The sequence below is a fragment of the Halomonas beimenensis genome (assembly GCF_002549795.1).
In the GTDB taxonomy this organism is placed as follows: Bacteria; Pseudomonadota; Gammaproteobacteria; order Pseudomonadales; family Halomonadaceae; genus Halomonas; species Halomonas beimenensis.
In genome coordinates this window covers 2,580,701-2,636,347 of record NZ_CP021435.1, presented here as the reverse complement: position 1 = coordinate 2,636,347, position 55,647 = coordinate 2,580,701, and the positions used below count along the sequence as shown (strand labels likewise).

General features: G+C 69.7%; 51 protein-coding genes (2 of these 51 only partly in view). 22 read left to right on the top strand and 29 right to left on the bottom strand.

The annotated features are described in order from the left end of the window. Positions 1-431: the 3' end of a succinate--CoA ligase subunit alpha gene (gene sucD, locus BEI_RS12335; RefSeq protein ID WP_097789797.1), read on the top strand. It extends 442 nt beyond the left edge of the window; only the last 431 of its 873 coding nucleotides appear in the window; its start codon lies off the left edge, out of view; the stop codon is at positions 429-431. 64 nt (positions 432-495) lie between these two features. Here sucD and siaD read toward each other — a convergent pair whose 3' ends face one another. From siaD to BEI_RS12300, 7 genes are all read right to left on the bottom strand, one after another. Beyond that, positions 496-1,284 (bottom strand): biofilm regulation diguanylate cyclase SiaD, encoded by a 789-nt coding sequence (gene siaD, locus BEI_RS12330; RefSeq protein ID WP_097789796.1) that lies wholly within the window; start codon positions 1,282-1,284, stop codon positions 496-498. Beyond that, the gene (gene siaC, locus BEI_RS12325) at positions 1,281-1,670 is read right to left on the bottom strand and encodes a biofilm regulation phosphoprotein SiaC (RefSeq protein ID WP_097789795.1); all 390 of its coding nucleotides are present in this window, start codon (positions 1,668-1,670) and stop codon (positions 1,281-1,283) included. Before siaC ends, siaD begins: the two co-directional genes overlap by 4 nt. Positions 1,671-1,682: 12 nt before the next feature. Then, positions 1,683-2,216 carry a biofilm regulation protein kinase SiaB gene (siaB, locus tag BEI_RS12320; RefSeq protein ID WP_097789794.1) on the bottom strand — a complete coding sequence of 178 codons (534 nt, stop codon included), beginning with the start codon at positions 2,214-2,216 and terminating at the stop codon, positions 1,683-1,685. Further along, positions 2,204-4,267 carry a biofilm regulation protein phosphatase SiaA gene (gene siaA, locus BEI_RS12315; protein WP_097789793.1) on the bottom strand — a complete coding sequence of 688 codons (2,064 nt, stop codon included), beginning with the start codon at positions 4,265-4,267 and terminating at the stop codon, positions 2,204-2,206. Before siaA ends, siaB begins: the two co-directional genes overlap by 13 nt. A gap of 92 nt (positions 4,268-4,359) precedes the next feature. Beyond that, positions 4,360-5,361 carry a glucosaminyl phosphatidylglycerol flippase gene (locus BEI_RS12310; RefSeq protein WP_227644470.1) on the bottom strand — a complete coding sequence of 334 codons (1,002 nt, stop codon included), beginning with the start codon at positions 5,359-5,361 and terminating at the stop codon, positions 4,360-4,362. A 16-nt stretch (positions 5,362-5,377) separates the two neighbouring features. After that, positions 5,378-6,496, bottom strand: a complete 1,119-nt coding sequence (locus tag BEI_RS12305; RefSeq protein WP_097789791.1) for an N-acetylglucosaminyl phosphatidylglycerol synthase — start codon at positions 6,494-6,496, stop codon at positions 5,378-5,380. A 131-nt stretch (positions 6,497-6,627) separates the two neighbouring features. Beyond that, entirely contained in the window at positions 6,628-8,568 is a 1,941-nt protein-coding gene (locus BEI_RS12300) for an exoribonuclease II (protein ID WP_097789790.1), read from the bottom strand. A gap of 406 nt (positions 8,569-8,974) precedes the next feature. Here BEI_RS12300 and BEI_RS12295 point away from each other — a divergent pair, with 406 nt between their 5' ends. From BEI_RS12295 to BEI_RS12260, 8 genes are all read left to right on the top strand, one after another. Then, entirely contained in the window at positions 8,975-9,772 is a 798-nt protein-coding gene (locus tag BEI_RS12295) for a Cof-type HAD-IIB family hydrolase (protein ID WP_097789789.1), read from the top strand. A gap of 112 nt (positions 9,773-9,884) precedes the next feature. Continuing rightward, positions 9,885-10,607, top strand: a complete 723-nt coding sequence (locus BEI_RS12290) for a response regulator (protein ID WP_097789788.1) — start codon at positions 9,885-9,887, stop codon at positions 10,605-10,607. After that, positions 10,604-12,091, top strand: a complete 1,488-nt coding sequence (locus BEI_RS12285) for a sensor histidine kinase (RefSeq protein WP_379802231.1) — start codon at positions 10,604-10,606, stop codon at positions 12,089-12,091. The genes BEI_RS12290 and BEI_RS12285 overlap by 4 nt, the downstream gene beginning before the upstream one ends. Before the next feature lie 77 nt (positions 12,092-12,168). After that, the gene (locus BEI_RS12280) at positions 12,169-13,359 is read left to right on the top strand and encodes an AGE family epimerase/isomerase (RefSeq protein WP_097789787.1); all 1,191 of its coding nucleotides are present in this window, start codon (positions 12,169-12,171) and stop codon (positions 13,357-13,359) included. Between the two features lie 116 nt (positions 13,360-13,475). Then, complete coding sequence (locus BEI_RS12275; RefSeq protein WP_097789786.1) at positions 13,476-14,750, top strand: ABC transporter substrate-binding protein; 1,275 nt, start codon at positions 13,476-13,478, stop codon at positions 14,748-14,750. A gap of 59 nt (positions 14,751-14,809) precedes the next feature. Then, positions 14,810-15,745, top strand: a complete 936-nt coding sequence (locus BEI_RS12270; protein WP_097789785.1) for a carbohydrate ABC transporter permease — start codon at positions 14,810-14,812, stop codon at positions 15,743-15,745. After that, positions 15,738-16,616, top strand: coding sequence for a carbohydrate ABC transporter permease (locus BEI_RS12265; protein ID WP_097789784.1), 879 nt, complete (start codon positions 15,738-15,740; stop codon positions 16,614-16,616). Before BEI_RS12270 ends, BEI_RS12265 begins: the two co-directional genes overlap by 8 nt. Positions 16,617-16,828: 212 nt before the next feature. Then, positions 16,829-17,950, top strand: coding sequence for an ABC transporter ATP-binding protein (locus BEI_RS12260; protein ID WP_097789783.1), 1,122 nt, complete (start codon positions 16,829-16,831; stop codon positions 17,948-17,950). A 33-nt stretch (positions 17,951-17,983) separates the two neighbouring features. Here the strand turns inward: BEI_RS12260 and BEI_RS12255 are convergent, their stop codons facing one another. From BEI_RS12255 to BEI_RS12230, 6 genes are all read right to left on the bottom strand, one after another. Further along, positions 17,984-18,424, bottom strand: coding sequence for a universal stress protein (locus BEI_RS12255; RefSeq protein WP_097789782.1), 441 nt, complete (start codon positions 18,422-18,424; stop codon positions 17,984-17,986). 82 nt (positions 18,425-18,506) lie between these two features. After that, entirely contained in the window at positions 18,507-18,947 is a 441-nt protein-coding gene (locus BEI_RS12250; protein ID WP_097789781.1) for a universal stress protein, read from the bottom strand. Positions 18,948-19,020: 73 nt separating this feature from the next. Next, the gene (locus tag BEI_RS12245) at positions 19,021-20,070 is read right to left on the bottom strand and encodes a TIGR01620 family protein (RefSeq protein WP_097789780.1); all 1,050 of its coding nucleotides are present in this window, start codon (positions 20,068-20,070) and stop codon (positions 19,021-19,023) included. Next, entirely contained in the window at positions 20,067-21,455 is a 1,389-nt protein-coding gene (locus BEI_RS12240; RefSeq protein ID WP_097789779.1) for a YcjX family GTP-binding protein, read from the bottom strand. Before BEI_RS12240 ends, BEI_RS12245 begins: the two co-directional genes overlap by 4 nt. A 22-nt stretch (positions 21,456-21,477) precedes the next feature. Then, the gene (locus BEI_RS12235) at positions 21,478-22,656 is read right to left on the bottom strand and encodes an MFS transporter (RefSeq protein WP_097789778.1); all 1,179 of its coding nucleotides are present in this window, start codon (positions 22,654-22,656) and stop codon (positions 21,478-21,480) included. A gap of 76 nt (positions 22,657-22,732) precedes the next feature. Further along, on the bottom strand, positions 22,733-22,951 hold the full coding sequence (locus BEI_RS12230) for a hypothetical protein (RefSeq protein WP_097789777.1): 219 nt from the start codon (positions 22,949-22,951) through the stop codon (positions 22,733-22,735). Between the two features lie 334 nt (positions 22,952-23,285). On the opposite strand from BEI_RS12230, the gene BEI_RS12225 reads away from it, so the two are divergent. Both BEI_RS12225 and BEI_RS12220 read left to right on the top strand, forming a co-directional pair. Then, entirely contained in the window at positions 23,286-23,834 is a 549-nt protein-coding gene (locus BEI_RS12225) for a DUF924 family protein (RefSeq protein WP_097789776.1), read from the top strand. Between the two features lie 58 nt (positions 23,835-23,892). Continuing rightward, on the top strand, positions 23,893-24,135 hold the full coding sequence (locus tag BEI_RS12220; protein WP_097789775.1) for a GlsB/YeaQ/YmgE family stress response membrane protein: 243 nt from the start codon (positions 23,893-23,895) through the stop codon (positions 24,133-24,135). Positions 24,136-24,225: 90 nt separating this feature from the next. Here the strand turns inward: BEI_RS12220 and gabT are convergent, their stop codons facing one another. Both gabT and BEI_RS12210 read right to left on the bottom strand, forming a co-directional pair. Further along, positions 24,226-25,524: a 4-aminobutyrate--2-oxoglutarate transaminase gene (gene gabT / locus BEI_RS12215; RefSeq protein WP_097789774.1), complete on the bottom strand. Its 1,299-nt coding sequence runs from the start codon at positions 25,522-25,524 to the stop codon at positions 24,226-24,228. 33 nt (positions 25,525-25,557) lie between these two features. Next, on the bottom strand, positions 25,558-27,003 hold the full coding sequence (locus BEI_RS12210) for an NAD-dependent succinate-semialdehyde dehydrogenase (RefSeq protein WP_097789773.1): 1,446 nt from the start codon (positions 27,001-27,003) through the stop codon (positions 25,558-25,560). A gap of 201 nt (positions 27,004-27,204) precedes the next feature. Between BEI_RS12210 and BEI_RS12205 the strand changes: the two genes are divergently transcribed. Both BEI_RS12205 and BEI_RS12200 read left to right on the top strand, forming a co-directional pair. Continuing rightward, entirely contained in the window at positions 27,205-29,667 is a 2,463-nt protein-coding gene (locus BEI_RS12205) for a DUF1266 domain-containing protein (protein ID WP_097789772.1), read from the top strand. Between the two features lie 56 nt (positions 29,668-29,723). After that, positions 29,724-30,332, top strand: coding sequence for a C40 family peptidase (locus BEI_RS12200; protein ID WP_097789771.1), 609 nt, complete (start codon positions 29,724-29,726; stop codon positions 30,330-30,332). On the opposite strand, the gene msrA is transcribed toward BEI_RS12200, so the two are convergent. Continuing rightward, entirely contained in the window at positions 30,329-30,946 is a 618-nt protein-coding gene (gene msrA / locus BEI_RS12195) for a peptide-methionine (S)-S-oxide reductase MsrA (RefSeq protein WP_097789770.1), read from the bottom strand. The two genes, BEI_RS12200 and msrA, sit on opposite strands and share 4 nt — an antisense overlap. 149 nt (positions 30,947-31,095) lie before the next feature. On the opposite strand from msrA, the gene BEI_RS12190 reads away from it, so the two are divergent. Both BEI_RS12190 and BEI_RS12185 read left to right on the top strand, forming a co-directional pair. Beyond that, entirely contained in the window at positions 31,096-33,294 is a 2,199-nt protein-coding gene (locus BEI_RS12190; protein WP_097789769.1) for an FAD-dependent oxidoreductase, read from the top strand. Between the two features lie 13 nt (positions 33,295-33,307). Then, positions 33,308-33,937, top strand: a complete 630-nt coding sequence (locus BEI_RS12185; RefSeq protein WP_097789768.1) for a CDP-alcohol phosphatidyltransferase family protein — start codon at positions 33,308-33,310, stop codon at positions 33,935-33,937. A 74-nt stretch (positions 33,938-34,011) separates the two neighbouring features. Here BEI_RS12185 and BEI_RS12180 read toward each other — a convergent pair whose 3' ends face one another. Beyond that, positions 34,012-34,494: an FKBP-type peptidyl-prolyl cis-trans isomerase gene (locus tag BEI_RS12180; RefSeq protein WP_097789767.1), complete on the bottom strand. Its 483-nt coding sequence runs from the start codon at positions 34,492-34,494 to the stop codon at positions 34,012-34,014. A 205-nt stretch (positions 34,495-34,699) separates the two neighbouring features. Between BEI_RS12180 and BEI_RS12175 the strand changes: the two genes are divergently transcribed. Beyond that, positions 34,700-34,975: a hypothetical protein gene (locus tag BEI_RS12175; protein WP_097789766.1), complete on the top strand. Its 276-nt coding sequence runs from the start codon at positions 34,700-34,702 to the stop codon at positions 34,973-34,975. 76 nt (positions 34,976-35,051) lie between these two features. Here the strand turns inward: BEI_RS12175 and BEI_RS12170 are convergent, their stop codons facing one another. The 7 genes from BEI_RS12170 to mnmA form a co-directional block, all read right to left on the bottom strand. After that, complete coding sequence (locus BEI_RS12170; protein WP_097789765.1) at positions 35,052-35,519, bottom strand: outer membrane lipoprotein; 468 nt, start codon at positions 35,517-35,519, stop codon at positions 35,052-35,054. 330 nt (positions 35,520-35,849) lie between these two features. Next, complete coding sequence (locus BEI_RS12165) at positions 35,850-37,448, bottom strand: isocitrate lyase (RefSeq protein ID WP_097789764.1); 1,599 nt, start codon at positions 37,446-37,448, stop codon at positions 35,850-35,852. Between the two features lie 380 nt (positions 37,449-37,828). Further along, the gene (locus BEI_RS12160; RefSeq protein WP_097789763.1) at positions 37,829-38,260 is read right to left on the bottom strand and encodes a GNAT family N-acetyltransferase; all 432 of its coding nucleotides are present in this window, start codon (positions 38,258-38,260) and stop codon (positions 37,829-37,831) included. A 3-nt stretch (positions 38,261-38,263) separates the two neighbouring features. Beyond that, positions 38,264-39,442, bottom strand: coding sequence for a ribosomal protein uL16 3-hydroxylase (locus BEI_RS12155; protein WP_097791073.1), 1,179 nt, complete (start codon positions 39,440-39,442; stop codon positions 38,264-38,266). A 233-nt stretch (positions 39,443-39,675) separates the two neighbouring features. Then, positions 39,676-41,055, bottom strand: a complete 1,380-nt coding sequence (gene purB / locus BEI_RS12150; protein WP_097789762.1) for an adenylosuccinate lyase — start codon at positions 41,053-41,055, stop codon at positions 39,676-39,678. A 34-nt stretch (positions 41,056-41,089) separates the two neighbouring features. Further along, on the bottom strand, positions 41,090-41,728 hold the full coding sequence (gene hflD / locus BEI_RS12145; protein WP_097789761.1) for a high frequency lysogenization protein HflD: 639 nt from the start codon (positions 41,726-41,728) through the stop codon (positions 41,090-41,092). Next, positions 41,725-42,837 carry a tRNA 2-thiouridine(34) synthase MnmA gene (gene mnmA / locus BEI_RS12140; protein WP_097789760.1) on the bottom strand — a complete coding sequence of 371 codons (1,113 nt, stop codon included), beginning with the start codon at positions 42,835-42,837 and terminating at the stop codon, positions 41,725-41,727. Before mnmA ends, hflD begins: the two co-directional genes overlap by 4 nt. Before the next feature lie 205 nt (positions 42,838-43,042). Here mnmA and BEI_RS12135 point away from each other — a divergent pair. Beyond that, positions 43,043-44,214 (top strand): IS3 family transposase gene (locus BEI_RS12135; protein WP_097789061.1). Its coding sequence is split into 2 segments (ribosomal slippage): positions 43,043-43,319 and positions 43,319-44,214, totalling 1,173 coding nucleotides; the frame shifts between segments, so codons are not numbered across the junction. Positions 44,215-44,299: 85 nt separating this feature from the next. On the opposite strand, the gene BEI_RS12130 is transcribed toward BEI_RS12135, so the two are convergent. Both BEI_RS12130 and BEI_RS12125 read right to left on the bottom strand, forming a co-directional pair. Then, positions 44,300-44,749, bottom strand: a complete 450-nt coding sequence (locus tag BEI_RS12130) for an NUDIX domain-containing protein (RefSeq protein WP_097789759.1) — start codon at positions 44,747-44,749, stop codon at positions 44,300-44,302. Beyond that, the gene (locus tag BEI_RS12125; RefSeq protein WP_097789758.1) at positions 44,746-45,351 is read right to left on the bottom strand and encodes a pseudouridine synthase; all 606 of its coding nucleotides are present in this window, start codon (positions 45,349-45,351) and stop codon (positions 44,746-44,748) included. Before BEI_RS12125 ends, BEI_RS12130 begins: the two co-directional genes overlap by 4 nt. A gap of 118 nt (positions 45,352-45,469) precedes the next feature. Here BEI_RS12125 and icd point away from each other — a divergent pair, with 118 nt between their 5' ends. The 3 genes from icd to clpA all read left to right on the top strand — a co-directional run bounded on the left by icd (position 45,470) and on the right by clpA (position 49,692). Further along, positions 45,470-46,726 carry an NADP-dependent isocitrate dehydrogenase gene (gene icd, locus BEI_RS12120; RefSeq protein ID WP_097789757.1) on the top strand — a complete coding sequence of 419 codons (1,257 nt, stop codon included), beginning with the start codon at positions 45,470-45,472 and terminating at the stop codon, positions 46,724-46,726. 192 nt (positions 46,727-46,918) lie between these two features. Beyond that, positions 46,919-47,281 (top strand): ATP-dependent Clp protease adapter ClpS, encoded by a 363-nt coding sequence (gene clpS / locus BEI_RS12115; protein WP_193765106.1) that lies wholly within the window; start codon positions 46,919-46,921, stop codon positions 47,279-47,281. 134 nt (positions 47,282-47,415) lie between these two features. Beyond that, the gene (gene clpA, locus BEI_RS12110) at positions 47,416-49,692 is read left to right on the top strand and encodes an ATP-dependent Clp protease ATP-binding subunit ClpA (RefSeq protein ID WP_097789756.1); all 2,277 of its coding nucleotides are present in this window, start codon (positions 47,416-47,418) and stop codon (positions 49,690-49,692) included. Positions 49,693-49,800: 108 nt separating this feature from the next. Here clpA and infA read toward each other — a convergent pair whose 3' ends face one another. The 3 genes from infA to aat all read right to left on the bottom strand — a co-directional run bounded on the left by infA (position 49,801) and on the right by aat (position 51,646). Beyond that, positions 49,801-50,019 (bottom strand): translation initiation factor IF-1, encoded by a 219-nt coding sequence (gene infA, locus BEI_RS12105; protein ID WP_013332816.1) that lies wholly within the window; start codon positions 50,017-50,019, stop codon positions 49,801-49,803. Between the two features lie 123 nt (positions 50,020-50,142). Then, positions 50,143-50,880, bottom strand: coding sequence for an arginyltransferase (locus tag BEI_RS12100; RefSeq protein ID WP_097789755.1), 738 nt, complete (start codon positions 50,878-50,880; stop codon positions 50,143-50,145). Next, positions 50,870-51,646, bottom strand: coding sequence for a leucyl/phenylalanyl-tRNA--protein transferase (gene aat / locus BEI_RS12095; RefSeq protein ID WP_097789754.1), 777 nt, complete (start codon positions 51,644-51,646; stop codon positions 50,870-50,872). The genes BEI_RS12100 and aat overlap by 11 nt, the downstream gene beginning before the upstream one ends. Positions 51,647-51,774: 128 nt before the next feature. On the opposite strand from aat, the gene BEI_RS12090 reads away from it, so the two are divergent. Both BEI_RS12090 and lolA read left to right on the top strand, forming a co-directional pair. Then, the gene (locus BEI_RS12090) at positions 51,775-54,972 is read left to right on the top strand and encodes a DNA translocase FtsK (RefSeq protein WP_097789753.1); all 3,198 of its coding nucleotides are present in this window, start codon (positions 51,775-51,777) and stop codon (positions 54,970-54,972) included. Between the two features lie 108 nt (positions 54,973-55,080). Further along, a protein-coding gene (gene lolA / locus BEI_RS12085) for an outer membrane lipoprotein periplasmic chaperone LolA (RefSeq protein ID WP_097789752.1) crosses the window boundary here: on the top strand, positions 55,081-55,647 show its 5' portion. The gene runs 66 nt beyond the window's last position; the window shows 567 of its 633 coding nt (coding positions 1-567); the start codon lies at positions 55,081-55,083; the stop codon falls past the right edge of the window.

Genomic DNA, 55,647 nt, shown 5'->3' with positions numbered 1-55,647 from the left:
TCGGCATCGTGTCCCGTTCCGGCACCCTGACCTACGAGGCGGTCAAGCAGACCACCGATCACGGCTTCGGCCAGTCCACCTGCGTGGGCATCGGCGGCGATCCCATCCCGGGTTCCACCTTCATCGACATCCTCGAGCAGTTCGAGAAGGATCCGGCCACCGAGGCCATCGTGATGATCGGTGAGATCGGCGGGACCGCCGAGGAAGAGGCGGCCGCCTACATCAAGGAGCACGTCTCCAAGCCGGTGGTGTCCTATATCGCGGGCGTCACGGCGCCTCCCGGCAAGCGCATGGGCCACGCCGGCGCCATCATCGCCGGCGGCAAGGGCACCGCGGACGAGAAGTTCGGCGCCCTCGAGGCCGCCGGCGTCAAGACCGTTCGTTCGCTGGCCGAGATCGGCGATGCCCTGAAGGAAGCCGCCGGCTGGTAAGCCGTCGCGACCCTCGGGCCACGAAGAAGGGCACCCTCGGGTGCCCTTTTTTCGTGGCCGGCGTTCATTCGGCCTGGTACAGCCGGTCACGCCCGTCGCGCTTGGCCGACAGCAGGGCCCGGTCGGCGCGTCGGATGGTGTCCCGGTAGTCCTCGCGGGGCCGGTGCTCGGTGATGAAGCCGCTGGCGGTGACGCGGGGACCGTCCGGCGCCAGGCCGAGGTCGAGGTCGCGCAGCCGGTCGCAGAGTCGCGTCACCATGGACTCGGCCTGGACCAGGTCCGTGTTCGGGAGCACCACCAGGAATTCCTCGCCTCCCCAGCGGCCGCAGAAATCGTCGACCCGCAGCGCCGACTCCAGGGCCTGGGCCAGGACGATCAGGGCTCGGTCCCCGGCGGCATGGCCGTAGCGGTCGTTGATCCGCTTGAAATGATCGATGTCGACCATGGCGAGGCTGAACGGCCGGCCGCGGCGCTCTGACTCGGCGATCGTGCGCTTCAACTGGCGGTTGATGCGGCGCCGATTGGCCAGGCCGGTCAGCGGATCCCGGCTCGAGGCGTCCTCCAGGGCCTGATTGCGCTCATGGAGCAGGTCCTGGTAACGGTCGGCGATGCGCGAGAGCTTGCGTTGGCGTCGCAACTGGCGATCGAGCTGGTGGCGGGTCTGGTGAAGGTCCTGCTGGGCGCTCTGCTGGAAACCGTCGGCGATGTTCACCAGCCGTTCCAGGCGGTCCCGCTGCTCCAGGTGGCGATGGTAGAGGCGCGAGAGGGCCGAATGGAGCGGATGGTCCCGATGGGCCTCCATCGCCAGCAGGGTCTCCACCTCGTCGAGCAGCGCCCTGTCCCGGGTGCTCACGCCGGCACCTCCCGGGGGCGGATGGCGAAGGGGAAGGTGCAGTCTTCCTTGAACTCCTCGGCCAGCTCGGCGATGCGGTCGTTGCGGGGATCGTAGTGCCAGACCACATCGACCTCGCGTCCGGCCTGATGGGCGTCCTCCAGCAGGTCGAAGATGTCCATCATCGCCTTGACCGAACTGGTGTTGAGGTAGACCAGCTCCAGGGCCAGCGCCAGGGGGCGGGACTCGCGCTCCAGGAAGGCCTCGACCCAGTCGATGACCTGGCTGAACAGGTCGAAGGAGTTCTCCGGATAGGAGTCGCCCTGCATGCTCAGGCGACCGGCCTGCCAGTCGCTCTGGATCTCGGGGGTGGAGACGCTGCCGGGAAGGTTCAGATCTTGGCTCATGGCGGAAACCGTTCAGATGGTGGCTGTCAGGCTAAAGAAGCTTCGGCCGGAGGGCAACGGCTGGAGCTTGGCCTCCAGCGGGCGCGACGACTTGCGCGCCATGTCGATCAGGCCCAGGCCGGCGCCGCTCGGCGCCGCCTCGTCCCGGGGACGGCGCAGCTGCTGCTTGTAGGCGCGCTTGAGCTCGCCGGCATCCAGCCCGGCCAGGCCTTCCACGGCTTCGACCAGGCGCCTGCCGTCGGCCTCCTCCACCAGGTTGCCGGCCGAAACCACGTAGTGCCCTTCCGCGTCGCGGGCCACGGCGAGGGTGGCGGTGGCGTCCTGATCGCCGTAGCCCTGCTGGCGAGCATAGTGGCGGATGTTCTGGGTCATCTCGATATAGACGGCGAAGACGTCCATCGCCGCCGAGGGGGCGGCGGACTGGCTGTTCAGGTAGTTGCGCAGCGCATGCCCGATCTCCTCGATCAGGCTGCGCGAGATCGGGCCGTTGAAGCACAGCATGATGCGCTGTTGCAGGTAGTTGTCACGCAGGCTCAAGAGGTCCATGACGTCTCCTGGTCGGTGGATGGCGCCGGGGCCGGCTGCCCGGCCTCGAGTGTCGCCTCGCTGCGGAAGCAGAGCAGGGTGATGTCGTCGCGCTGGGGGTAGTCGCCGCGGTAGGCGTCGAGCTCGGCCTCGAAGGCGGCGATCTGGGCGGGCAGCGAGGCCCTGGCGTGGCGTCTCAGCATGGCCTCGAAGCGTCGGTTGCCGAAGCCGAAGCCTTGTTCGCCGCCGGCCTGGTCGAGGAACCCGTCCGAGCACAGCGCGTAGGTCCAGCCCCGCCGCAGGGGCATGTCCTGGTTCTCGTAGGTCATGCGGCGCTTCTGGCCCAGGGCGCGCTTGCCGCCGGGATGCACCTCCAGGGCATCGCCGTCGGTGGCGTACAGCGACATCTTGGCGCCGGCGAAGGTCAAGCGGTCGGCGCCGTGGGCGACCCAGACCAGGCCCATGTCCATGTTGGTGGCGATGGAGGCGGGCAGGGTGTCCTTGTTGAGGGTGGCGCGATTCTGCCGGTCGGTCTCGTTGAGGATCAGGGCCGGGTCGTCGGGGCCGACCTTGAGGATGGCATGGTCGATGATCGCCCGGGCCAGCATGGTCATCAGCGAGCCCGGCACCCCGTGGCCGGCGCAGTCGACGACGCCCATCAGGTAGCCGGCCTCGGTGGCGCGAAAGACGTAGAAGTCGCCCCCCACCTGGTCCCGGGGGCGCCAGAGCACGGCATGGTGATCCTCCAGGTGCGCCTCGAGCTGCCGACTGGGCAGGATGGCCCGCTGGATGATGCTGGCGTACTCCAGGGAGGCGTCGATCTGGCGTCGGGCGGCGGCCATCTCGGCATTGGTGGCCTCCAGGTCCCGGGTGCGTCGGCGCACCTTGTCCTCGAGCTCCTGGGTGTGGCGTTCCACCTGGCGAGCCATGTGGGCGAAGGCCCGGGACAGTTCGCCGATCTCGTCGCCGCGCTCGGTGGGCAGGTGGCCGCCGTAGTCGCCGTCGGCGATCGCCCGAGCCGAGTGCTGCAGGCGGCGCAGGGGGCCGAGGATCAGGCGATCGATGCCGTAGGCGGCGCCGGCCATCAGGATGGCCAGGATCAGCGTCAGGGCGCCCACCAGCGGCCAGAACCAGCGCCCTTCCAGGATGGGGGCGGTCTTCAGATCCAGCGACGAGACCAGCAGCCACTGGAGCTCGGGGATGTAGCCCACCGTGAGCAGGCGGGGCTCACCCTCGATGCTGGCCTCGAGGGTATGCACCTCGCCGGGACGGCGACGCGACTCGAGCATGGCCTCCTCCAGCCGCTCACGCTGGGTGGGATCGTCGACCATCGCCTGCAGCTTCGGGGTGTCGCCATCGAGCTGTTCCCGAGCGCCCGAGCTCAGGGCCACCCTATCCCGATCCGGATGGGCCTGGATGGCGCCGCGAGCGTCGACGATCATCGGCGTCAGGCCGGCGGTATCGTCACGCAGGAAGTCGTCGAGGAAGCGGCTCAGGTCCAGGCCGCCGCCGGCCAGTCCCAGCGGTCGGCCGTCCTCCATCACCTTGACGTTCAACCACACCTTGGCGAGCTCCAGCTTGGCATCGACGTTGACGTTGATGTTGTAGCTGGCGCTGCTTTCCATGGTCGAGAAGTACCAGGCGTCCTCCGGATCCTCCGCCGAGAGCCGGTAGCGGGGCAGCCGGCTCGTCGGCGAGGTGGCGTCGTTGTAGTAGTAATCCCCGCTGGCGTGGTGGATGACGAAGTAGGCGTCGCCGTTGAACTGCCGACGGAAGCCCTCGGCCTCGCGGAAGAAGCGCTCGCGCTTGTCCGCGTCGTCCGGCGCGGCGAGCCACTCGCGGGTGACCACCGAGTCGGCGAAGCGGCGGGACAGGGCCAGCTCCCGGGAGACCGGCGCCAGGATCCGTTGCATGTGCAGCAGGGTGTACTGTTCGGCGTAGCGAGTGGCGAAATGACGTCGGACGTCGTCGAGGGCCTGCCAGCCGATGAACAGGGCCGGGATGAGGGCGAGCAGGCAGGCCATCAACAGGGTCAGGGTGGACTGGCCGCGCAGTCCCCAACGGTTGGCCATGGACGGATTCCCTTGCGTGGGCCGGTGCCGATGTAACACCGGGTTCCTTGCTTGTTATTTCATGTGATTACGATGCCACAAGCGGGGCCAAACTACGAGCCGCCCGACGTCCGGGGCGACGCTCGGCGGCGCTCCCCCAGCAGGACCAGCAACACCGGCGCGCCGGCCAGCAGGTAGCAGTGGTAGGTGATGACGCGCCACACGGCGATCGCCGCCCCGGCGGTGGCCTGGCCGACCAGCGGCACCAGCAGCACGCCGGTGCCGAGTTCCGCGGCGCCGGCGCCGCCGGGCAGCAGGCTGAGCTGGCCGGCGGCCATGGCCAGCATCTGCACCAGGAAGGTCCAGGACCAGGCCACCTCCGCGCCCAGCCCCGTCAGCGCCAGGTAGAGCAGGCTGTAGCGCAGCAGCCAGTGGCCGGCGCAGCAGGCCATGACCAGGGCCAGGGTGGGGCGCGGCAGGGCCAGGGTAGCCAGCAGGGCCTGGCGGAACTGCAGCAATCGCCGCGCGAGCCGTCGGCCACGTCGTCGGGATGGCCCCTTGCCGCGGCGACCACGCAACAGGAGGGGCAGGCGATGCACCAGCAGACCGCTGCCCGCGAGCAGCACGCCGAGCGCGGCGATGGCGCCGCCCAGCAGCCCGGGATGGGGCCAGGGCACCGCCGTCCACAGCGAGCCCAGCGCCAGGACCACCAGGGCGACGAGGAAGAACGTCAGGTCGCAGCACTGGTCGATCATGAACACCGCGGAGGCCCGGGCCGGGCGCAGGCCGCGGAGGGCGAGCAGCGCGAGCAGGGTGGCCGGGCCGCCGCTGCCTCCGGGAGTGGCGCAGATGGCGCATTCGGTGGCCATCACCATGGCGAACGCCCGGCGCTGGCCGAGTCGCCCGGCCCGGCCCGCCAGCAGCAGGCGCAGCCGCCAGGCATTGAGCTGCCAGCCGAGGGCCACCATGGCGAGCATCACCGCCAGCCAGCCGGGCGGGAAGTCGCCCAGCGCCGCCAGCCCTTCGCGACCGCCGATCAACAACGGCACCACGAGCCCCAGGACCAGCGCCAGGGCCAGCCATCCCCCGCGACCGGGGAGCCGAGACGGTGACACCCGCCGCGTCCCGGCCTCAGCCATGCCGGGACGGGGCGAGAGCGTCGACCGAGGGAAGCAGATCGGCGTAGTGAGTCACCAAGCCGTCGATCACCCGGTCCCAATGGAAGTGGCGCTCCACGTGCCGGCGGGCATGGCGGCCGCTGGCGGCCAGGTCGTTCATGAACAGTTCCTCCACGGCGCGGGCCATGTCGCCGTCGTCGAACGGGGTGCACAGCCGCCCGCCGCCGAGGGGCACGTTCTCGATCAACGCGCCGGCCCGGGCGCCTATCACCGGCAACCCGCAGGCCATGGCCTCCAGCGCCACCAGGCCGAAGGTCTCCCGGGTCCCGGCATGCAGCATGGCATCCGCACTGGCCAGGGCGCGGGCTACCTCGCGGCGGTCGCAGTAGCGGGACACGCTGGTGACGTTGTCCGGCACCCGGGTGGGCATGCCCGGCCCCATCAGCAGCAGGTGATAGGGGTGCCCCAGCCGCCGCAGTGTGCGCAGCAGCACGTCCACGTTCTTCTCCCGGGAATAGCGCCCGGCGAAGACCAGCAGCCGGGTGTGCTCGGGCAGGCCCAGGGCGGCCCGCCAGGCCGGATCGGCCCGGCCGGGATGGAAGGTCGTGAGGTCGACGCCCAGCGGCTGGAGGCGGACGTCCTTCACGCCCCAGTCCACCAGCCGCTCGGCCATGGCCCGGCAGGGCGCGAGCACGCGATCGAAGCGACCGTAGAGATCGGCCACGTAGCGCTGCAGGCGTCGGCGCACCGCGGGGCCGAAGCGGTCGCCCATCAGCCGAGGCAGGTCGGAATGGTAGAAGCCCACCACCGGCACGCCCAGGCGCTGGCCGGCCTCCAGCGCCGCCCAGGCGCTGACATAGGGGTCGCCGGCCTCAATCAGGTCGGGCGCGAGCTCGACGAGGCGCTCGCGCCAGGGGGCCCGGCGCAGCGGGAAGCGATAGCCCTGGCCCAGGGGCAGGCGCCAGGCGGGCAGGGTATGCAGCTCGGCCAGGCTGTCGCGTTCGGGGCCGGGCACCAGCAGGCTGTGTCGCCAGCCCGGCCGCTCGGCCAGGCAGCGTTGCTTGGCCTGCAGGTAGGTACGCACGCCGCCGCTGGCCGGGGCATGGAACATGGTGACGTCGGCGATATGCAAGGGCTCCCTCCCGTTCGGCCGATGGCTCGATGACGAGGGTACGGGCCCTTTGCGACAGTTCGACGACACCCGGAACGCGAAACGGCGGCCCGAAGGCCGCCGTCCCGGTCATGCGCCAGGGGAGGGGCGCGTCACTCGGCCGGGCGGCCGACCAGCGAGCGAGTCTCCTCGCGGGCCTCGGTCAAGGCCACGCGGATGGTGTCGCCCAGCTTGAAGCGCTCGACGCCCTCGATCTGGATACGGCCTTCCTTGTCGTCGATCACCACCTTGTCCCGGTCGCCGTGCATCAGCGGGGCGGGCACGAAGGCGGTGGCGCCGTTGGCGGTCAGACGGACCCGCATGCCGCCGCGGTTGATGGCGATGATCTCGGCCTCGAAGGCCTCGCCGGCCTCGGCGGACGGGCCGAGGTAGCGGACATAGAGCCAGTCCTTGACGTCGCGCTCGGCCATGCGGTTGAGGCGGCGGCGCTCGGTGAGCTGCTCGGTGAGCTGCTGGCTGGCCTCCGCCGGCGCCTGTTCGCCCTTGAGGACCCGCTTGATCAGGCGATGGTTGACCATGTCGCCGTACTTGCGGATCGGCGAGGTCCAGGTGGCGTAGGCGGGCAGGCCCAGGCCGAAGTGCGGTCCCGGCTTGGCGGACATGCTGGTGAAGCCCTGGAAGCGGCGGAGGCGGGCGTCCAGCCAGGCGTCGTCGCGGCCCTCGAGCTCGCGCTTGAGTTCGCGATAGCGGGGCAGCTCGGTGAGCGCCTCGGGGGCCACGGCGATGTCCTGGGCGGTGAGGAACTCGTGGGCGGCCTCGGCCTTGTCCGGCTCGAAGGCGCGGTGGACATTGAAGATGCCATGGCCGACGTGCTCGGCGAGCAGGTGAGCGCAGCAGGCGTTGGCCGCGATCATCGACTCCTCGATCATGCGGTTGGCGATGCGCCGCTCCTCGGTGCGGATGTCCAGCACGTTGCCGGCCTCGTCCAGGTCGAAGACGTAGTCCGGGCGGTCCTTGAACACAAGGGCGTGCTCGGCCCGCCAGGCGGTGCGGGCCTCGGTGAGCTCGGCCAGGGCCTTGAGCTGCTCGCCGATGGCCTCCGACGGCGCCCAGTCTCCCTGACCCTCGAGCCAGTCGGAGACCCGGTCGTAGACCAGCTTGGCGTGGGAGCGCGCGGTGGCGGCGAAGAAGCGGTAGTCGCCCAGGCTGCCGTCGGCCTCGATGTCCAGGGCGCAGGCCAGCACCGGGCGGTCGCGATCCTCCCACAGCGAACAGAGGTCGTCGGCCAGCGTCTCCGGGAGCATGGTGACGTTCTGGCCCGGCAGGTAGACGGTGAAGGCACGGGTACGGGCCTCCAGGTCGGCGGCGTGGCCTTCCTCCACGTAGGCGGTGGGGTCGGCGATGGCCACGGTCAGGGTCCAGCCGCCGCCCTCGCGGGGCGTGACGCGCAGGGCGTCGTCCATGTCGCGGGTCTTCTCGCCATCGATGGTGAAGAAGGGCTCGCCGGTGAGGTCCTCGCGCTCCAGGCCCTCGTCGCGCAGCGGCCAGTCGTCGCCGGCGTCGGGGCACTCCTGCTCCAGGGCGTGACGCGCCAGGGTCACCCGCCAGGGCACCGCCGGGTCGTCGGTCTTGGCCACCAGCTCGTCGACCTGGGTGAAGAAACCGCGATCCTCGGGCTTCAGGGGGTGGCGCACCAGCCGGGCCACCACCCAGTCGCCGTCGCCGAGGCTCGCCTCGTCCAGGCTGCGCTTGACGCGCGCCTTGAGCACGTTATTCACGGATGGATGGTCGGGGACCACCGCCAGGCGACCGTCGCGTTTCTGCAGGCGGGCGATGAAGCGTTCCATGCCGGTCTCGACCAGGGTGTCGGGCTCCACGGACTTCTTGTCGCCCTCCTCGTGGAGGACGGCCTCGACCCGGTCGCCATGGAGGACCTGCTTCATGGCGGGGGGCGGCACGAAGTAGGACTCGCCGTCGTCGGTCTCGAGGAAACCGAAACCGCGGTCGGTGGCCTTGATGACCCCCTCGACGCGGGGCGTGTTGTCGCGGATCTGTTGCTTGAGCTGAGCAAGCACCGAGTTGTTCTGCAGCATGGTCACGATCGATTGGCGGGATAAGGGGGCCACTATACGGATTCCGCCAGCCCGCGCCAATCGGCGCGTGGCGCCGATTAAGGCTATCCCGCAGAGCGGTATCGCTCGGGGCAGATCCGTCGACAAGCCCTGGGGTGCCGGACCATCGAGGAGGCGCTGTGAATGCGCCTCGTACGCTACTGGCGCCCTCGCACTCTGCTCCGCTTGCAGGACCGGTGCTGGCGATCCCTGGGCCCCCCTTCGGAGGGATCCTCCTCAGCCCTGACGTAGGACCTCCTCTTCGACCTGTCCCCGGCGCCCTCGACATGCCGAGCTGTGAATGCTCAGGATGCCTCGCCCGGGCGGATGAGTCCGCCCGGGCGAGACGGTAGACTGGGGGCACACACGCTTCCCGCACGGAGGGCCCATGGGGCCACACCTCATCGCCACCGACAACGACGGCACCCTGCTCGGCGCGGATCACGCCCTGGCCGAGCTCACCGTCGCCACCTTCCAGGCCCTGGCGGCCCGGGGGCATCACGTCGCCCTGGCCTCGGGGCGCCACTACCGCGACATCCTGGCCTTCCGCGACCGCCTGGGCATCGACGCCCACGTGGTGAGCACCAACGGCGCCTACACCCATGGCCCCGACGGCGAGCTGCTGGCCGCGCGCTACCTGGCCGGCGAGCTGGCCCGGGAGCTGATCGCGCTGCCCCGCCCCGAGGGCGTGCGCCTCAACCTCTACCATGACGACGAATGGGTCATCGACGCCGAGGCCCCGGAGCTGCTCGCCCTGCACGTCCACACCGGCTTCGGCTACCGGGTGGTGGCCCCGGAGCGCCTGGACGGCGAGGGGGTGGGCAAGGTGCTCTACATCGGCGAGCCCGATCGGCTGGGGGAGCTCGAGGCCGAGGTCCGCCGCCGCGCGGGGGAGGCGCTGCATGTCACCTACTCCACGCCGAACTCGCTGGAGATCATGGCCGGCGGGGTCAACAAGGGCAGCGCCCTGGCGGCGTTGCTCGACCGCCTCGACCTGGCCGCCGAGCGCTGCCTGGCCTTCGGCGACAACCTCAACGACACGGAGATGCTGGCCCTGGCGGGCGAGGCCCATGTCATGGCCAACGCCCATCCGGCGCTCGGCGAGGCGGTGCCCCATGCCCGGCGCATCGGCCATCACGACCAGGCCGCCGTGGCGCGGCACCTGGCGGAGCGTTTCGCCCTGTAGGCCATTGCCACCTTGGTGGAATCGTGACCCGCTCGCCGCTTCGCTAGAGTGGGTTCGACCAAAGCACAACGAAGGCTCGACGGCACGACCGCCGCCGCGATCCCGGTTTTCCATGACGATGCCTCCCACCACCCTGATCGTGGTCGACGACGACCCCGAGATTCGCGAACTGCTTGCCGACTACCTGGGCCGCCACGGTTACCGGGCCCTGATGGCCGAGGATGCCGTGGCCCTCGACGCCCTGCTCGAGCGCGAACGCCCCGACCTGCTGATTGTCGACCTGATGCTGCCCGGCGATGACGGCTTCGCCATCTGCCGGCGCCTGCGCCGCGACAGCGAGGTGCCGATCATCATGCTGACCGCCAGCCCGGACGAGACCGACCGGATCCTCGGCCTGGAGCTCGGCGCCGACGACTACCTGGGCAAGCCCTTCAACCCCCGGGAGCTGCTGGCACGGGTCAAGGCGGTGCTGCGCCGTTGCCAGCCCCGGCCCGAGGCCCTGACCCCGGACCGGGCGCGCCTGGTGGCCTTCGGCGACTGGCGGCTCGACCGGGTGACCCGCGAGCTGATCGACGCCGAGGGCGAGCGCCACGCCCTGTCCGGCGCGGACTTCCTGCTGCTCCAGGCCTTCCTCGACCACGCCGAACAGGTGTTGTCCCGGGATCGGCTCTTCGAGCTGAGCCGGGGGCGGCCGGCCCCGCCCCTGGATCGCTCCATCGACGTCCATGTCTGCCGGCTGCGCCAGCGCCTGGGGGATGACCAGGAGGCCGGCCTGATCCGCACCGTGCGGGGGGCCGGCTACGTGCTGGCCTCCCGGGTGGACGTGATCGCGTGAGCCGGGGAACGCGCTGGCGCCGCTGGCGTCGCCGGCTGGCCCGGGGCCTGCCCGGCAGCCTGCGCGGGCGCTTCCTGCTGATCATGGTGGTGGGCGTGCTCGGCGCCCAGCTGGCAAGCTACGCCGTCTGGACCACCCAGGAGCGCGCCGGCCGGCTCGAGCGTCTCGACGAGCTGTCGCGCAGCATGGCCTACAGCGTGGCCTCGACGGTGCGCTTCTTCCGCTCGCTGCCGTTCGACTACCGGCATATCGTCCTCGATCAGCTGCGCGACATGGGGGGCACCCGCTTCTTCGTCAGCGTCAACGACCACCGCCTGCCGGTGACGGACGATCGGCAGGGGCCCGAACCGGCGCTGGTGGCGGACAATGTCCGCACGGTGCTGGCCGCCGAGCTGGGCGTGCACGACGCCGTGGTGGAGTTTTCCCGCCCGGGGACGCTGCGCCTGCTCAACAACGAGGTGCCCCTGGACGCGCTGCCGCCCCGCTGGGGCCAGCACAGCCTGCTCGCCGCGCCGCCCACCCAGCCGATCCTGGTGGTGCAGTTGCCGCTGGAGGAGGCCGAATGGCTCTATGTGGCGGCCCTGCTGCCGCTGCCCGAGGGCTTCGGGGCGAACCGCTGGCTCTCCCCGGATCGCCTCTTCGTGGCGCTGGTGGTGCTGGCCACGGTGCTCGGCCTGTCCTGGCTGGGGGTGCGCGGTGCCACCCGCACCCTGGCGCGGCTGGCCCGGGCGGCACGACGCCTCGGCGACGACCTGGACGCCCCGCCCCTGAGCGAGGGCGGGCCCCGGGAGGTGGCGGCCGCCGCCGTCGCCTTCAATCGCATGCAGGGCCGCATCCGCCATCAGGTGGAGGAGCGCGAGCGCCTCTTCTCGGCGATCTCCCATGATCTCAAGACCCCCATCACCCGGCTGCGCCTGCGCGCCGAGATGCTCGAGGAGCCCACCCAGCGCGAGCGCTTCTGCGCCTCCCTGGACGAGCTCGACCGGCTGGTGAAGGGAGCGCTGGCCTCGGTCAAGGGCCTCGATCTCCATGAAGAGGTCGAGCCCCGGGATCCCCGAGCGCTGCTCGACGCCCTGGCCGAGGAGCTGGCGCTGCAGGGCGGCGAGGTCGAGGTGACCGGCGAGGCGGCGCCGCTGGCGGTCAAGCCCCTGGCCTTCAAGCGTTGCCTGGCCAACCTGCTCGAGAACGCCGTCTTCTATGGCCGGCGGGCCGAGGTGCGACTGGAGGACGGCGAGGATGCCCTGCGGATCACCATCCGCGACCATGGGCCGGGCATTCCGGCGGCCGAGCGCGAGCGGGTCTTCGCGCCCTTCGTGCGCCTGGAGCCCTCGCGGAGTCGGAACACCGGCGGCAACGGCCTGGGGCTGGGCATCGCCCGCCACATCCTCCAGGCCCACGGCGGCGAGATGCGCCTGACCAATCATCCCCGGGGCGGGCTGGTGGTCCGCCTCTCGCTGCCTCGTCCCGGCCTCCAGCCCGTGTAACACTTCGCAGCACTCGGCAACACGGCATCGCCCCCGGCCTCCGCTAGGCTGGGCGCGACATCCATCGCGGAGGCCCCATGAACGTTTACGATCCCGCCTTCCTGCGCGCCCAGGTGCGCAAGACCATGGCCTTCTATCACCCCCGGGCCATCGATCCCCACGGGGGCTTCTTCCATTACCTGGCCGACTACGGCAGTGTCCTCGACCGGGGGCATCGCCACCTGGTGTCCAGCGCCCGCTACGTGGTGACCTATGCCCGATACGCCCGCCACGGTGGCGGCGACGAGTACCGACACTGGGCCCGCCACGGCCTGGCCTACCTGGAGAAGGCGCACTTCCAGACCGCCACCCAGGGCTATGCCTGGACCCTGCAGGACGGCGCCGTGGAGGACGATACCCAGCACTGCTATGGGCTGGCCTTCGTGCTGCTGGCCTATGCCGAGGCGCTCCGGGCCGGCATTCCCGAGGCCGAGGGCGGCCTCCGTGCCACCCATGCACTGATGCAGCGGCGCTTCTGGGAGCCGCACTGGCAACGCTTCGCCGACGAGGCCGATGGCCACTGGCGGCTGTCCTCCTATCGCGGCCAGAACGCCAACATGCACGCCTGCGAGGCGCTGATCGCCGCCTTCGAGGCCACCGGCGACGTCGCCTTCCTCGACCAGGCGCTGGCCATCGCCCGGGCCATCACCGCCGCCGGTGGCGCCCACCCGGAAGGCTGGATCTGGGAGCACTACGACGCCCGGTGGCGGCCCGACTGGGACTACAACCGTCACGACCCGGCGCATCTCTTCCGGCCCTGGGGCTACCAGGTGGGCCACCAGACCGAATGGGCCAAGCTGCTGGTGATGCTCGAGCGCCTCCGTCCCGAGCCCTGGCTGCTGCCCACCGCCGAGCGGCTCTTCCTGTCCAGCGTGCGTGCCGGCTGGGACCGCGAGCATGGCGGCCTGGTCTACGGCCTCGACCCCGCGGGACGGGTGTGCGACGGCGACAAGTACTACTGGGTCCAGGCCGAGAGCCTGGCGGCGGCGGCACTGGTCGGCCTGCGCACCGGCCGGGCCGTCTACCGGCGCTGGTACGAGCGGCTCTGGGACTTCGGCTGGCACCGCTTCATCGATCACCGCCATGGCGGCTGGTACCGGATCCTGACCCCGGACAACCGGCGCGTTTCCACCGTGAAGAGCCCGGCGGGCAAGGTGGACTATCACACCATGGGGGCCTGCCATGACGTCCTGGAAGCCCTCTCTCGGCGCCATGTTTCAAGCTCGTAATATTCCGGCAACACTACCCAGCACTTGGTAACCCCAGGGGCGGGGACGAGTGCGCTAGCGTATCCTCCAGCCGCCATGAGCGGCGCGAGACAACAACAAGCTCAGGAGAACGTCACATGCGCGCACTAACCCGACTCACGACCCTGAAGACCTCGGCCATCGCCGTGGCGATGGCCGGCGCCCTGGGGACCGGCCAGGCCTCGGCCGGCGAGGTCGAGGTCCTGCACTGGTGGACCTCCGGCGGCGAAGCCGAGGCGGTGGGCACCCTGCGGGACCTGCTCGAGGCCGAGGGCCACGAATGGAAGGACTTCGCGGTGGCCGGCGGGGGCGGCGACAGCGCCATGACGGTGCTCAAGTCCCGCGCCATGTCCGGCAACCCCCCGGCGGCGGCCCAGATCAAGGGCCCCGAGATCCAGGAGTGGGGAGAGCTCGGCCTGCTCGGCAACCTCGACCCGGTGGCCGAGGCGGGCGACTGGGACGCGCTGCTGCCCGAGGTGGTGGCCGACATCATGCGCCACGAGGGGCACTACGTGGCGGTGCCGGTCAACGTCCACCGCATCAACTGGCTGTGGGCCAACCCCGAGGTGCTGGCCGATGCCGGCGTCGAGGTGCCGACCACCTGGGACGAGCTGTTCGCCGCCGGCGAGGCCCTGCGCGAGGCGGGCTACGTGCCCCTGGCCCATGGCGGCCAGCCCTGGCAGGACGCCACCACCTTCGAGACCGTGGTGCTGAGCCTGGGCGGCAGTGACTTCTATCGCCGTGCCTTCGTCGAGCTCGACCAGGAGGCGCTCGAGAGCGACACCATGATCGAGGCCCTGACCACCTTCAAGCGCCTGCGCGGCCTGATGGACGAGGGCATGCCGGGACGCGACTGGAACCTGGCCACCTCCATGGTCATCGAGGGCGAGGCGGCCATGCAGATCATGGGCGACTGGGCCAAGGGCGAGTTCACCGCGGCGGGGCTCGAGGCCGGCGAGGACTACCTCTGCGCCCCGGTGCCCGGGACCGCCGATGCCTTCGCCTTCAACATCGACAGCTTCGCCATGTTCCGCCTGACCGAGCAGGCCGCCCGGGAGGCCCAGTACAGCATGGCTCGCCTGGTGCTGGAGCCCGAGTTCCAGCACGCCTTCAACCGGGTCAAGGGCTCGATCCCGGCCCGTCCGGACCTGGACATGGATGAGTTCGACGCCTGCGCCCAGCGCTCCATGGCGGACTTCCGCCAGGCCGAGGACGAGGGCGGCCTGGTGCCCAGCATGGCGCATCGCATGGCCATGGGCAGCGACGTCCAGGGCGCCTTCTACGACATCGTCACCAACTACTTCAACTCGAGCGACATGAGCGCCGACCAGGCCGCCGAACGTCTCGCCCAGGCCGCCAGCCTGGCCCTGTGACGCCACCGCGGCGCCCGCCGCCGGCGGGTGCCGTCCGCCTCGAGACTGAGGAAGTTCCCATGAAAACCGCTTCGACTCTCGCGACCGGCCGCGCGGTCCCGGCCGGGTCCTCGCCCGGCCTGGCGGCGCGGCTCCAGACCTGGCTGCCCAAGCTGGTGCTGGCGCCCTCGGTGCTGATCTCCTTGTGCTTCGTCTACGGCTTCATGCTGTGGACCTTCGTGCTCTCGCTGACCGACTCCCGGCTGCTCCCCAGCTACGATTTCGTCGGCTTCGCCCAGTACGCCCGCCTGATGGCCAATGACCGCTGGTGGGTGGCGGCGACCAACCTGGGCGTGTTCGGTGGGCTCTTCGTCGGCATCTGCCTGGTGCTCGGCGCGGGGCTGGCCATCCTGCTCGACCAGCGCATCCGCCAGGAGGGGGCCCTGCGCACCGTCTACCTCTACCCCATGGCGCTGTCCTTCATCGTCACCGGGGTGGTCTGGAAATGGCTGCTCAATCCCGGCCTGGGCCTGCAGGCCATGGTGCGCGGCTGGGGCTTCGAGTCCTTCACCTTCGACTGGCTGGTGAACCCGGACATGGCCGTCTACACCCTGGTCATCGCCGCGGTCTGGCAGGCCTCGGGGTTCGTCATGGCGCTCTTCCTGGCCGGGCTGCGCGGCCTCGACGACAGCATCTTCAAGGCCGCCCAGCTCGACGGCGCCAGCCTGCCGCGCCTCTACTGGCGGGTCATCCTGCCCTGCCTGCGGCCGGTGGTGTTCAGCGCCGTGATGATCCTCTCGCACATCGCCATCAAGAGCTTCGACCTGGTGGTGGCGCTGACCGGCGGCGGGCCGGGCTATGCCTCGGACCTGCCGGCCACCTTCATGTACGCCCATTCCTTCAGCCGGGCCCAGATCGGCCTGGGCTCCGCCAGCGCCGTCCTGATGCTCGGCGGGGTGCTGGCCATCCTCGTCCCCTACCTGTATTCCGAACTGCGGAGCCGCCGGCATGGATAACGTGATTCGACGCCAGACTCCCATGGCGCGCCTGCTGCGCGCCCTGGTCTACGCCGCGCTCGCCCTTGCGGCCCTGTTCTACCTGCTGCCCCTGGCGGTGATGGTGCTGACCTCGCTCAAGCCCCTGGACGAGATCACCGCCGGCACCCTGCTGACCCTGCCCGAGAACCCGACCCTGGCGCCCTGGATCAAGGCCTGGGGCGAGGCCTGCACCGGGATGCGCTGCGAGGGGGTGGGGGGCTACTTCTGGAACTCCTTCGCCATCGTCATCCCGGCGGTGGCCATCTCCACCCTGCTCGGGGCGCTCAACGGCTATGCGCTGACCAAGTGGCGCTTCAAGGGCGCCGAGCTGGTCTTCGCGCTGATGCTGTTCGGCTGCTTCATCCCCTTCCAGGTGATCCTGCTGCCCATGGCCCAGACGCTCGGCTGGCTCGGCCTGTCCAGCTCCCGGGCGGGACTGGTGCTGGTCCATGTGATCTTCGGCGTGGCCTTCACGACGCTGTTCTTCCGCAACTTCTACGTCTCGATCCCCGACGAGCTGGTGTCCGCCGCCAAGCTCGACGGCGCCGGCTTCTTCCGCATCTTCCGGCGCATCCTGCTGCCGGTGTCGACGCCGATCATCGTGGTGTCGGTGATCTGGCAGTTCACCCAGATCTGGAACGACTTCCTGTTCGGCGTGGCCTTCTCCGGCCACGACACCCAGCCGGTCACGGTGGCCCTGAACAACCTGGTCAACACCTCGACCGGGGTGAAGGAATACAACGTCGACATGGCCGCGGCCATGATCGCCGCCTTGCCGACCCTGGTGGTCTATGTGCTGGCCGGGAAGTACTTCGTCCGGGGGCTCACCGCGGGCTCCGTGAAGGGCTAGGGAAACACTGATTTATTGCTGCGCTCGATATCCTGACCGCCGGCGGTGCCGAAGCGTCGGACCGTCTCAATCCTCATTGAGCCGACCGTCAACTCCGGTTGCTGTGCGCCGGCGGCGGCCAGGCTAGGCGCCCCCGCCTCTCATCGCTCGCGACATAAATCAGTGCCTCCCTCTGGGCCATTCCCAACAACAACTTCGAGAGAGCAATCGCCATGTCAGCTTTGGAAATCCAACACGTCTGCAAGGACTTCGGCAGCACCCAGGTGCTCAAGGACGTCAGCCTGGCCATCGACTCCGGGGAGTTCCTGATCCTGGTCGGGCCGTCGGGCTGCGGCAAGTCGACCCTGATGAACGCCATCGCCGGGCTCGAGCCGGTGACCTCAGGGGAGATCCACATCGGCGGCGAGGACATCACCTGGCGCACGCCCGCCGAGCGGGACATCGCCATGGTCTTCCAGTCCTACGCCCTCTACCCGAGCATGACGGTGCGCGGCAACATCGCCTTCGGCCTGGAGATGCGCAAGGTGCCCAAGGCCGAGCGCGAGGCCGCGGTGGAGCGGGTCGCCGACCTGCTGCAGATCTCCCACCTCCTGGAGCGCAAGCCGTCCCAGCTCTCCGGCGGCCAGCGCCAGCGGGTGGCCATGGGCCGGGCCCTGGCCCGGCAGCCGCAGATCTACCTCTTCGACGAGCCGCTCTCCAACCTGGACGCCAAGCTGCGGGTGGAGATGCGCACCGAGATCAAGAAGCTCCACCAGCGCCTGGGCACCACCATCGTCTACGTCACCCACGACCAGATCGAGGCCATGACCCTGGCCGACTGCATCGCGGTGATGCGCGATGGGCGGATCCTGCAGCTGGGCACGCCCGACGAGATCTACAACGATCCGGTGGATATCTTCGTGGCCGGCTTCATGGGCTCGCCGGCGATGAACTTCATCGACGCCACCCTGGAAGGGCAGGCGGGGGACTACCGCCTGCGCGTGGCCACCCCCGGGGCCGACGACCTGGTACTGCCCTGGCCGGCGAGCCGCGAGACCGAGGCCCTGGCCGGCCAGGTCGGCCGTTCGCTGGTGCTGGGGCTGCGCCCGGAGCACTTCGCCGAGGAGGACGTCCGCCTCGGCGAGCGGGCCGAGGGCACGCCGCTCTCGGCCATCGTCAGCGTGGTCGAGCCCACCGGGGCCGACATCCTGTTGCGCCTGCCGCTGGGCGAGGACGAGATCACCGCCCGGGTGGATCCGCATTGCCGGGTGAGACCGGGCGAACGCCTCGACCTGCGCGTGGACATGCGCCGGGCGGTGCTCTTCGATCGCGACAGCGAACGCCGGGTCGCCTGAGACGGCGCGGCGCCGGCTCCCCAGGCGTCCGGTTCAGTGGACGGTGATCACGCTGCACTCGGCGGCATGGCTGACCTTGTGGGAAACGCTGCCGGTGAGCAGGCCGCGCAGGTCGCTCAGACCGCGGCTGCCCATCAGGATGGCGTCGACGTCCCGGGCCTTGGCCACCTCGAGGATGGTACGGGTGGGATCCCCGCGGCGGATCAGCGTCTCGACGTGAACGGCGCCCAGGTCGCGGGCCTCCTCCGCGGCCTTGTCGACCATGGCCTGGGCCTGGCGCTCCCGGGCTTCCCGGGAGTCCTCCACGGCCTGGGTGCCCACCCCCCACACCAGCGGCGGATCGTGGGGCAGGGCCTCGGGGATGTGCAGCAACACCAGGAAGGTCTCCTCGTGGCGAGCGAGCTGACACGCCAGGGAGAGGGCCTTGCGGGCATGGGGGGACCCGTCGATGGGGACCAGCAGGGAACGGAACATGGTCTCTACCTCCGTGCCGGTTGACGGCTGCCGTCAGGAAGCCCGTGACCGGCCACGCCCGGGAAGGGCGTGGCCGCGGGGCTCAGTGGACGGTGATCACTCGGCACTGCGCACCGTGGGTGACCTTGTGGGACACGCTGCCCACCACCAGGCCCTTGAGGTCGCCGAGGCCGCGGCTGCCCATGACGATGGCGTCCACGCCGCGCTCCTCGGCGGCGGAGAGGATGGCCTGGCTCGGATCTCCCTGGGTGAGGACCGGCTCGACCTGTTTCACGCCCAGCGTCTTGGCCTCTTCGCTGGCCCGGTCGAGCAGCTCCTGGCCGACCTCCTTGCGCTTCTCCAGGGTGGCGCCCATGGGCACGGCGCCGGCCCCCCAGACCAGCAGGGGCTCATGGGGCAGCTCCTCGGGGATGTGCAGCAGCACGAGCTGGCCGTCCTCCTGGCGGGCCAGCTTGCAGGCCACGCACAGCGCCAGGCGCGAGTGCTCCGAGCCGTCGATGGGGACGAGGATGGTCTGGAACATGTCGGGGCTCCTTGCTTGTCGATGGGGGATACCCCTAGCCTAGCCGTCCCGGGCGTTGATGGGGTGACCTGTATCAACCTCCGGGACGCTCCTCCCGGCCCTCCAGGCGACGCAGCCGCCCCCAGAGCTCCCGGCGCAGGTCCGCCAGGCGGGGCCGCTGCGCCTCCTCGAAGGCCAGCGGGCGGGTCAGCCGTTGGGCGCGCAGGCCCAGGCGGGCCCCGAGCAGGCCGACCGCCAGCCCCTGGCCGGCCCGGGCCGAGAGCCGGCCGGCGAGGTCCATCGACAGCCATTCCATGCCGGCCTCCCCGGCCAGCTCGCTGGCGCCGGCGAAGGCCATGTCGCGTAACACCCAGCGCAGCAGGCGGACCCGCGCCGCATAACCGAGTTCCAGGCCATAGAGTCGGCACAGCCGGTCGATCAGCGCGAGATGACGCCATGCCACCAGCGCCATGTCCACCAGGGTGAGGGGACTGAGCGCCACCATGACCGCCGTTTCGCCGTTCATGCCCGAGATCAGCCGGCGCGCCTCCCGGTCTCGGGGCGCCAGCAGATGGTGGGTGAGCAGTGACTGCAGCTCCCTGCCGTCGTGATGCGGTTGGCGGGCCGCGACGAAGGCGCGCCAATGGGGGTGGTCGGCATCCAGCCCAAGGCGGTCGCGCAACGCCGTCGCCGTGGCCAGGGCCTGGCGAGGGGGCATCTCGGGCATCGCCGCCAGGGCGTCGCGCAGACGACCGTGAGCCCGAAGGCGGCGGAGTCGCCAGAGCTCGCGAGCCAGGGCCGTCGTTCCCAGGCCGATCGCTCCCAGCCCCAGCAGCCCCCAGCCCAGGGCCAGCCAGTCGCCGGTCGCCAGCGCGGCCGGGAGCGACAGGGCGAGCTCGACCCCACCCAGGGCCAGTCCTCCGACCAGCAGACCCAGCAGGGCCCAGCGACGCCGCCGCGGAGGCGCCAGGGTGGCGTCCATGCCGACCTCGCTGGCTTCGGGAGCCTCGGGGCTGGCCAGGGGACGGCTGTCCCGTTCCGGAGCGAAACGGCGGCCCGGCGCGGGAGGCTCATCGGCCGGGGGTGGGTCGTCCAGCGGGAAGCGGCGCCCCGGTTGCGGATCGCTGTCGCGCGGTGCGGTCATGTCAGCTTGTCTCCGATCAGCCAGTCCAGGGCCACGTCCAGGCGGATATGGGGCAGGGTATCGCCGTCACGCGGTAGCGGGCGGAAGGCCGGGAACTCGAAGCCCTGGCGGGTCCAGAAGTCGGCGTCGGGCAGCCGCGCCGGCACCTCCCCCGGGAACAGCAGCGTCGTCTCGCCGTCCAGGGTGGTGCCCCGCAGGACCGGCTGACGCCGGCCCTGATGGTCGACCTCGCGGGCCTCGGTGGCCCGGATCGAGGCCAGGCTCAGCGCGCGCACCGGTACGTCGGCGAAGCGCAGGTCCTGGAGCGGCTCGGCCAGCAGCGCCTCCAGCAGGCCGGTGAGGGGCTCGTGCTGTTCCGGGGTGACGTGGTCGGCCTTGGTGGCGGCGATGGCCAGGCGCTCGATGCGTGGCGCGAACAGCCGCGACAGCAGGCTGCGTCGGCCGTAGTCGAAGCTCTGCATCAGGCGGGACAGGGCCCGGGAGAGGTCCTCGAAGCGCTCGGGGCCGGCATCCAGGGCGCCCAGCACGTCCACCAGCACGATCTGGCGGTCGAAGCGCCGGAAGTGTTCGCGATAGAACGGCTTGACGATGTGCTGCTGGTAGTGGCGAAAGCGCCGGGCCAGGGTCGCGTAGAGGCTCTCCGGCGGCAGCCCGGCCAGGCGCGCCTGATCCACCCGCTCGAGTCCCGGCAAGGGGAAGAACTGCAGCACGGGGGCGCCCTCGAGCTCGCCGGGTAGCAGGAAGCGGCCGGGCTGGAGGTCGGCGAAGCCGGCCTCCCGGGCCGCGCGAAGTCCCTCGGCATAGCGCTCGGCGATCTCGGCCAGTCGGCCTTCCTCGACCGTCTCGGCCGGATCCAGGCCCGCCACCGCCTGGCGCCAGTCGGCGAACAGCGTGGCGCGCTCGCCCCGATCCAGCACCTGGGCCCGGCTCCAGGAGGCGAAGTCGTGGCCCAGCAGCGGCAGGTCGAGCAGCCATTCCCCCGGGTAGTCGAAGAGATCCAGCGTCAGCCGGCGGGTGTCGCCGCCCACCCAGCCCGGGCGGCGGGGGCGGTAGCGGATCACCAGGCGCAGCTCGCTGATGCCCCGGGTGGGCTCGGGCCAGCGGGGCGGGGAGTCGTCCAGGGCCGCCATGGCCCGGTCATAGGGAAAGCGCGGCACCCCCAGGTCCTGCTGCTCGACACGGCGAGCCCCGAGCAGGCGTCCCTCCCGCGCCGCCGGCAGCAGGTCGAGGCGGGCCGCCAGGCCGGCGTGGCGAAGCTGGTGGACCAGGGAGGTGAGGAAGGCGGTCTTGCCCGAGCGTGACAGGCCGGTGACCGCCAGGCGCAGCTGCCGGTCGCGGCCGCGCTCGAGCAGGTCGGTCAGTTCCCGAGTCAACGGTTGGCGCATGGTGCGGCGTCCCTGTCGCGGCTCACTGGGGGGTGGCCTCGGGGGCCCGGCTCGTCACCAGCCGTCGCCAGCCCAGTGCCATCACCGGCAGCACGCACAGCGGCAACAGCACCGCGTTGAGCCGCGACCAGCCCAGGGCATCGACCAGGGGGCCGGCGAACAGGGCGGTCAGGGTCACGGTGGTGAAGACCAGGAACTCGTTGGCGGCCTGGGTGCGGGCCTTCTCGGCGGGACGATAGGTCTCGGTCAGCAGGCCGGTGGCGGGCAGGAAGGAGAAGTTCCACCCCAGCCCGAGCAGCACCAGGCCGAGATGGAACCCCATCAGGCCGGCATGGAGCTGGGCCACCAGGGCGCTGGCCAGCAGCAGGGCGCTGCCGGCGAGGATCATGCGGCTGGCGCCGAAGCGGGCGGTCAGTCGGCCGGTGACGAAGGAGGGCAGGAACATCGCCACCACGTGCCACTGGATGGTAGTGGCGACATGGTCGAAGTGGAGCCCCGTGGCCGACATGGCCAGCGGGGTGGCGGTCATGGCCAGGTTCATCACCCCGTAGCCGATCAGCGCCGCGGTCACCGCCACCACGAAGGTGGGCTGGCGAAGGATCTCGCCCAGCGGCCGGGCCTGGCCCTCGCCGTGGGTGCGTTCCGGTGGCGGCAGGCGGATCAGCGATAGCACCCCCAGGGCCAGCAGATAGAGGGCGCCGAGGCCCAGGAAGCTGCCCAGGAAGGGGACCTCCGCCAGCTCGCGGCTATGGCGCGCCAGCCAGGGCCCGAAGAAGGCGGCCAGTACCCCGCCGCCCATCACCAGGCCGATGGCCCGGTCGCGAAGCGCCGCCGGCGCCGCCTCCACCGCGGCGAAGCGGTACAGCTGGCCGAAGCCGATGCCGATGCCGATCAGCCAGGTGGCGGCCAGGAACGGCAGGAAGGCTTGGTCGGTGAGCGCCTTCACCGCCAGCATCACGCCGCCCAGGCCCAGCAGGTTGCCGAGCATGAAGCCGCGACGCCGCCCGAGTCGGGCCATGATCAGCGAGGCCGGGATGGTGGCGCACATCAGGCCGAGCCACTGGGTGGCCACCGGGGCCGTGGACCAGGCGGGGGAGGGGGCGAGCTCGGCGCCGATCAGCGGCGACACGGCGATCAGCAGGATATTGCCGCTGATCAGCAGGGCCTGACACAGCGACAGCAGGGTGACGGCGAGGGGCACGATGAGGTCCTTTTCGGATGGCCTGGAAAGCTTCCAGCATACCCGTCCTGGGTCGTCCGGATGAAGCGGGCGTCGGCTACTGGGGCGGCACCACGCCTACGGGGACCGGTTCCACCAGGCCGAGCAGCTGGACCAGCACCGGCGAGGCGGCGATCACGAAGCCCAGCGCGGCGATCAGCCGGCCGAGCAGGCGCCGGCTGGGGTGGCGGGCCAGGGTGAGGCCGGCGATGCACACCACCAGGCCGATGATGTTGAAGGCGTAGCCGAGCATCTGGAGGAGTTGATAGGCGGTCATGGCACTCGATCGGTGGGTGAAGGGAAAGGGGCATCCTGCTAGGCAATGTCCGAAAAGTGTCTGCGCTCGGCTATACGGCGTTAAAAATCAACTCGTGCGCGAGCCCGGTCAAAGTCCTCATTCAGCGCTCGTAAACTCCGGCTTTTGACTCGCGACATCCATGTCGCTCGCTCTTCGAGCAGCGGAGCTGCCCAAATCGGCACTCCTTGCCGATTTGTCGTTGTTTTTTGCCTTGTCTAGCCTTCGCTCGCCGACTTTTCAGACACAGCCTAAGCTGGGATGATACCAGTCGGGACCGGGTCGTGGTCCCGTCCTACAGGGAGGCAACGACGCCATGGCTGGCCAGGACGCCCAGACCGTCATCGACTTCTGGTTCGGGGAGCTCGCCCCGGCCCAATGGTTCCGCAAGGACCCTGCGCTGGATGCCGAGATCGCCCGGCGCTTCGCCGACACCCTGGCGGTCGCCCGGCGGGGGGAACTGTGGCACTGGCGCGCCGACCCCAGGGGACGGCTCGCCGAGATCCTGGTGCTCGACCAGTTCTCGCGCAACATCCACCGGGACACCGCCGAGGCCTTCGCCGCCGATCCCCAGGCCCTGGTGCTGGCCCAGGAGGCGGTGAGCCGTGGCCTGGATGCCGAGCTGGCAACGGTCGAGCGGGCCTTCCTCTACATGCCCTACATGCACAGCGAGTCCCTGGTCATCCACGAGGAGGCGCTACGCCTGTTCGACCAGCCCGGGCTCGAGGACAACCTTCGCTTCGAGCGCCGGCACCGTGACATCCTGGTACGCTTCGGACGCTATCCGCATCGCAACGCCCTGCTCGGGCGCGAGTCCACCGACGCGGAGCGGGCCTTCCTGGCCGAGCCGGGCTCGTCGTTCTGACATTCCGCCCCGCTTCCCGGGGCACCCAACCACTGGCAGGCAGGAGAAGGAGGAGATCATGGGGATCATCGCCTGGTTGATCATCGGCGGGCTGGCGGGCTGGATCGCCGGCCATATCATGCGGGGCGGGGGCTTCGGCCTGCTCGGCAACATCGGGGTGGGCATCGTCGGCGCGGTGGTCGGCGGCGGGCTCTTCAACCTCCTCGGCCTGCAGGCCGGGGGCTTCATCGGCTCGCTGGTCACCGCCGTGGTCGGCGCCGTGGTGCTGCTCTGGGTGATCGCCAAGGCGAAGAAGGCCTGACCCGGGGCCTGGCCGGACACGCCATCGCCCGGCCGTCTCCGGCCGGGCGATGGCGTGTCCGTCGCCGGCGCCGAGGCGCCGGCGGGTCGGTCAGGCGGGGGCGGTGGCCTTGCTGCCCACCAGCTCGGTCAGCGCCTCCTCGATGATGGAAAGGCCTTCCTCCAGCACGTCGTCCTCCACGGTCACCGGGACCAGGATGCGGATGGAGTTGCCCCAGAAGCCGCAGGACAGCAGGATCAGGCCCTTCTCCTTGGCCTTCTTGCACAGCGCCGCGGTCAGCTCCGGGTCGGGGGTGCGCGAGGTCTTGTCGGCGACCAGCTCGAAGGCGGCCATGGCGCCGAGGTTGCGCGGGTTGTCGACGCACTCGAAGGTCTGCTGCCAGGCCTGGAAGCGGGTGGCCAGCTTGTCGCCCAGCGCCGCGCTCTTCTCCAGCAGGTTCTCTTCCTCGATGGCCTCGATCACCGCCAGGGCGGCGGCGCAGGACAGCGGGTTGCCGCTGTAGGTGCCGCCCAGGGAGTTGGGGCCGGAGGCGTCCATCACCATGCCGGTGCCGACCACCGCGGACAGCGGCATGCCGTCGGCCAGGCTCTTGGCCATGGTCATGATGTCGGCCTCGACGCCGCTGTGCTCGAGCGCGAACAGCTTGCCGGTGCGGGCGAAGCCGGATTGCACCTCGTCGACGATCAGCAGGATGCCGTGCTCGTCACAGAGCGCGCGCAGGGCCTTGAGGTAGTCGGGGGAGGCGATGTAGAAGCCGCCCTCGCCCTGGACCGGCTCGATGACGATGGCCGCGGTGCGGTGCGCCGGGATGTCGGTCTTGAACAGGGTCTTCAGGGCGTTCAGCGAGTCCTCCTCGCTGATGCCGTGATAGGCGTTCGGGAAGGGCGCGCGGTAGACGTCACCCGGCATGGGGCCGAAGTCGTTCTTGTAGGGCAGCACCTTGCCGGTCATGGCCAGGGTCATGAAGGTGCGGCCGTGGAAGCTGCCGTCGAAGCAGATCACGCCGCTGCGGCCGGTGGCGGCCCGGGCGATCTTGACCGCGTTCTCCAGGGCCTCGGCGCCGGAGTTGACCATCATCGCCTTGGCGTCGCCGCGTACCGGGGTCAGCTGGCAGAGCTTCTCGGCGAGCTGGACGTAAGGGGCATAGGGCATCACGGTCTGGCAGGTGTGCATCAGCTTGTCGAGCTGGCCCTTGACGGCCTCGACCACCTTGGCATGCCGGTGGCCCAGGTTCAGCACGCCGATGCCGCCGGCGAAGTCGACGAAGCGGTTGCCGTCGGCGTCCCAGAGCTCGGCGTTCTCGGCGCGCTCGGCGAACTGGGGCGAGGGGCTCGCGGCGCCGCTGGCGACATAGCGCTGCTTGAGCTCGTTGAGTTGCGCGTTGTTCATGGGGATCTCCTGTTGGGGAAACGGTAGGGGGTCTCAGAGCCCGCCGACACAGACGTATTTTAGTTCAGTGTATTCCTCCAGGCCGTGACGCGAGCCCTCGCGGCCCAGCCCGGATTCCTTGACGCCGCCGAAGGGCGCCAGCTCGGTGGAGAGGATGCCCTCGTTCACCGCCACCATGCCGTATTCCAGGCCTTCCATGACCCGCCAGATGCGCCGGTAGTCGCGGGCATAGAAGTAGGCCGCCAGCCCGAACTCGGTGGCGTTGGCCATGGCCACCGCGTCCTCCTCGGAGGCGAAGCGGAACACCGGCGCCAGCGGCCCGAAGGTCTCCTCGGTGGCCACCCGCATCCGCTCGGTGACGTCGGCGATCACGGTGGGCTGGAAGAAGGTACCGCCGAGCGCATGGGGTTCGCCGCCGCATACCAGCCGACCGCCCCGGTCGAGGGCGTCACGGATGTGGCTGCCGACCTTGTCCACCGCCGCCTGGTTGATCAGCGGCCCCTGGACCACGCCGTCCTCGAGGCCGTTGCCCACCCGGAGCTCGGCCACCCGGGCCGCCAGCTTGTCGAGGAAGGCCTCGTAGACGCCGTCCTGTACCAGCAGGCGGTTGGTGCAGACGCAGGTCTGGCCGGAATTGCGGAACTTGGAGGCGATGGCCCCTTCCACGGCGGCGTCCAGGTCGGCATCATCGAAGACGATGAAGGGGGCGTTGCCGCCGAGCTCCATCGAGGCCTTCTTGACGGTCCCCGCGCACTGGGCGAGCAGCCGCTTGCCGACGGCCGTGGAGCCGGTGAAGGACACCTTGCGCACCCGGGCATCGGTGGTCAGCACCTCGCCGATCTCGGCCGGCCGGGCCGCGGTGACCACGTTGATCACCCCGGCGGGGATGCCGGCCTCCTCGGCCAGTCGGGCCAGGGCCAGGGCGGTCAGCGGGGTGGCCTCGGCGGGCTTGATCACCACCGGGCAGCCGGCGGCCAGCGCCGGGGCGCACTTGCGGGTGATCATCGCCAGCGGGAAGTTCCAGGGGGTGATCGCCGCCACCACGCCGATCGGCTCGCGGAACACCAGGATGCGCTTGTCGGCCCCATGGCCCGGCAGGGTCTCGCCGGCGACCCGCTTGGCCTCCTCGGCGTAGAACTCGACGAAGCTGGCGCCGTAGGCCACCTCGCCGCGGGACTCGGCCAGGGGCTTGCCCTGCTCGCGGGTCATCAGCCGGGCCAGGCCTTCCTGGTGGGCCATGATGCGCTCGTACCAGCCGCGCAGCGCCGCGGCCCGCTCCTTGGCGGTCCGGCGCCGCCATGCCGGCCAGGCGGCCTCGGCGGCGGCCACGGCCTCGAGGGCGTCCTCGGCTGTGAGGTCCGGTACCTCGGCCAGCACCTCGCCGGTGGCGGGATCGGTGACGGGGAAACGGCGGGGGGCGTCACGCCACTCGCCGGCCACATAGGCCTTGTCGATGAGCAGCTCGGTCTCGGCGGTCATGGGGTCTCTCGCTGGGTGTATTGTCATGATGGACGAGTGTGCATTATTTAAAACAGTGCGCCAAGCCCCTTTTCTCGCTCTTTGGTCGTGGGGCGTCCCGGAGCATCGGCGCCGGCCGCGCTTTCCGTTACACTATGGCGCCGAATTTCCCGCGGCACCCTTGGTGTCGCCCGACGTGTTGCATGTATGGCGAGGTGAGCCTTGGTCGATCCCTTGAATGCCTGGTGGGCCCAGCAGCTGGTGCTGTGCGAGTGGGCCTTCGCGCCCGACCCCCTGACGCTGGAGCGCGATGAGGCGGTGGCCCGCCTGCAGGGGCTGGGCGTCGTGGACCGTGGCGAGCTGGGCTGGCGCCTGCTGGAGTCGCTGGGCGCCGGCGGCGAGAGCGATCCCGCGCGCTTGCTCGCGGCCCTGGAGCTCGCGGCCCTGGGCGGAGCGGCCGGCTGGCTGGGCGAGGATCGGGCCCGGGACTGGGCCCGGCGACTGGCCGAGGAGATCAGCGTCCATCACGACAGCCTGGACGGCTGGCTGACGGCTCTGTGCCGGGCGCGCAGCGCCGAGGGTTGGGTGAAGGGCGACGACGGCTTCAGCGAGGCCTGCGAGGCCCTGGCCGTGCTCGAGCACGAAGGGGAGGGCGTGACCTGGGACATGCTGCGTGAGTGGCTGGCGGCCCATCGTGGGCCCCTGGCGCTGTGGCCCGACGACCCCGAGGCTCGGGTCTGGCGCCTGCGGGCGGCCTTCTCGCCGATCCTGGAGACGCCGGCCGGCTCCCTGGACTGGCAGGGGCTCGAGCCCTGGCTGGCCGAGGCCTGGCAGGTCAGCGGCCGCGAAGAGCTGATCCGGGTGCTGTTGTGGCTGGCCGCCCAGGGGGATCGGCAGGGTTGGGATCTGGATGCCAATCGCCTGCTGGGCGCGGAGGCGGGAGAGCGTCGCGCCTGGCTCGAGGGCCTGGCCTCCCCGGATCAGCCGGCCGGGCGCGTGCTGCTGGGCTTCGTCGAGGGAGGGGAGCCGCTGGAGTGGGCCGCCTGGGACTGGCTGCGGCTGATCGACCTGGCCTGGGCGGGCGCCTGCCTGGGCTGGCTGTCCGACGAGGAGGCGACGGATTTCGCGGCCCACGGCGCGGACCTGGCGCTGCACCGCTACAGCGACTGGACGGCCCTGGCCCGCGCCTACCAGCGGGGGCGTAGCCTCTTCGAGGCGCGCGACCTGCTCCCGGCCTTCGACGCCGACTGGGCCTTGCTGCTGCTCTCGCCGGTCAGCCCCTGGAAGCCGCCCCTGCAGGGACTGCTCGAACCCGAGGTACTGGAGCGATCGCGGGAGGCCATCCGTGCCTGGCGACGTGAGCCACGGCATTGGGTGCTGGCGCTGGCGTCGGTGCGCGAGCCCGAGCTGGCGATGCGGCAGGGCGTGGCGCCCGAGCTGCCGGCGGCTCGCCGGGAGGATGCCCGGGGCTACCTGGCCGAGACCCTGGACCTGCACGCCGACGAGGGCGCCGAGGCCCTGGCTCGCTACTGGCTGCCGGCCCAGGCGCACCATCTCAACCAGCTGGCGGCGGACGCCGCCCATGGGGCCCTGCCTCCGGCGCAGACGCCTTTCGGGCATCCCGCGCGCGCCGATCTCGCGGGGCGCGACGCCCTGGGACGGGCCAGCCGTCATGCCGCCACCATCCACATGGCCGAGAAGTACGCCTTCCACCTGCAGATGGCCATGGACAGCGGCCTGTTCGAGGCCGAACGGCTGACGGAGCTGGCCAAGGCCCTGCAGGGGTCCCTGTGCCGTTTCTACCCGGACGCCCGCCGGCTGCTGTCGGCCTGGGCCCACTGGGAGGCGCTGCTGCCCGAGCCCGAGCTGCCCGCCCTGGTCGCCGAGATTCGCTGGCACCTGGACGATCCCGGCAGCCTCTTCCACTGGCTGGATTGGCGGGGAGGGGCCTGGCAGGAGCCCGGCCCCCGACCGACCTTGCCGCACTTCACCGCCATGGCCCTGGTGGGCCCGCTCAACAGCGCCGCCTGGAGCCTGCCCCAGGTGGAAAGTGCCCGGGAGTGCGCCTCCATCCGCGAGTGGGTCGACGGCCACTATGGCCTGCATGGTGCCGACGAGCTGGCCGAGTTCATCGACCACCTGTTGGAGGCCGGCGATCGTCAGGAATACCAGATCAACTACGCGCCCTATACCCTCAACGGGGCCCGCCTGGCCTCGGAAATCGCCACCCTGGAATCCGGCGAGTGCAGCGAGGAGGAACGCAACCACCTGCTGCGGCTGCGCCGCGTGCGCGACGATGAGGACGGCTGCAATGACCTGGACCTGACCGCCTGGGACCTCGCCCAGGCGGTCGACCTCGCGATCGCCGGTCGCCAGCTGGGCTGGCTCGAGGAGGCGGCCTTCCTCAGGGTGCTCGAACGGGCTCATGCCCTCGCGGCCCGCCATTATGGCGGCTGGGAGGAATACGCCCGGGGGCTCTATGCCGGCTTCTCCTTCTTCATGGGGGAGACACCCGAGCGCGAGGCCTTCCTGGGGGGGTTCCGCCAGGCGCTGGTCGGCTGGCTGGCCGCGGCGCCGCCCCTGGCGGGTCCCTGGGCCAGCCTGGACTTTCCCGGGGCTCGCCCGCGTCACTGGGCGCCCATGCACGTGGATACCCTGCCCGGTGACGGCCATCAGCTGCACTGAGGCACCGGCCTGCCCGCGCGAGGCGGGGGGCGACAACCGCTAGGAGAGGGACAGGGATGTCGAACTGGAGCCGCGGGGCGTCGTGGGCGTGGGTCTTGGTGCTGCTGTCGGGTTGCGGCTCGGTCGCCGAGCGACCGCCGTCGGACGAGGTGTTCGCGGCGGACCGGCGCGATGCGCCGCTGATGTCGCCCATCGATAACCCCATCCTCGCCGTGAGGGGGCTGCGCAACCCGCCGCCGGCCCTCGTCCAGCGGGCCCTGCTGGCCCAGCACGAGCGCTGGCTCGGCACCCCCTACCGATTGGGAGGCACCGGCCGCCGCGGCATCGACTGCTCGGCCCTGGTGCAGCGGGTGTACGCCGAGACCTTCCGGGTCGACCTGCCGCGGACCACCCGCCAGCAGGTCCACGAGGGGGAGGCGATCTCCCGCGACGCCCTCCGCCCCGGCGACCTGGTCTTCTTCCGGCCGCCCGGCTTCTACCACCACGTGGGCATCTACGTGGGCGAGGGGCGCTTCCTGCACGCCTCCACCTCGCGCGGGGTCAAGCTCTCCGCCCTGGACAACCCCTACTGGCGGCGCCACTACTGGCAGTCGCGCCGGCCGCTGGAGGCGGTTCGCCTGGTGCAGCGCCTCGATCCCGCGTTGCTCGATCGTGGCGAGGGCTAGCCGGCGCCATGTGCCTCGGCTTCGTCGCCCCAGATTTCCTCTAGCCGCTCCGAACGCCCGCAGGCCGACTTGTAGTAGCGGTAGCGCATGGCGTTGTCGACGTAGTAGTTCTGGTGGTAGTCCTCGGCGGGGTAGAAGGCCTCGAAGTCGATGATGCGAGTGGCGATGTCCCGGTCGAACCGTTCCGCGACCTCCTCGAGGCTGGCCTCGGCGAGTTCGCGCTGGCGCTCGTCCAGGGGGAAGATGGCACTCTGGTAGGTATCGCCGACGTCGCAGAACTGGCGGTTCTCCACGAAGGGATCGATGTTGCGCCAGAAGACATGCAGCAGGGTGGCGTAGTCGACGATCTCGGGATCGTACTCCACCTTGACCACCTCGATATGGCCGGTGACGCCGGCCGAGACCTGCTCGTAGGTGGGATTCTCCACGTGACCGCCGGTGTAGCCCGAGGTCGTCTCGACGACGCCCTCCACCTTGTCGTAGGCCTGTTCCATGCACCAGAAGCAGCCGCCCCCGAAGATGGCGGTCCGGGGTTCGGCCGCCTGGGCGGGGGCGATCACGCCGAGGGCGAGCAGGCAAGGCCACAGCAGGTCCGCAAGGGTCTTGCGCGTCATGGTGTTGCTCCTCCTCGAAGGGATGTACTTTCCTATAGTCCAACGGATGCCCGGATCCTTACAACCCGAGCCTGGACAAGGCTGTAAGGTTGTCGCCACGGACCCGACTCAAGGCCGACACCGACTCGCGACCACAGGGAGTGACCGACTTGACCAAGCGACGCCTGCTGCTGCTGTGCCTCATCGCCCTGGCCTTCGCCGCCTTCTTCCTCTCCGGCGCCGATCAGGCGCTGACCCTGGACAACCTCAAGGCCGAGCAGGTGCGCTTCCAGGCATGGCTGGCCGAGAGGCCGGCGACCGTGGCCGGAGGCTTCTTCCTGATCTACGTGCTGATGGCGGCGCTGTCGCTGCCCGGGGCGACGCTGCTGACCCTGCTGGGCGGGGCCCTGTTCGGTTTCGGCTGGGGGCTCGTGCTGATCTCCTTCGCCAGCACCCTCGGGGCCACCCTGGCCGCCCTCATCGCCCGGACCATCGCCCGGGAGCCCCTGGAGCGGCGCTTTGCCGCCCAGCTGGCGCGGATCAACGCCGGCATCCGCCGGGAAGGGCCCTTCTACCTGTTCACCCTGCGCCTGATCCCCATCTTTCCCTTCTTCGTCATCAACCTGGTGATGGGACTGACGCGCATGCGCCTGACCACCTTCTACTGGGTCAGCCAACTGGGCATGCTGCCGGGCACCGCCGTCTACGTGAACGCCGGCCGCGAGCTGGGGCAGCTGCAGTCCCTGGCCGGGATCCTGTCGCCGGGCCTGATCGGCTCCTTCGTGCTGATCGGCCTCTTCCCCTGGGTGGCCAAGACGCTGGTGGCGGTGGCCAAGCGGCGGCGGCTGGCACGGCGCTTCGGGCGCCCCCGCCGCTTCGACCACGACCTGGTGGTGATCGGGGGCGGTTCGGCGGGCCTGGTGGCCAGCTATATCGCCGCCGCGGTTCGGGCCCGGGTGGCCCTGGTGGAGCGTGGCAAGCTGGGGGGCGATTGCCTGAACACCGGCTGCGTGCCCTCCAAGGCGCTGATCCGGGCGGCCCGGGTGGCCAACGAGATCCGCCGGGCGCCGCGCTACGGGATCTCGGCCGGCGAGCCCGAGGTGGATTTCGCCGCGGTCATGGAGCATGTTCGCGGCGCCATCCGCGGGATCGAGCCCCACGACAGCCGGGAGCGCTACGAGGCGCTGGGCGTGGACGTGATCGCCGGGGAGGCCCGGTTGGAGGATCCCTGGCGGGTGCGGGTCGGCGAGCGAGTGATCACCGCCCGCCACGTCATCATCGCCAGCGGTGCCTCGCCCTGGATTCCCCCGCTACCGGGGCTGGAGGCCGTCGAGGTGCTGACTTCGGATAACCTCTGGTCGCTGGAGACCCTGCCCGAGCGCCTGCTGGTCCTGGGAGGCGGCCCCATCGGCTGCGAACTGGGCCAGAGCTTCGCCCGACTGGGCAGCCGCGTGACCCTGGTGGAGATGGGCGGACAACTGCTGCCCCGGGAGGACGCCGACGTGGCCGGCGAGGTCGAGGCCCGGCTGCGCGAGGAGGGCGTCGCCCTGCACCTGGACAGCCGGGCGCAAAGGGTGGTCCAGGTCGAGGGCGGCGGTCACGCCCTGGAGGTCGACGATGGCGAGGCCACCGTCTTGCTGCCCTTCGATCGCCTGCTGGTGGCGGTGGGGCGGCGCGCCAACGTCGAGGGCCTGGGCCTCGAGGCCCTGGGCGTGGAGACCCGCGCCGACGGCACCCTGGCCGTGGACGAGACCCTGCAGTCGGTGCTGCCCAACGTCTGGGCCTGTGGCGACGTCGCCGGCCCCTACCAGTTGACTCACGCCAGTGCTCACCAGGCCTGGCATGCCACGGTCAATGCGCTGTTCGGGGAGCTCAAGCGCTTTCGGGTCAGCTACCGGGCGATGCCCGCGGTGACCTTCACCGATCCGGAGGTGGCCCGCGTCGGCCTGAACGAACGCGAGGCCATGGCGCAGGGGATCGCCTTCGAGGTCACCCGCTACTCCCTGGCCGATCTGGATCGTGCCATCGCCGAGGGCCAGCGGGACGGCTTCGTCAAGGTGCTGACCGTGCCCGGCAAGGATCGTATCCTCGGGGCCAGTCTGGTGGGCGCCGAGGCGGGTGAGATGCTCGCCGAGTTCACCCTGGCGATGACCCGGGGGATCGGGCTGAACAAGCTGCTCGGCACCGTCCATCCCTATCCGACCCGCGCCGAGGCGGTGAAGGCCACCGCCGGGGTCTGGAAGAATGCCCACAAGCCGGAGCGCCTGCTGGGCTGGCTGGCCCGCTACTTCGCCTGGCGGCGGGGCCAGGGCGTCGCCGATCCCGGTCCGGCTTCCCGCACTACCGGGGCGGATCGCCCGCTGCGCTGAACGAGGGACCAGGATGCTCGACCGTTGGACCATGCCCCTGACCCAGAAACCTCTGCTGCGCCTGGCCGGCCGGCTGGCGAACGCCGGGGTGCGCCCCGACCAGGTGACGATCGCGGCCTTCGCGATCGGCCTCCTGGCCCTGCCGCTGCTGGCCCTGGAGGCCTATGGCGGGGCCCTGGCGGCGATCCTGCTCAATCGCCTGGGCGACGGCCTGGACGGGGCCCTGGCGCGGTTGACCCGCACCGCCACCGACGCGGGGGGCTTTCTCGACATCGGCCTGGACTTCGTCTTCTACGCCGGCGTGGTGCTGGGCTTCGCCCTGGCGGATCCGGCGGCCAACGCCCTGGCGGCCGCCGTGCTGCTGTTCGCCTTCATCGGCACGGGGACCTCCTTTCTGGCCTTCGCCATCATGGCCGCGCGGCATGACCTCAACCGACCGCATTTCCAGCAGAAGGCCTTCTACTACCTGCACGGGCTCACCGAGGGCACCGAGACCGTCCTGGCGCTGGTGGCGTTCTGCCTGTGGCCCGCCCAGTTTCCGGTCCTGGCCCTTGGCTTCGCCGCGGCCTGCCTGGTCACCACGGCCACCCGACTCTGGGGCGGCTATCTCACCCTTAGGGCCCTGCCGCCCGGCACCCGCTGAGCCTTGGCGCGGGCACGAAAAAGGGCAGCCCGATGGGCTGCCCTCTGGCGTCCTGGGACGGTGCCGGTGAGCGTTCAGTGCTCGTGGCCGCCCTCGCCGTGGACATGGCCGTGCTCGATCTCTTCCTGGCTGGCTTCGCGGACCTCGGCGATCTCGACGTCGAAGTTCAGGGTCTGGCCGGCCAGCGGGTGGTTGCCGTCGACGGTGACGGTGTCGCCCTCGACCTTGGTCACGGTGACCATCAGCGGACCGCCCTGGGTCTGGGCCTGGAACTGCATGCCGGGCTCCACGCTCTCGACGCCCTGGAAGGCATCCCGCGGGACTTCCTGCACGAGCTGCGGCTGAACCTCGCCGTAGCCCTCTTCCGGGGCGACCTTCGCCTGGAGCTTGTCGCCTGCCGTACGACCTTCCATTTCCTTCTCGAGACCCGGAATGATGTTGCCGGCGCCGTGGAGATAGGTCAGCGGCTCACGGCCTTCCGAGCTGTCCAGCACTTCACCTGCATCGTTGGTCAGGGTGTAGTGGAAGGCGACAACGGAATTCTGCGCGATCTGCATTGATGAACCTTTGGTGAGTGCATGTAAGAGGTCATGGTAACGTGGCATCCGGGGAGCTGTCAGGAGCAGCACGACATTTTTCAGCTTGTGCGCGGCCTGGCTGAGCCTCGTTCACGTCGGTCGGCGTGGTTGCGTGGCCAGGCCGGCGGGGATACCCTTTCGGCACAGCTTTCCCACCCCGTCATTTCCCTTGCTGGAGACCGCCATGACCGTGACCGTGATCTGGTTGATCGCCTTCGCCGTGATTCTCTTCCTGTGCCTGAACCGTTGGGAGGCCAGCGTCAGCGGCGCCCTCGACGCCCTGCTGCCGGCCGTCCTGCGCAGCGAGGACGACCGTTGGGTCTGGTGCCCGGCCATCGCGGTGCTCGTGGCCACGGCCATCGTCCAGCCGGTGGACCTGCTGCTCACCCTGATCCTCATCGGCCTGATCGCCTTCATCGGCGGCAAGCTGGTGTGCTGGGCCCTGCGCAAGGCTCACTGAGCGGTCTTGAAGCCCCAGGCGAAAGGCCCGCGGTGCAAGCCGCGGGCCTTTCGTTTGCTCGTCGTGCAGCCCGGGGTCAGTAGGGCACCACGCTGACCCGGCTGCCGCTGCCCACCAGACGGACTCGCTGGCCCACCTGGAAGGCCTGGTCGGCCTTCTGCACCACCACCACCGTCTGGCCGGTGTCCTTGCGCACCTCGATCTCCCAGGCAGGGATGCGGTTGGTGGTTTCCTCGATCTTGGTGCCGGCGACGGCACCGCCGATGACGCCGGCCACGGTGGCGAGTTCGCGTCCCGAGCCGCCCCCGATCTGATTGCCGAGCATGCCGCCGATGACCGCGCCGCCGCCCGAACCGAGGATGCCGCCGGCCCGGCTGTCGGCCTGGATCTGGACGCGCCGCAGTGCGGTGATGGTACCGAAGGACACGCTCTGGGCGGTCTTGGCCTGGTTGCCGGTGTAGACGTTGCCCGAATAGGGCGCGGTGTTGGCACAGCCGGCGAGGGTCAGGCTGGCCATGACCAGGACGGGGAGAAGACGTTTCATGCAGACCTCCTTGGCGTCATCGGCGCGTCGCGCCATTCCGAGATGGGGTGTCGGCGAAAGCCCCAGGGGCGAGACCGACGCCCCCGGCGCCTGTCGGGTTTGACCGGTCGTCACGAGAATCACGGATTTCGAGTCAAATTGTTCGATCCATTGAGGCGCATAGCGCGCGATTTCACGACATGGATCGAATGACGTCGGCCGAAAGCCCGGGATTCGTAGTCGATCAGCGTTAAGCTCGACAGGCTCCTAGTGTAGACAGGCGAACCGCCAACGAAAAAAGGGGAGGCCGGGCCTCCCCAAGGGTTCCAGTCTTGCGAACTTGGACGTCGATCAGCCGAACTGGTTCATGGTGTTGTCCTTGCCGCCGGCCTTGAGGGCCGCCTCGCCATGGAAGAACTCCTTGTGGTCGTCACCGATGTTGGAGCCGGCCATGTCCTGGTGCTTGACGGTGGCGATGCCCTCGCGGATCTCGCGGCGCTGGACGCCCGCCACGTAGGCCAGCATGCCCTCGTCGCCGAAGTAGCCCTTGGCCAGGTTGTCGGTGGACAGGGCCGCGGTGTGGTAGGTCGGCAGGGTGATGAGGTGGTGGAAGATGCCGGCCTCCCGTGAGGCGTCGCGCTGGAAGTTGCGAGTCCACTCGTCGGCCTGGGCGGCCAGTTCGGTGTCGTCGTACTTGGCGTTCATCAGGTCGGCACGGTCGTAGGCGCTGACGTCTCGGCCCTCGGCCTCCCAGGCATCGAACACCTGCTGGCGGAAGTTCAGGGTCCAGTTGAAGGACGGCGAGTTGTTGTAGACCAGCTTGGCGTCCGGGCAGACCTCGCGGATGCGGTTGACCATGCCGGCGATCTGGCCGACGTGGGGCTTCTCGGTCTCGATCCACAGCAGGTCGGCGCCGTTCTGCAGGCTGGTGATGCAGTCCAGCACCACCCGGTCCTCGCCGGTGCCCGGCTTGAACTGGTAGAGGCCGGAGGCCAGGCGCTTGACCTTGACCAGCTTGCCGTTCTGCTTGATGACCACGTCGCCGTTGTCGATGTCGGCGGCCGAGGTGATCTCGTCGCCGTCCAGGTAGCTGTTGTACTGGTCGCCCAGGTCGCCCGGTTCGTTGGTCACGGCGATCTTCTGGGTCAGGCCGGCGCCCAGGGAGTCGGTGCGGGCGACGATGACGCCGTCCTCGACCCCGAGCTCCAGGAAGGCATAGCGCACGGCGTTGATCTTGGCGATGAAGTCCTCGTGGGGCACGGTGACCTTGCCGTCCTGGTGGCCGCACTGCTTCTCGTCGGAGACCTGGTTCTCGATCTGGATGCAGCAGGCGCCCGCCTCGATCATCTTCTTGGCCAGCAGGTAGGTCGCCTCGGCGTTGCCGAAGCCGGCGTCGATGTCGGCGATGATCGGCACCACGTGGGTCTCGTGGTTGTCGATCCTGGCCACGAGCTCGTCGGCCTTGGCCTGGTCACCGGCCTTCTTGGCCTCCTCCAGGTCGCGGAAGAGGTGGTTGAGCTCCCAGGTGTCGGCCTGGCGCAGGAAGGTGTAGAGCTCCTCGATCAGGGCAGGCACGCTGGTCTTCTCGTGCATGGACTGGTCGGGCAGCGGGCCGAACTCGGAGCGCAGCGCGGCGACCATCCAGCCGGAGAGGTAGAGGTAACGACGCTTGGTGGTGCCGAAATGCTTCTTGATGGAGATCAGCTTCTGCTGACCGATGAAGCCGTGCCAGCAGCCGAGCGACTGGGTGTACTGGGCGCTGTCGGCGTCATAGGCGGCCATGTCCTCGCGCATGATCTTGGCGGTATAGCGGGCGATGTCCAGGCCGGTGTGGAAGCGGTTCTGCACCCGCATGCGGGCCGCATGCTCCGGATCGATGTTGTCCCACTTGCCGCGTTGGGCCTCGCGCAGCTGGGCCAGGGTCTTGAGTTCGTCGTTGAATGCTGCCATGGGGCCATCCTCTCTCGCTTGGAAGTCTCGTCGGCGCTGCCGTCCTGGGTCGGCATTGCCCCCGCGGGAATCGCCGGCTGCATCATTCGGCAAAGCCTTATGCTGCATCTGCGAAGTCTTGTCAGGTTCGTCCGCATTACCGGGCCTGTCTCTAGGGCCTTGGTCGAACCCCGGCGAGCTGGGGAGGAGAGTCTCGACTACATGAACAAGCGTTTGACCCGTTGCGCTCCCCGCTCGTCTTGGTAGTCACTATGGCCCGCCATGGCGGGGGACAACAATTGATCCTTGGGGGCAGGGAGCGTTGTAGCCCGACTACAGGAAAGCGGGCTGGGGGGCGATTCCTGTAGTCGGGTTTCCTGGAGAGGGGATGGGAGGGCGGCTCAGTCGTCGAACCGGCGCACCATGTTGCGGTGCGGAATTCCCGCCTCCATGAAGGTCTCGCCCTGGGGAAGGAAGCCCAGCCGTTCGTAGAAGGCCAGGGCGTGAGTCTGGGCGGCGAGTTCCACCCGGGCGAAGCCCTGGCGCCGGGCGGCGGCGATCGCCGCCTCCATCAGCGCCACGCCGATGCCGGCACCGCGATGGACGGGGAGCACCGCGACCCGGCCGATATGCCCATCGGGCAGCAGGCGGGCGGTGCCGATGGCGACGCCGTCGAGCACTGCCAGGAAGTGGGTGCTCTGGTCGTCAAGGCCGTCCCACTCTTCCTCCCGTGGGACGCGCTGCTCCTCGATGAAGACGAGGCGACGAATCTCCGAGGCCTGAGTGCCCAGTGTGGCCCAGTCCCCCTCGCGGATCTCGGTGGCGCTCTTCATGTGTCATTCCTCCTCGTCGTCCCAGGGCCAGCCGAGGCTGCCGGCGTCGAACAGCCGGGCCAGGATGGCCGGGGCCTCGTGATGGATCAGCATGTCGACGTCGATCGGTTGCGGGCCGGCCAGTGCCCGGGCCAGGCCCGGCGAGCATTCCATGCCGTCGCCGTCGGCGAACAGCGTGGCTTGGCCATCCTCGCGGAGGCGCCAGGCGAAGCGCGAGCCGGGGCTGCGCTCCAGGACCTCGCCCTCCTGTAGTGCGGCGACAAGCGCCTCGGGGTCGGTGGGCGTCTCCGTGGGCACCAGCTGGTCGACGTACTTGGGCTGGGTCATCACTCGGCCGAACCACTGGGCCAGCTGGGCCGGGTCATCCAGGGTCTCCAGGATCAGTGCCCGCATGCGGGCGAGCGCCGCGTCGTCGAGCTCGGCCGGGTCGTCGGGCGGCACCATGCCGGCATCCGCGTAGCGGCGCGAGGGGGGAAGCTGCTCGCCGATGTAGTCGGCGAAGGAGGTGACGGCCTCGTCGGCCGAGGGCGCGCGGAAGCCCACCGAGAAGGTCATGCAGTCCTCGGACTGGCTGACGCCATGATGCGCCCAGCCCGGCGGCAGGTAGAGCATGTCGCCCGGCTCCAGGGTCCAGTCCTGTCCGGCCTCCACCTCGAAGGTCTCGAGGATGCGCAGGTCGATGCCGGCGAGGATGGGGGCGTCGTCGGGAACCTTGCCGCCGAGCTGCCAGCGCCGCCGGCCGCTGGCCTGGAGCAGGAAGACGTCGTACTGATCGACGTGGGGGCCGACGCTGCCTCCCGGCGGGGCGTAGCTGACCATGATGTCGTCCAGCCGCCAGCGGGGCAGGAAGGTGAAGGCCTCGAGCAGCGCCGCCACCTCGGGCACGTAGTGGTCCACGGCCTGGACCAGCAGGGTCCAGTCGCGCTCAGGCAGCCGGGCGAAGGTCGCCTCGTCGAAGGGACCGTGGCTGACCTGCCAGGGACCCTCGGGGCCGCGTTCCTCGACCAGGCGGGCCTCGACGTTGTCCTCGCAGGCCAGTCCCGCCAGCTCGTCGGGGGACAGCGGGCTCTCGAAGTCGGGGAAGGCCCCGCGGATCAGCAGCGGCTGGCGCTGCCAGTGCTCGCGCAGGAAGTCGGCGGCGGAAAGGCCGCCGAGCAGTTGCCGGGGCGTATCGGTTGACATAAGGATCCTGGGACTCGAATGGGATGAGTGAGCAACCGGGCCATGGCGTGAAGCTGGAAGAGCGCCCGCTTCGCGGGCTTGAGCTTGAAGCTGGAAGCAACCCCTTGCTTCTGCGGCAGAAGGCGGCAATCTGCCTTCCAGCTTCCAGCTTCCAGCTTCCAGCTTCCAGCTTCCAGCTTCCAGCTTCCAGCTTCCAGCTTCCAGCTTCCAGCTTCCAGCTTCCAGCTTCCAGCTTAGAGCTTGCGCGCCTGGGCCTCGGCGTTGCCGATGTAGTTGGCCGGCGTTAGCGCCTTGAGCTCGGCCTTGACCGTCTCGGGCAGTTCCAGGGTGTCGATGAAGGCGGCGAAGCCGGCCTGATCGATCCGCTTGCCGCGGGTGAGCTCCTTGAGCTTCTCGTAGGGCTTCTCGATGCCGTAGCGGCGCATCACCGTCTGGATCGGCTCGGCCAGCACCTCCCAGCTGTTGTCCAGGTCCTCGGCCAGGCGCGCCGGGTTGGCCTCGAGCTTGCCGATGCCCTTGAGCGAGGCCTGGTAGGCGACCAGGGCGTAGGCCAGGCCGACCCCCAGGTTGCGCAGCACCGTGGAGTCGGTGAGGTCGCGCTGCCAGCGCGAGATCGGCAGCTTCTCGGCCAGGTGGCCGAGCATGGCGTTGGCCAGCCCCAGGTTGCCCTCGGAGTTCTCGAAGTCGATGGGGTTGACCTTGTGGGGCATGGTGGAGGAGCCGATCTCGCCGGCCACGGTCTTCTGCTTGAAGTAGCCCAGCGAGATGTAGCCCCAGACGTCGCGGTCGAAGTCGATCAGCACGGTGTTGAAGCGACACACGGCGTCGAACAGTTCGGCGATGTAGTCGTGGGGCTCGATCTGGGTGGTGTAGGGGTTGAAGCTCAGGCCCAGGCCCTCGACGAAGGTGCGGGCGTTGGCCTCCCAGTCGATCTCCGGGTAGGTGGCCAGGTGGGCGTTGTAGTTGCCCACGGCACCGTTGATCTTGCCGAGCAGCTCCATGCCCTCGATCTGCTTCAGCTGGCGGCGCAGGCGATAGGCCACGTTGGCCATTTCCTTGCCCAGGGTGGTGGGGCTGGCGGTCTGGCCATGGGTGCGCGACAGCATCGGCTGGGCGGCGTGCTCCTCGGCCAGGCGGGCCACCTCGTCGGTCACCTCGTGCATCACCGGCAGCAGGGCGTCCAGGCCGCCGCGCAGCATCAGGGCGTGGGACAGGTTGTTGATGTCCTCGCTGGTGCAGGCGAAGTGCACGAACTCGGTGATGGCGTGCAGCTCCGGCTGGTTCGCGATGCGCTCCTTGATGAAGTACTCCACCGCCTTGACGTCATGGTTGGTGGTGCGCTCGATCTCCTTGATGCGCTCGGCGTCCTCCAGGGAGAAGTCGCGGACCAGGGCGTCCAGGGCCGCGGTGGCCTCGGCGGAGAGCGGCGGCACCTCGACGATCTGGGGGTGCTCGGCCAGGCGCTGGAGCCAGCGGGCCTCGACGGTGACCCGGGCGCGGATCAGGCCGAACTCGCTGAAGTGCTCGCGCAGGCTCTCGGCCTTGCTGCCGTAGCGGCCGTCGACGGGGGAAAGGGCGGTGAGGGCGGTCAAGGGAAGGGACTTGGGCTGCATGGGGTCGTGTTCCGGGTGGGAGTGGTCGGTTCGGTTACAGGGTGTCCAGGGTCTTCTTCAGGGCCCCCCGCTGGAAGACCAGCTTCCAGCGGCGGCCGCCCTGCTGGTGCCAGAGCAGGGCGAAGCGGATGCCGGCCAGCAGGCAGGCGCGGACCCGCTCCGGCATCATGCGGCTCTGCAGCAGCGAGGGATCGCCCTGGACGACGATGCGGCTCTTGAAGGTGGAGAGGGTGTCCTGGTAGGCCTCGCCGAGGCTGGCGATGACGTTCTCGTGGGTCGCGCCGAAGTGCTCGGCCTGGCCCTGGGCCCGGGCCAGGCGCTGGCCCAGGGCATCCATCATGGCCGTGTCGGTGCGCAGCTTGCTCATCAGCATCAGCAGCGAGAACCCGTAGCGCATGACCACCGGGTTGGCCTGGCGCCGCCCCAGCATGCCCTCGAGCACCTCCAGGCCACGGCGCAGGTTGTTGGGATGGCCGCCGTAGATGGCTTCGAAGCTCGCCGGGTCGGTTTCCAGGGTGGCATGGATCAGGGTGTCCCAGGCGCGCTGGTCGACATGGCCGGTGCGCGCCAGCTCGTCGACCAGGCTGGCGGCCTGGAAGACCCCGGCCAGGGCCAGGGCCTGGCGGGCGGTGGGCGAGTCGGGCGCGCGGTGGATGGGGGTGGTGCCGTTCATCGGCCGGCCTCCGCGGCGTTCCAGGTGGCGCGGATCACTCCGCCGCCCAGGCAGATCTCGCCGTCGTAGAGCACCAGCGACTGGCCGGGGGTGACCGCCCGCTGGGGATCGTCGAAGCGCACCTCCACGCCGCCGTCCTCGGCCGCCCGGAAGGCACAGGGCACGTCGGCCTGGCGATAGCGGGTCTTGGCGGTCAGGCGGCCCTCCGGGGCCGGCGGCTCGCCGGCCACCCAGTCCATGGGTTCGGTGGCCAGGCTGTCGGTGTACAGCAGGGGATGGTGCTTGCCCTGGACGGCAATGAGGACGTTGCGTTCGAGGTCCTTGCCGGCCACGTACCAGGGGGCGTCCGGATAGTCGGCCAGCCCGCCGATGCCGAGCCCCTGGCGCTGGCCCAGGGTGTGGTACATCAGCCCCATGTGCTCGCCGATGACGTCGCCGTCGGGCGTCTCGATGGTGCCCGGCTGGGCCGGCAGGTACTGCCGAAGGAAGTCGCGGAAGCGTCGCTCGCCGATGAAACAGATCCCGGTGGAATCCTTCTTGCGCGCGGTGACCAGGTCGTGGCGCTCGGCGATGGTCCGCACCTCGGGCTTCTCCAGCTCGCCGACCGGGAAGAGGGTGCGGGCGATGGCCGCCTCGGGCACGGCGTGCAGGAAGTAGCTCTGGTCCTTGTTGGGATCGAGCCCCTTGAGCAGTCGCGGGTGACCGTCACGCACCGCCTCGCGCACGTAGTGCCCGGTGGCGATCCTGTCGGCGCCGAGCATCTCGGCGTACTCGAGGAACACCTTGAACTTGATCTCGCGGTTGCAGAGGATGTCCGGGTTCGGGGTCCGCCCGGCCCGGTACTCGGCGAGGAAGTGCTCGAAGACGTTATCCCAGTACTCGGCGGCGAAGTTGGCCGTATGCAGGGGGATGCCGAGTTTCTCGCATACCGCCTCGGCATCCGCCAGGTCCGCCTTGGCGGTGCAGTATTCGGTGCCGTCGTCCTCGTCCCAGTTCTTCATGAACAGGCCTTCCACCTGGTAGCCCTGCTCGAGCAGCAGCAGGGCCGAGACGGAGGAGTCGACACCGCCGGACATGCCGACGATGACCTTGCCTTGGGTGGCTGTCATGGCGCTCTCGGATTCGATGGGTCGCAAATGGGGCGGAATTATACATGATGTGAGCGCCGAGCGCCGAGCGCCCTTCGGGCAGCTACAAGCTACAAGGAGCAAGCTACAAGGAAACCCCTTGTAGCCCGCCTCGGGGGCTTATCATACGGCCTGGAGTGCCCCTGAATTTGTAGACACCTTACCTGCAACCCGGAGGTAAGGTGCTATGCGCTTGAAAACCCGTCGCCAGTTCTCCCTGGAGTTCAAACGCCATGTGGTCCAGCATTCGCTGGAGTCCCCCGAACCCCAGGCCCGCGTAGCGGAGCGGTTCGGGATACACCCGAAACTGCTAGGTCGATGGAGGCGAGAACTCGTGACCACGGATGACCGCCAGCCCAAGGGGGTGCCCAACGCGGGTCCCCACAAGAGCCAGCATGAGCTGGAGCGTGAGAACCGGCGACTCAAGAAGCGTCTCGAGCGGGCCGAGCTGGAAGTCGAAATCCTAAAAAAGGCCAACGAGTACTTCGCCAAAGACCCGAAGTGAAGTTCGCCTTCATCAAGCGCTACCGCTCCCGACGCTGGACGGTTGTTTTGATGTGCGGAGTACTCGGCGTGTCCAAGGCGGGCTTCTATCGCTGGCTAAGTCGCCGACCGTCCCCCCAGGTGACGGAGAACGAGCGCCTGTTGCGCTTCCTGCTGGCCGAAGCTGACCGGCAGGCAGGCGTACCAGGTTATCGCAAACTCTGGCAGGCGGCCGTGAACGTGGGCTTTGCCTGTAGCCAGAATCGTGTGCAGCGGCTCCTGCAGCGCGCGGGCTATCGCTCGACACGGGCCTTGCGCCCCGGTTATCGGCGCCCCAAGCCTGGCCTGCCGGCCTTACCCAACCTGCTGAACCGAGAATTCGATGTGACGGCGCCCAATCGCGTCTGGGTCTCGGACATCACACAGGTACGCTGTCACGAAGGCTGGTGGTACCTGGCCATCGTCATGGACCTGTATTCCCGGCGGATCGTCGGCTGGGCCGGTGGGCCTCTCAACGACAGCCACCTGGTGGAGCGGGCGCTGAGGATGGCCTGGGCGGCGCGGCAGCCCTCAAGCGGAGGCATGCTGTTCCATTCAGATCAGGGGGCGCAGTACCGCAGCGAGAACGTGATGCGGTGGCTGACGGAGCGAGGCATCACGTTGAGCATGTCCCGTCGTGGCAATTGCTGGGATAACGCCTGTGCCGAGAGTTTCTTTGCCCAGCTGAAGGAAGAGTGGCTCCGTCGCCTGGCACGGCAGAGTCGTGCTGAACTGCAGGCTGAGGCGGAGTACTACATCGAAGAGTATTACGATAAGGTGCGGCTGCATGGCGCCTTGGGCGGGGTATCGCCCAAGGCGTTTGAAGCCGCTGCCTGATCAAGGTGTCTACTTTTTCAGGGCCACCTCAGCCTTGCAGCTTGCAGCTTGCAGCTTGCAGCTTGCAGCTTCGCGCGAAGCGCGGCTAGCGCTCGTGTATCACGTCCATGGGATAGAAGCGACCGTTCCGCGCATCGTGGATCCGCCGCATCACCAGGGGGCTGCGCAGCCGGCCGTCCCGCTCCAGGGCTTCCAGTTCCTCCAGGGTCAGCCAGTGCGCGGCCCGGATCGCCGGGTCCAGGCCGTGGCCGAGATGGGCCAGGGCCATGCCGTAGAAGCCGTGGCTGTGGAAGGTCTTGCCGTCCGGCGCCCGGAAGACGTAGAGCCCCAGGTAGTCGGTGAGCCCGACCTGCCAGGCGGTCTCCTCGCGAAGCTCGCGCAGGGCCGCGTCGCGGATGCCTTCGCCGGCTTCCAGGTGGCCGGCGGGCTGATTGAACTCGGTGTGCGGCCCGCCCCGGTCCTCCTCGACCATCAGGTAACGGCCGGCGCGTTCCACCACGCTGGCCACGGTCACGAAGGGTTGCCAGCGGCTCATCGGCGTCTCCTCGGTCGGCGGCCTCGTCCCGCCGGCGGTTGGGGGGCATGCAGGGTCTCGCGACGCCACTCCCCGGGGGCCAGGCCGTCGAGCCGCCATGGGCCGATGGCGACCCGGACCAGCCTCAGGGTGGGGCGGCCGACATGGGCGGTCATGCGCCGAACCTGGCGGTTGCGGCCTTCCTCGATGGTCAGCTCCAGCCAGGTGGTGACCGGGTGGCGTTTCGGGTCCAGGGGAGGATCCCGTTCCGGCAGGCCGCTCTCGGCCAGTCGGCGGACCTTGGCCGGGCGGGTCCGGCCGTCCTTCAGCTCGATACCGTCACGCAAGGCCCGCAGGGCGTCGTCGTCGGGCTCGCCCTCCACCTGGACACGGTAGGTCTTGGGCTGCTTGTGGCGGGGATGGCTGATGCGGTGGATCAGCTCGCCGTCATCGGACAGCAGCAGCAGCCCCTCGGAATCGTGGTCGAGCCGGCCGGCGGGGTAGATGCCCGGCACGTCGATGACGTCGGCCAGGGTCGCACGCCGTTCGCCGGCCTGCGTGCCGCGGTCGGTGAACTGCGAGAGCATGCGATAGGGCTTGTGCAGGAGATAGAGGGCGCTCATTCGACCAAGGTCTTGCTACCATGGATTGTCGACAAATACCCGGCCAAGCCTACTCCGAGCGGCGGGGGGAATGCTATACTCCGCGCTCCACTGAACAGACCAGACAGGGGAGTTCTCAATGGGGTTCCAGAAAATTGTCGTACCCGAGGGCGGTTCCAAGATCACCGTCAACGCCGACAACACCCTGAACGTGCCGAACGAGCCGATCATCCCGTTCATCGAGGGTGACGGTATCGGCGTCGACGTCACGCCGGCCATGAAGATCGCCGTCGATGCCGCCGTGCAGAAGGCCTACAACGGCGAGCGCAAGATCCACTGGATGGAGGTCTATGCCGGCGAGAAGGCCACTCAGGTCTACGACCCCGACACCTGGCTGCCGGAAGAGACCCTGGAGGCGGTCAAGGACTTCGTCGTCTCCATCAAGGGCCCGCTGACCACGCCGGTGGGCGGCGGCATCCGCTCCCTGAACGTGGCCCTGCGCCAGAAGCTCGACCTCTACGTCTGCCAGCGCCCGGTGCGTTGGTTCGAGGGCGTGCCGAGCCCGGTCAAGAAGCCGGGTGACGTGGACATGGTCATCTTCCGCGAGAACTCCGAGGACATCTACGCCGGCGTCGAGTGGAAGGCCGGCAGCCCGGAAGCCGACAAGGTGATCAAGTTCCTGCGCGAGGAAATGGGCGTCACCAACATCCGCTTCCCCGAGATGTGCGGCATCGGCGTCAAGCCGGTCTCCGAGGAAGGCACCAAGCGCCTGGTGCGTCAGGCCATCCAGTACGCCGTCGACAACGACCGCGACTCGGTGACCCTGGTGCACAAGGGCAACATCATGAAGTTCACCGAGGGTGCCTTCAAGGACTGGGGCTACGAGATCGCCAAGGACGAGTTTGGCGCCGAGCTGCTCGACGGCGGCCCCTGGATGACCTTCAAGAACCCCAAGACCGGCAAGGACATCGTGGTCAAGGACGTCATCGCCGACGCCATGCTGCAGCAGATCCTGCTGCGCCCGGCCGAGTACGACGTCATCGCCACCCTGAACCTCAACGGTGACTACATCTCCGACGCCCTGGCGGCGGAAGTCGGCGGCATCGGCATCGCGCCGGGCGCCAACCTGTCCGACGCCGTGGCCATGTTCGAGGCCACCCACGGCACCGCGCCCAAGTACGCCGGCCAGGACAAGGTCAACCCCGGCTCGCTGATCCTCTCCGCCGAGATGATGCTGCGCCACATGGGCTGGACCGAGGCCGCCGACCTGATCCTCCAGGGCATGGAGAAGGCCATCTCCAAGGGCGAGGTCACCTACGACTTCCATCGCCTGATGGAAAACGCCACCCTGTTCAAGTGCTCCGAGTTCGGCCAGGCCGTCGCCGACAACATGTAAGCGTCGCCGCCTGAATCGGGGCCCCCGTCCGCCCGGCGGACGGGGGCCCTTTTGCGTCCGTGCCGCAGGTCCTTGCGGTAGGATGAACCCTGCCGGCCCGGTGGCGTCCAAAAACGGTTGAGACGCGCTGCGGCGGCCGGCTTGTCGATATCGATAGTGGTGCTTATGTTCAAGACAAAGGAGGTGAAGGGCATGGCGGACCGTCTCGCCCCGCCCCATGCCGGGATGACGCGCCCCCCGGGGCCCGAGGAGGAAGGCGACGGTGATCTGGCGGTGCAGTCGTCGGAGCCGGAGCTGGCGCGACCGCCGATGTACAAGGTGGTGTTGCACAACGACGACTTCACGCCCATGGAGTTCGTGGTGGAGGTCCTGCAGACGTTCTTCAACATGGACAACGAGACCGCGGTGCAGGTGATGCTCACCGTGCACACCCGGGGCAAGGCGACCTGCGGCGTCTTCACCCGCGACATCGCGGAAACCAAGAGCCACCAGGTCAATCAATATGCCCGAGAGTGCCAGCACCCGCTGCTGTGCGACATCGAGGCAACGGATTGACCATCGGCATGGTCGAAGGGGAAACGCAAGCGTTGGCGTAGCGACTTGAAACGCCCTTGCTTGTGCCCGATTGTTGATGATGCCGGACCGAGAAAGATCCGACGCAAGCCCTAAGCGGCGAGAAGGGGACTGCCATGCTGAGCAAAGAACTTGAACTGACCCTGAACACGGCCTTCACCGTGGCACGCTCCAAGCGCCACGAGTTCATGACCGTGGAGCACCTGCTGCTGGCGCTGCTCGACAATGCGTCGGCCGCCGACGTGCTGCGGGCCTGTGGGGCCAACCTCGACAAGCTGCGGTCCGACCTCCAGGACTTCATCAATTCCACCACGCCGCTGATTCCCGAAGACCAGGCGGATCGCGAGACCCAGCCGACCCTGGGCTTCCAGCGGGTGCTGCAGCGCGCGGTCTTCCACGTGCAGTCCTCCGGCAAGAGCGAGGTTACCGGTGCCAACGTGCTGGTGGCCATCTTCTCCGAGCAGGAGAGCCAGGCCGTCTACTTCCTCAAGCAGCAGAACGTGGCCCGGGTGGACGCCGTCAACTACATCGCCCATGGCATCTCCAAGGTGTCCGGCCACGGTCAGCACCAGAGCGCCCCGTCCCCCGAGGCGGAGGACGCCGAGGAGGCCGGCGGCGAGCCGGGCGGCAACCCGCTGACCGGCTATGCCACCAACCTCAACGAGCAGGCGCGCATGGGCAAGATCGATCCGCTCATCGGTCGCGACCACGAGCTGGAGCGGGTGGTGCAGATCCTGGCCCGCCGGCGCAAGAACAACCCCCTGCTGGTGGGGGAGGCCGGGGTCGGCAAGACCGCCATCGCCGAAGGCCTGGCCAAGCGCGTCGTCGAGGAAGACGTGCCCGACGTCATCGCCGATGCGGTGGTCTATTCCCTGGACATGGGTGCGCTGCTGGCCGGCACCAAGTACCGCGGCGACTTCGAGAAGCGCCTGAAGAGCCTGCTGGCGGAGCTGCGCAAGCAGCCCAACGCCATCCTCTTCATCGACGAGATCCACACCGTGATCGGCGCCGGAGCGGCCTCCGGTGGCGTCATGGACGCCTCCAACCTGCTCAAGCCGCTGTTGTCCTCCGGCGAGCTGCGCTGCATCGGGTCCACCACCTTCCAGGAGTTCCGCGGCATCTTCGAGAAGGACCGCGCCCTGGCGCGGCGCTTCCAGAAGGTCGATGTCATGGCGCCCTCGGTGGAGGACACCATCCGCATCCTCAAGGGCCTGCGCTCGCGCTTCGAGGAGCACCACGGGCTCAAGTACACCGATGCCGCCCTGGAGAGCGCCGCGCGGCTGGCGGATCGCTACATCAACGACCGCCACCTGCCGGACAAGGCCATCGACGTCATCGACGAGGCCGGGGCGCACCAGCGGTTGCTGCCCCCCGAGGTGCAGGTCGACACCATCGACGTGGATCAGGTCGAGGCGGTGGTCGCCTCCATCGCGCGGATCCCGCCGAAGAGCGTCTCCAGCTCCGACCGCAAGCTGCTGGCCAACATCGATCGCGATCTCAAGATGCTGGTGTTCGGCCAGGACGAGGCCATCGACAGCCTGGCGGCGGCGATCAAGCTGTCCCGGGCCGGGCTCAAGTCGCCGGACAAGCCGGTGGGCAGCTTCCTGTTCGCCGGCCCCACCGGCGTCGGCAAGACCGAGGTGGCCCGCCAGCTGGCCCATATCATGGGCATCGACCTGGTGCGCTTCGACATGTCCGAGTACATGGAGCGCCACACCGTGTCGCGGCTGATCGGCGCGCCCCCCGGCTACGTCGGCTACGACCAGGGCGGCCTGCTGACCGAGGCGATCACCAAGCAGCCGCACTGCGTGCTGCTGCTCGACGAGATCGAGAAGGCGCATCCGGAGGTCTTCAACCTGCTGCTGCAGGTCATGGACCATGGTCGTTTGACCGACAACAACGGCCGGGAGGCGGATTTCCGCCACGTCATCCTGATCATGACCTCCAACGCCGGGGTCGAGCAGGCCACGCGGCGGTCCATCGGCTTCCAGACCCAGGACCACTCTACCGATGCCATGGAGGTCATTCGCAAGACCTTCTCGCCGGAGTTCCGTAACCGGCTGGACGGCATCATTCAGTTCCATGCGCTGCCCACCGAGGTGGTGCGCAACGTGGTCGACAAGTTCCTGGTGGAGCTCCAGGCCCAGCTGGACGAGAAGCGGGTTCAGCTCGACGTGGACGAGGCCGCCCGGAACTGGCTGGCGGAGAAGGGCTACGACCCCGACATGGGGGCCCGGCCCATGGCCCGGCTGATCCAGGAGAAGCTCAAGAAGCCGCTGGCCGAGCAGATCCTGTTCGGCGAGCTGGCCGAGCACGGCGGGGTGGTGCACGTCAGCGTCGAGGACGACGAGCTGCACCTGGCCTCGGAGGCGGAGTTGGCCGACGCGCCCTGATCCGGCGCGTCACCCGCCCGTACGCCACAGCGCCCTGTCCTCGGACGGGGCGTTGTTCGTTCGGGGCTGCGAGAGGGGGCAGGGGGCTTGGGCGCGTCCCACCGGCTCCTAGCGGGAGCGGTAGACGATGCGGCCCTTGGAGAGATCGTAGGGGGTCAGCTCGACCTTGACCTTGTCGCCGGTGAGGATGCGGATGTAGTTCTTGCGCATCTTGCCCGAGATGTGGGCGGTGACCACGTGGCCGTTCTCGAGTTCGACACGGAACATGGTGTTGGGCAGGGTGTCGACGACGACGCCTTCCATTTCGATATGGTCTTCGCGTGCCATATAGGCATTTCCTCGCTGGTGATAACGAAAAACGCGGCACGAGTCGCGGTGTGTCCGCCTGTGCCGATCAGGATAGCGCGATATTGTGCCGCATGCCGGTCGCCAAGGCAAAAGGGGCCGGCCTCAGGTGGGGATCAGGCGACGCCAGTGGCGCCCCTCGAGCACCTCCAGCGGCTGGAAGGCCTTCTTGTAGGCCATCTTGCGGCATTCCTCGATCCAGTACCCCAGGTAGACATGGGGCAGCCCCTGGGCGCGGGCACGCTCCACCAGGGTCAGGACCGCGAAGGTCCCGAGCGAGCGACGCTCGAGTTCGGGGGCGGGGTCGTAGAAGGTGTAGATGGCGGACAGCCCGTGCTCGAGCTGGTCGAAGGCCGAGACGGCCACCAGCCGACCGTCCAGGCGCAGCTCCATCAGGCGGGCGTAGTCCTGGTCGAGGGTCAGGAAGGTGCGGTACTGCTCGTGGCTCGGGGGGTACATGTCGCCGTCGGCATGCCGCGTGCGGATGTAATGGGCATAGAGCGCGTAGTGCTCGGCATCGAACAGCGCCGGGCGCACCCGCACCTCCAGGTCGGCGTTGCGGCGATAGAGCTTGCGCTGGGTGCGGCCGGGGGTGAAGTCGGCGACCGGGATGCGCACCGAGATGCAGGCGCTGCAGCCTTCGCAGTGGGGTCGGTACAGATGGCGCCCGCTGCGCCGGAAGCCGAGCAGGGCCAGGGCGTCGTAGACGCTGCCACCCGGCGATTCCTGGGGGTCCAGGAAGAGGGTCGTCGCTTCGCGCCCTTCCAGGTAGCTGCAGGCGTGCGGCACGGTCAGGAAGAAGCGCAGGTCGCGAATCGGCTGGCGCGGGGCATTACTGCTCAAGGTGGCCGCCTCCTTTGCATGCGGGGGGCGAGGTTCTCGCGGCGTCCAGGCGATCGAACGACCAGGTCGCCGGCGGAATGGTGCTGGGCGAGTCCTCCTGGGCGTCCGGCATCTCGTTCAGCCACTGTTCAAGATAGCCGATGAACTCCGCCCGGGCGATATCCCGCGCGCCCAGGCTGGCCAGGTGCGCGGTGTGCATCTGGCAGTCGATCAGTCGTCCCCCGTCCGATGCCATGGCCCGGGCGAGCGTCACCAGGGCGACCTTGGAGGCGTCGGCGACCCGGGAGAACATGGACTCGCCGAAGAACACCGGGCCCAGGGCGACGCCGTAGAGGCCGCCGACCAGCTCCCCCGCCTTCCAGACCTCCACCGAGTGCGCCGCCCCCAGCGCATGCAGGCGGCCATAGGCCTGCCGCATCTCGTCGGTGATCCAGGTGCCGGGCTGGCCGTGGCGGGGCGCGGCGCAGGCGGCGACCACCGCGTCGAAGGCGCTGTCGGCCACGACCCGGAAGCCGCCGTTGCGCAGCCGCTTGGCCAGGCTGCGGCGCACCCGGATCTCCCCCGGGAAGAGCACCATGCGCGGGTCGGGGCTCCACCAGAGGATCGGCTGCCCCTCGCCGTACCAGGGGAAGATGCCGTGCCGATAGGCGGTGAGCAGCCAGGCCGGGCTCAGGCTGCCGCCGGCGGCCAGCAAGCCGCCCGGCTCGTCCAGGGCGGTGGAGACCGGTGGGAAGCGAACGGGATGCTCGGGGAGCCAGGGCAGCATGGGGGAGGTCCTCGGGGCTGGAGGGTCCAGTGTGACGGGCCTGGTGGCGGGGCTCAAGTGATCGCCTGCCCCTGTGACGGCTCCTGCAGGCCCGGTATGATTGACGGCCGTGGAATCCGGAAGACGCCATGAGGCGCAAGGGGGATGGCCGCTTGAGTGCCCAGAAGAAGTCCGCGTCGCACCGGCGTGCGGCGACCGCCAAGGAAACGGCCAGGCGCTTCGGCCTGCGGCTTCAGGGGTCGGTACGCGAAGGTGCCGTCATCCTGCTGCTGTCGGCCTGCGTGTTTCTGCTGCTGGCCCTGTACAGCTTTCGTATCGAGGATCCGGGCTGGTCGCGCAGCGGCCCCGAGACGGAGGTGGCCAACTGGATGGGCCCCATCGGGGCCTGGCTGGCCGACGTGCTGTACTCGCTGTTCGGGGTCAGCGCCCTCTGGTGGCCCGGGATGCTCGGCTTCGCTGCCTGGTGGTTGATCCGCGCCCGACAGGTGCGGCTGGTGTGGGATGCCACGGCACTCGCCGTGCGCTGTGGCGGCCTGGTGCTGCTGCTGTTGGGGACCACCACCCTGGGGGCGCTGCATTTCTACCATCCCGCCAGCAGCCTGCCCTATGCCGCCGGCGGCATCCTGGGCGAAGGCCTGGTCGGGGCGCTGTTGCCCCTGGTGGGGGCCGGTGGGACCTCGCTGCTGGCGTTGGCCGCCATGCTGTGCGGGGTGCCGCTGTTCACCGGCTGGTCCTGGCTGACCATCATGGACGAGATCGGGCATCGGGCCCTGGCGGCCGGGCGTTGGGTCGCGGATCGCTTCGCCCTGAGGCGTTCCCGGGACGCCGAGGCCGATGACGGCGAGCGGCCGGCGCCGCGGGCGGGCACGCCCGAGGTCCCCGCCGAGCCTTCCGCCGCCGCGGACACGCCGCGCCCCGCCTGGTGGCGTCGCTGGCGGCCGGGACGGCGGTCGAAGGCCCTCGAGCCGGCCGCCGAGGCGGGGCGTCGCGAGCCCGGCTTCGGCGACGACGGCGACACCGAGATCCCCTGGGACGTGCCCGAGCATACGCCCTCGGCCAAGCGGCCCGAGGCGGCCTACGCCGCCCGGGAGCCGCGGCTTTCCCTGGCGGCGTCCGGCGAGTCGCCGTCTCGCCGGGCCGAGCCCGAGGCGCCAATCATGCCCCTGCGGGCGACGGAGGAGCCCGAGCCGGCATCGCCACCGCCTCGGCCCGAGGCGTTCTCCGCGCCGGGCGAGTCCCCCGCGCCTCCCGGCGGGATGTCCGAGCCTGCCGGGCGCCCCGAGGCGGGCGAGTCCGGCGCGACGCCTGCGGCCCCAGCCGTCGACGACCGGGAGCAGGACGAGCTGCCGCCGAGGGCGTCGGCGGGCGAGGAGGGTGACACCGCCGATCGCGGCCCGGCCGATGCCGGCCGTGAGGCGTCCGCGATCACCGCGCCCTCCGGATCCGATGCCGAGGCGCCGGCGTCGGCCGGGATGCCCGGGGCCGACATCGTCCCCGAGCGGGCATCGGTCGCCGTGGAAGCGGGGCGGCACGGTGCGCAGGTCGAGACCGGGGAGCGTCGCGTTCCCGAGGTGATCCCCGACCCGGTGCTGCCCGAGGACGAGGAGGACGACGCGCCGGCGCCCCCCCGGCCTGCCACGGCGCCCGATGCCGGGCGGACGCCCCCGGGCGTCGAGGCGGCAGACGCGGCCGAGGGACGTCGAGCCACCGCCGACCAGGCCCGGGAGGCCGCGGCGGACGATGACGGCCCCACCCTGTGGACCGTGGAACACCTGCAGAACCAGCGCCCGGTCTTCGAGGATCTCGACGAGCCCGAGGGCGCGCTGCCCAGCCTGCGCCTGCTCACGCCGCCCAAGGCTCACCAGCCCAACTACTCCGATGCCCAGCTCGCCGAGATGGCCGAGTTGCTCGAGACCCGGCTCCGGGAGTACGGCGTCAAGGCCGAGGTGGTCGACACCTGGCCGGGGCCGGTGATCACCCGCTTCGAGATCAAGCCGGCCGCCGGGGTGAAGGTGTCCAAGATCAGCAACCTGGCCAAGGACCTGGCCCGCTCGCTGATGGTCAAGAGCGTGCGGGTGGTGGAGGTCATCCCCGGTCGCCCCACGGTGGGGATCGAGATTCCCAATCCCCAGCGGGCCATGATCCGCCTGCGCGAGGTGATCGACTCCGACCGCTACCAGCACGAGGCGTCGGCGTTGACCCTGGCGCTGGGGCAGGACATCGGCGGCGGGCCGGTGGTGGCCAACCTGGGCAAGATGCCCCACCTGCTGGTGGCAGGTACCACCGGCTCGGGCAAGTCGGTGGGGGTCAACGCCATGTTGATTTCGATGCTGCTCAAGGCCACCCCCGAGGAGGTCCGCATGATCATGGTGGACCCCAAGATGCTCGAGCTGTCGGTCTATGACGGCATTCCCCACCTGCTGGCGCCGGTGGTCACCGACATGAAGGAGGCCGCCAACGCCCTTCGCTGGTGCGTGGCCGAGATGGAGCGCCGCTACAAGCTGATGGCCGCCATGGGGGTGCGCAACATCGCCGGCTTCAATGCCAAGCTCGACGAGGCCGAGCAGGCCGGGGCCCAGGTTGCCGATCCCCTCTGGGAACCCCAGCCCTGGGAGATGCACCAGGCGCCGCCGGTGCTGGAGAAGCTGCCCTACATCGTGGTGGTGATCGACGAGTTCGCCGACATGTTCATGATCGTCGGCAAGAAGGTCGAGGAGCTGATCGCGCGCCTGGCCCAGAAGGCGCGGGCCGCGGGCATCCACCTGATCCTGGCGACCCAGCGGCCCTCGGTGGACGTCGTGACCGGCCTGATCAAGGCCAACATCCCCACCCGCATGGCCTTCCAGGTGTCCTCCCGGGTCGATTCGCGGACCATCCTCGACCAGGGCGGCGCCGAGAACCTGCTCGGCCACGGCGACATGCTCTACCTGCCGGCGGGGTCCGGCATGCCCACCCGGGTCCACGGGGCCTTCGTCGACGACGACGAGGTGCATCGGGTGGTGGAGGACTGGAAGCGCCGCGGGGAGCCGGAATACATCGACGAGATCCTCTCCGGCGGCGTCTCCGCCGACGCCCTGGCCGGCCTCGAGGCCGAGGGCGGGAGCGGCGGCGACGACGACCCGGAGCAGGATGCCCTCTACGACGAGGCCGTGGCCTTCGTCACCGAGAGCCGCCGGGCCTCCATCTCCGCGGTGCAGCGCCGCTTCAAGATCGGCTACAACCGGGCCGCGCGGCTGGTCGAGGCCATGGAGATGGCCGGCGTGGTCTCGACCATGGGCACCAACGGGGCCCGCGAGGTCCTGGCCCCGCCGCCGGCGGGCGACTGACATCGCCGATCGTGCAATCACCATGCATGTCGCGGCGGCGAAGCAACCCGCCGCCGCGACCGGGGTCCCACCAGGCAGGACGCCCAACGCGCCTCAAGGAGATAGTCGATGAGCAAGATCACCAAGCCCCTCGCCGCCCTGGCGATGCTGGCCCTGGCACCGCTGCCCGCGCTGGCCCAGGAAGGCGCCGAGCGCCTGACCCGCATGCTCGAGCCGGTCAGGACCTATGTGGCCGACTTCGACCAGCAGATCCTCGACAGCGGCGGCCAGCGACTGCAGGAAGCCAGTGGGCGCATGTGGCTGTCGAGGCCGGGACGCTTCCGCTGGGAGGTGGAGGCCCCCTATGAGCAGCTGGTGGTGTCCGACGGCGCGGAGGTGACCCTCTACGATCCGGATCTCCAGCAGGCCACCGTCCAGGCCCTGGACGAGCGCGTCACCCACACCCCGGCCCTGCTGTTGTCCGGCAGCGCGGACGAGCTCACCGCGAGCTACGAGGTGTCGCGCAGCCAGCAGGGCACCGCGGAGACCTTCACCCTGCTGCCCAAGGACCCGGACACCCTGTTCGAGGAGCTCAAGATGACCTTCTACGGCGAGCGCCTGGGGTTCCTGCAGATGACCGACAGCACCGGCCAGCGCACCGCCATCGCCTTCGAGGGTGTCGAGCAGAACGTCCCG

What these genes read in the sequence shown, in the direction of transcription:
- siaC (WP_097789795.1), bottom strand. Translation starts at nt 1,670, where the DNA reads ATGAGCCAAGATCTGAACCTTCCCGGCAGCGTCTCCACCCCCGAGATC.
- siaB (WP_097789794.1), bottom strand. Translation starts at nt 2,216, where the DNA reads ATGGACCTCTTGAGCCTGCGTGACAACTACCTGCAACAGCGCATCATG.
- siaA (WP_097789793.1), bottom strand. Translation starts at nt 4,267, where the DNA reads ATGGCCAACCGTTGGGGACTGCGCGGCCAGTCCACCCTGACCCTGTTG.
- BEI_RS12300 (WP_097789790.1), bottom strand. Translation starts at nt 8,568, where the DNA reads ATGCTGCAGAACAACTCGGTGCTTGCTCAGCTCAAGCAACAGATCCGC.
- BEI_RS12295 (WP_097789789.1), top strand. Translation starts at nt 8,975, where the DNA reads ATGGGGCCACACCTCATCGCCACCGACAACGACGGCACCCTGCTCGGC.
- BEI_RS12290 (WP_097789788.1), top strand. Translation starts at nt 9,885, where the DNA reads ATGACGATGCCTCCCACCACCCTGATCGTGGTCGACGACGACCCCGAG.
- BEI_RS12280 (WP_097789787.1), top strand. Translation starts at nt 12,169, where the DNA reads ATGAACGTTTACGATCCCGCCTTCCTGCGCGCCCAGGTGCGCAAGACC.
- BEI_RS12275 (WP_097789786.1), top strand. Translation starts at nt 13,476, where the DNA reads ATGCGCGCACTAACCCGACTCACGACCCTGAAGACCTCGGCCATCGCC.
- BEI_RS12270 (WP_097789785.1), top strand. Translation starts at nt 14,810, where the DNA reads ATGAAAACCGCTTCGACTCTCGCGACCGGCCGCGCGGTCCCGGCCGGG.
- BEI_RS12265 (WP_097789784.1), top strand. Translation starts at nt 15,738, where the DNA reads ATGGATAACGTGATTCGACGCCAGACTCCCATGGCGCGCCTGCTGCGC.
- BEI_RS12260 (WP_097789783.1), top strand. Translation starts at nt 16,829, where the DNA reads ATGTCAGCTTTGGAAATCCAACACGTCTGCAAGGACTTCGGCAGCACC.
- BEI_RS12255 (WP_097789782.1), bottom strand. Translation starts at nt 18,424, where the DNA reads ATGTTCCGTTCCCTGCTGGTCCCCATCGACGGGTCCCCCCATGCCCGC.
- BEI_RS12250 (WP_097789781.1), bottom strand. Translation starts at nt 18,947, where the DNA reads ATGTTCCAGACCATCCTCGTCCCCATCGACGGCTCGGAGCACTCGCGC.
- BEI_RS12245 (WP_097789780.1), bottom strand. Translation starts at nt 20,070, where the DNA reads ATGACCGCACCGCGCGACAGCGATCCGCAACCGGGGCGCCGCTTCCCG.
- BEI_RS12240 (WP_097789779.1), bottom strand. Translation starts at nt 21,455, where the DNA reads ATGCGCCAACCGTTGACTCGGGAACTGACCGACCTGCTCGAGCGCGGC.
- BEI_RS12230 (WP_097789777.1), bottom strand. Translation starts at nt 22,951, where the DNA reads ATGACCGCCTATCAACTCCTCCAGATGCTCGGCTACGCCTTCAACATC.
- BEI_RS12225 (WP_097789776.1), top strand. Translation starts at nt 23,286, where the DNA reads ATGGCTGGCCAGGACGCCCAGACCGTCATCGACTTCTGGTTCGGGGAG.
- BEI_RS12220 (WP_097789775.1), top strand. Translation starts at nt 23,893, where the DNA reads ATGGGGATCATCGCCTGGTTGATCATCGGCGGGCTGGCGGGCTGGATC.
- gabT (WP_097789774.1), bottom strand. Translation starts at nt 25,524, where the DNA reads ATGAACAACGCGCAACTCAACGAGCTCAAGCAGCGCTATGTCGCCAGC.
- BEI_RS12210 (WP_097789773.1), bottom strand. Translation starts at nt 27,003, where the DNA reads ATGACCGCCGAGACCGAGCTGCTCATCGACAAGGCCTATGTGGCCGGC.
- BEI_RS12200 (WP_097789771.1), top strand. Translation starts at nt 29,724, where the DNA reads ATGTCGAACTGGAGCCGCGGGGCGTCGTGGGCGTGGGTCTTGGTGCTG.
- msrA (WP_097789770.1), bottom strand. Translation starts at nt 30,946, where the DNA reads ATGACGCGCAAGACCCTTGCGGACCTGCTGTGGCCTTGCCTGCTCGCC.
- BEI_RS12185 (WP_097789768.1), top strand. Translation starts at nt 33,308, where the DNA reads ATGCTCGACCGTTGGACCATGCCCCTGACCCAGAAACCTCTGCTGCGC.
- BEI_RS12180 (WP_097789767.1), bottom strand. Translation starts at nt 34,494, where the DNA reads ATGCAGATCGCGCAGAATTCCGTTGTCGCCTTCCACTACACCCTGACC.
- BEI_RS12175 (WP_097789766.1), top strand. Translation starts at nt 34,700, where the DNA reads ATGACCGTGACCGTGATCTGGTTGATCGCCTTCGCCGTGATTCTCTTC.
- BEI_RS12170 (WP_097789765.1), bottom strand. Translation starts at nt 35,519, where the DNA reads ATGAAACGTCTTCTCCCCGTCCTGGTCATGGCCAGCCTGACCCTCGCC.
- BEI_RS12165 (WP_097789764.1), bottom strand. Translation starts at nt 37,448, where the DNA reads ATGGCAGCATTCAACGACGAACTCAAGACCCTGGCCCAGCTGCGCGAG.
- BEI_RS12160 (WP_097789763.1), bottom strand. Translation starts at nt 38,260, where the DNA reads ATGAAGAGCGCCACCGAGATCCGCGAGGGGGACTGGGCCACACTGGGC.
- BEI_RS12155 (WP_097791073.1), bottom strand. Translation starts at nt 39,442, where the DNA reads ATGTCAACCGATACGCCCCGGCAACTGCTCGGCGGCCTTTCCGCCGCC.
- purB (WP_097789762.1), bottom strand. Translation starts at nt 41,055, where the DNA reads ATGCAGCCCAAGTCCCTTCCCTTGACCGCCCTCACCGCCCTTTCCCCC.
- hflD (WP_097789761.1), bottom strand. Translation starts at nt 41,728, where the DNA reads ATGAACGGCACCACCCCCATCCACCGCGCGCCCGACTCGCCCACCGCC.
- mnmA (WP_097789760.1), bottom strand. Translation starts at nt 42,837, where the DNA reads ATGACAGCCACCCAAGGCAAGGTCATCGTCGGCATGTCCGGCGGTGTC.
- BEI_RS12130 (WP_097789759.1), bottom strand. Translation starts at nt 44,749, where the DNA reads ATGAGCCGCTGGCAACCCTTCGTGACCGTGGCCAGCGTGGTGGAACGC.
- BEI_RS12125 (WP_097789758.1), bottom strand. Translation starts at nt 45,351, where the DNA reads ATGAGCGCCCTCTATCTCCTGCACAAGCCCTATCGCATGCTCTCGCAG.
- icd (WP_097789757.1), top strand. Translation starts at nt 45,470, where the DNA reads ATGGGGTTCCAGAAAATTGTCGTACCCGAGGGCGGTTCCAAGATCACC.
- clpS (WP_193765106.1), top strand. Translation starts at nt 46,919, where the DNA reads ATGGCGGACCGTCTCGCCCCGCCCCATGCCGGGATGACGCGCCCCCCG.
- clpA (WP_097789756.1), top strand. Translation starts at nt 47,416, where the DNA reads ATGCTGAGCAAAGAACTTGAACTGACCCTGAACACGGCCTTCACCGTG.
- infA (WP_013332816.1), bottom strand. Translation starts at nt 50,019, where the DNA reads ATGGCACGCGAAGACCATATCGAAATGGAAGGCGTCGTCGTCGACACC.
- aat (WP_097789754.1), bottom strand. Translation starts at nt 51,646, where the DNA reads ATGCTGCCCTGGCTCCCCGAGCATCCCGTTCGCTTCCCACCGGTCTCC.
- BEI_RS12090 (WP_097789753.1), top strand. Translation starts at nt 51,775, where the DNA reads ATGAGGCGCAAGGGGGATGGCCGCTTGAGTGCCCAGAAGAAGTCCGCG.